Annotated in this window: 47 protein-coding genes and 2 pseudogenes (1 of these 49 running past the window's edge); 20 read left to right on the forward strand and 29 right to left on the reverse strand. The window is 63.6% G+C overall.

All coding sequences use genetic code 11. The features are described from left to right. Together nusA and rimP are read right to left on the reverse strand one after the other, a co-directional pair. Positions 1 to 978: the 5' portion of a transcription termination factor NusA gene (nusA, locus tag AC07WT_RS12275; protein ID WP_492591645.1), read on the reverse strand. The gene continues 498 nt to the left of window position 1, outside the view; 978 of the gene's 1,476 nt are visible here — the first part of the coding sequence; its start codon is at positions 976 to 978; its stop codon lies off the left edge, out of view. Beyond that, the gene (gene rimP / locus AC07WT_RS12280) at positions 975 to 1,433 is read right to left on the reverse strand and encodes a ribosome maturation factor RimP (RefSeq protein WP_007182297.1); all 459 of its coding nucleotides are present in this window, start codon (positions 1,431 to 1,433) and stop codon (positions 975 to 977) included. The genes nusA and rimP overlap by 4 nt, the downstream gene beginning before the upstream one ends. Before the next feature lie 183 nt (positions 1,434 to 1,616). Between rimP and AC07WT_RS12285 the strand changes: the two genes are divergently transcribed. Next, positions 1,617 to 1,907 (forward strand): hypothetical protein, encoded by a 291-nt coding sequence (locus AC07WT_RS12285; RefSeq protein WP_494947300.1) that lies wholly within the window; start codon positions 1,617 to 1,619, stop codon positions 1,905 to 1,907. A gap of 57 nt (positions 1,908 to 1,964) precedes the next feature. Here AC07WT_RS12285 and rluB read toward each other — a convergent pair whose 3' ends face one another. From rluB to AC07WT_RS12305, 4 genes are all read right to left on the reverse strand, one after another. After that, a complete protein-coding gene (gene rluB / locus AC07WT_RS12290; RefSeq protein ID WP_494947301.1) occupies positions 1,965 to 3,824 on the reverse strand; it encodes a 23S rRNA pseudouridine(2605) synthase RluB in 1,860 nt (619 codons plus the stop codon). 63 nt (positions 3,825 to 3,887) lie between these two features. Next, a complete protein-coding gene (scpB, locus tag AC07WT_RS12295; RefSeq protein WP_494947302.1) occupies positions 3,888 to 5,048 on the reverse strand; it encodes an SMC-Scp complex subunit ScpB in 1,161 nt (386 codons plus the stop codon). Between the two features lie 353 nt (positions 5,049 to 5,401). Further along, positions 5,402 to 6,625, reverse strand: coding sequence for a pyridoxal phosphate-dependent aminotransferase (locus AC07WT_RS12300; RefSeq protein ID WP_494947303.1), 1,224 nt, complete (start codon positions 6,623 to 6,625; stop codon positions 5,402 to 5,404). A gap of 174 nt (positions 6,626 to 6,799) precedes the next feature. After that, a complete protein-coding gene (locus tag AC07WT_RS12305; protein WP_494947304.1) occupies positions 6,800 to 7,702 on the reverse strand; it encodes a LysR family transcriptional regulator in 903 nt (300 codons plus the stop codon). A gap of 410 nt (positions 7,703 to 8,112) precedes the next feature. Between AC07WT_RS12305 and AC07WT_RS12310 the strand changes: the two are divergent. Next, a pseudogene (locus AC07WT_RS12310) lies at positions 8,113 to 8,508 on the forward strand (transposase); the annotation flags it as partial. Between the two features lie 295 nt (positions 8,509 to 8,803). Next, positions 8,804 to 9,058 carry a hypothetical protein gene (locus AC07WT_RS12315; RefSeq protein ID WP_492591650.1) on the forward strand — a complete coding sequence of 85 codons (255 nt, stop codon included), beginning with the start codon at positions 8,804 to 8,806 and terminating at the stop codon, positions 9,056 to 9,058. A 285-nt stretch (positions 9,059 to 9,343) separates the two neighbouring features. Here the strand turns inward: AC07WT_RS12315 and AC07WT_RS12320 are convergent, their stop codons facing one another. Next, positions 9,344 to 9,667, reverse strand: coding sequence for a hypothetical protein (locus AC07WT_RS12320; RefSeq protein WP_492591651.1), 324 nt, complete (start codon positions 9,665 to 9,667; stop codon positions 9,344 to 9,346). A gap of 267 nt (positions 9,668 to 9,934) precedes the next feature. Here AC07WT_RS12320 and AC07WT_RS12325 point away from each other — a divergent pair, with 267 nt between their 5' ends. From AC07WT_RS12325 to AC07WT_RS12335, 3 genes are all read left to right on the forward strand, one after another. Beyond that, positions 9,935 to 10,654, forward strand: coding sequence for a YdcF family protein (locus AC07WT_RS12325; protein ID WP_494947305.1), 720 nt, complete (start codon positions 9,935 to 9,937; stop codon positions 10,652 to 10,654). A gap of 256 nt (positions 10,655 to 10,910) precedes the next feature. Then, positions 10,911 to 11,156 (forward strand): hypothetical protein, encoded by a 246-nt coding sequence (locus AC07WT_RS12330; RefSeq protein WP_494947306.1) that lies wholly within the window; start codon positions 10,911 to 10,913, stop codon positions 11,154 to 11,156. Between the two features lie 268 nt (positions 11,157 to 11,424). Next, positions 11,425 to 11,682 carry a hypothetical protein gene (locus tag AC07WT_RS12335; RefSeq protein ID WP_007182306.1) on the forward strand — a complete coding sequence of 86 codons (258 nt, stop codon included), beginning with the start codon at positions 11,425 to 11,427 and terminating at the stop codon, positions 11,680 to 11,682. Positions 11,683 to 11,859: 177 nt separating this feature from the next. Here AC07WT_RS12335 and AC07WT_RS12340 read toward each other — a convergent pair whose 3' ends face one another. Continuing rightward, on the reverse strand, positions 11,860 to 12,150 hold the full coding sequence (locus AC07WT_RS12340) for a putative quinol monooxygenase (protein WP_492591654.1): 291 nt from the start codon (positions 12,148 to 12,150) through the stop codon (positions 11,860 to 11,862). A gap of 615 nt (positions 12,151 to 12,765) precedes the next feature. On the opposite strand from AC07WT_RS12340, the gene AC07WT_RS12345 reads away from it, so the two are divergent. Then, on the forward strand, positions 12,766 to 14,061 hold the full coding sequence (locus AC07WT_RS12345) for a sensor domain-containing phosphodiesterase (protein WP_492591676.1): 1,296 nt from the start codon (positions 12,766 to 12,768) through the stop codon (positions 14,059 to 14,061). A 124-nt stretch (positions 14,062 to 14,185) separates the two neighbouring features. On the opposite strand, the gene arfB is transcribed toward AC07WT_RS12345, so the two are convergent. Next, positions 14,186 to 14,590, reverse strand: a complete 405-nt coding sequence (arfB, locus tag AC07WT_RS12350; RefSeq protein ID WP_494947307.1) for an alternative ribosome rescue aminoacyl-tRNA hydrolase ArfB — start codon at positions 14,588 to 14,590, stop codon at positions 14,186 to 14,188. 178 nt (positions 14,591 to 14,768) lie between these two features. On the opposite strand from arfB, the gene AC07WT_RS12355 reads away from it, so the two are divergent. Beyond that, the gene (locus AC07WT_RS12355) at positions 14,769 to 15,410 is read left to right on the forward strand and encodes a VC0807 family protein (protein ID WP_494947308.1); all 642 of its coding nucleotides are present in this window, start codon (positions 14,769 to 14,771) and stop codon (positions 15,408 to 15,410) included. A gap of 74 nt (positions 15,411 to 15,484) precedes the next feature. Here AC07WT_RS12355 and AC07WT_RS12360 read toward each other — a convergent pair whose 3' ends face one another. From AC07WT_RS12360 to recC, 3 genes are read right to left on the reverse strand one after another with little or no spacing between them, the layout of a single operon-like run. Then, positions 15,485 to 17,590, reverse strand: coding sequence for an AAA family ATPase (locus tag AC07WT_RS12360; RefSeq protein WP_494947309.1), 2,106 nt, complete (start codon positions 17,588 to 17,590; stop codon positions 15,485 to 15,487). After that, positions 17,587 to 21,279 carry an exodeoxyribonuclease V subunit beta gene (gene recB / locus AC07WT_RS12365; RefSeq protein ID WP_494947310.1) on the reverse strand — a complete coding sequence of 1,231 codons (3,693 nt, stop codon included), beginning with the start codon at positions 21,277 to 21,279 and terminating at the stop codon, positions 17,587 to 17,589. Before recB ends, AC07WT_RS12360 begins: the two co-directional genes overlap by 4 nt. Further along, a complete protein-coding gene (gene recC, locus AC07WT_RS12370) occupies positions 21,276 to 24,680 on the reverse strand; it encodes an exodeoxyribonuclease V subunit gamma (protein WP_494947311.1) in 3,405 nt (1,134 codons plus the stop codon). The genes recB and recC overlap by 4 nt, the downstream gene beginning before the upstream one ends. A gap of 202 nt (positions 24,681 to 24,882) precedes the next feature. On the opposite strand from recC, the gene AC07WT_RS12375 reads away from it, so the two are divergent. Further along, the gene (locus AC07WT_RS12375; RefSeq protein WP_494947312.1) at positions 24,883 to 27,354 is read left to right on the forward strand and encodes an FUSC family protein; all 2,472 of its coding nucleotides are present in this window, start codon (positions 24,883 to 24,885) and stop codon (positions 27,352 to 27,354) included. 67 nt (positions 27,355 to 27,421) lie between these two features. Here the strand turns inward: AC07WT_RS12375 and AC07WT_RS12380 are convergent, their stop codons facing one another. Beyond that, entirely contained in the window at positions 27,422 to 27,625 is a 204-nt protein-coding gene (locus AC07WT_RS12380) for a hypothetical protein (RefSeq protein WP_494947313.1), read from the reverse strand. Between the two features lie 241 nt (positions 27,626 to 27,866). Here AC07WT_RS12380 and AC07WT_RS12385 point away from each other — a divergent pair, with 241 nt between their 5' ends. From AC07WT_RS12385 to AC07WT_RS12395, 3 genes are all read left to right on the forward strand, one after another. Then, complete coding sequence (locus AC07WT_RS12385; protein ID WP_494947314.1) at positions 27,867 to 29,327, forward strand: trypsin-like peptidase domain-containing protein; 1,461 nt, start codon at positions 27,867 to 27,869, stop codon at positions 29,325 to 29,327. Between the two features lie 347 nt (positions 29,328 to 29,674). Continuing rightward, positions 29,675 to 30,916: an alkaline phosphatase family protein gene (locus AC07WT_RS12390; RefSeq protein ID WP_494947315.1), complete on the forward strand. Its 1,242-nt coding sequence runs from the start codon at positions 29,675 to 29,677 to the stop codon at positions 30,914 to 30,916. A gap of 2 nt (positions 30,917 to 30,918) precedes the next feature. Next, entirely contained in the window at positions 30,919 to 31,173 is a 255-nt protein-coding gene (locus tag AC07WT_RS12395; RefSeq protein WP_494947316.1) for a hypothetical protein, read from the forward strand. A 700-nt stretch (positions 31,174 to 31,873) separates the two neighbouring features. Here AC07WT_RS12395 and AC07WT_RS12400 read toward each other — a convergent pair. The 6 genes and pseudogenes from AC07WT_RS12400 to AC07WT_RS12425 all read right to left on the reverse strand — a co-directional run bounded on the left by AC07WT_RS12400 (position 31,874) and on the right by AC07WT_RS12425 (position 35,414). After that, positions 31,874 to 32,305, reverse strand: coding sequence for a hypothetical protein (locus AC07WT_RS12400; RefSeq protein WP_494947317.1), 432 nt, complete (start codon positions 32,303 to 32,305; stop codon positions 31,874 to 31,876). A gap of 79 nt (positions 32,306 to 32,384) precedes the next feature. After that, on the reverse strand, positions 32,385 to 32,729 hold the full coding sequence (locus AC07WT_RS12405) for a ribonuclease E inhibitor RraB (RefSeq protein ID WP_494947318.1): 345 nt from the start codon (positions 32,727 to 32,729) through the stop codon (positions 32,385 to 32,387). 62 nt (positions 32,730 to 32,791) lie between these two features. Further along, the gene (locus tag AC07WT_RS12410; protein ID WP_494947319.1) at positions 32,792 to 33,436 is read right to left on the reverse strand and encodes a hypothetical protein; all 645 of its coding nucleotides are present in this window, start codon (positions 33,434 to 33,436) and stop codon (positions 32,792 to 32,794) included. Between the two features lie 117 nt (positions 33,437 to 33,553). Next, positions 33,554 to 34,160 (reverse strand): annotated as a pseudogene (locus AC07WT_RS12415) (tyrosine-type recombinase/integrase). 169 nt (positions 34,161 to 34,329) lie between these two features. Next, positions 34,330 to 34,800: a ferritin-like domain-containing protein gene (locus tag AC07WT_RS12420; RefSeq protein WP_494947320.1), complete on the reverse strand. Its 471-nt coding sequence runs from the start codon at positions 34,798 to 34,800 to the stop codon at positions 34,330 to 34,332. 341 nt (positions 34,801 to 35,141) lie between these two features. Then, entirely contained in the window at positions 35,142 to 35,414 is a 273-nt protein-coding gene (locus AC07WT_RS12425; RefSeq protein ID WP_429364378.1) for a hypothetical protein, read from the reverse strand. A gap of 2,299 nt (positions 35,415 to 37,713) precedes the next feature. Between AC07WT_RS12425 and AC07WT_RS12430 the strand changes: the two genes are divergently transcribed. Continuing rightward, entirely contained in the window at positions 37,714 to 38,214 is a 501-nt protein-coding gene (locus AC07WT_RS12430; RefSeq protein WP_494947321.1) for a hypothetical protein, read from the forward strand. A gap of 571 nt (positions 38,215 to 38,785) precedes the next feature. On the opposite strand, the gene AC07WT_RS12435 is transcribed toward AC07WT_RS12430, so the two are convergent. The 3 genes from AC07WT_RS12435 to AC07WT_RS12445 all read right to left on the reverse strand — a co-directional run bounded on the left by AC07WT_RS12435 (position 38,786) and on the right by AC07WT_RS12445 (position 40,738). Continuing rightward, a complete protein-coding gene (locus tag AC07WT_RS12435; protein WP_494948423.1) occupies positions 38,786 to 39,448 on the reverse strand; it encodes a dihydrofolate reductase family protein in 663 nt (220 codons plus the stop codon). Between the two features lie 434 nt (positions 39,449 to 39,882). Next, complete coding sequence (locus tag AC07WT_RS12440) at positions 39,883 to 40,191, reverse strand: hypothetical protein (protein WP_492596417.1); 309 nt, start codon at positions 40,189 to 40,191, stop codon at positions 39,883 to 39,885. Between the two features lie 271 nt (positions 40,192 to 40,462). Further along, complete coding sequence (locus tag AC07WT_RS12445; protein ID WP_494947322.1) at positions 40,463 to 40,738, reverse strand: hypothetical protein; 276 nt, start codon at positions 40,736 to 40,738, stop codon at positions 40,463 to 40,465. 84 nt (positions 40,739 to 40,822) lie between these two features. Here AC07WT_RS12445 and AC07WT_RS12450 point away from each other — a divergent pair, with 84 nt between their 5' ends. Then, on the forward strand, positions 40,823 to 41,836 hold the full coding sequence (locus tag AC07WT_RS12450) for an IS110 family RNA-guided transposase (RefSeq protein WP_494948424.1): 1,014 nt from the start codon (positions 40,823 to 40,825) through the stop codon (positions 41,834 to 41,836). 694 nt (positions 41,837 to 42,530) lie between these two features. On the opposite strand, the gene AC07WT_RS12455 is transcribed toward AC07WT_RS12450, so the two are convergent. Further along, positions 42,531 to 42,950, reverse strand: a complete 420-nt coding sequence (locus tag AC07WT_RS12455; RefSeq protein WP_494947323.1) for a lysozyme inhibitor LprI family protein — start codon at positions 42,948 to 42,950, stop codon at positions 42,531 to 42,533. A gap of 62 nt (positions 42,951 to 43,012) precedes the next feature. Further along, a complete protein-coding gene (locus AC07WT_RS12460; protein WP_494947324.1) occupies positions 43,013 to 43,480 on the reverse strand; it encodes an Lrp/AsnC family transcriptional regulator in 468 nt (155 codons plus the stop codon). Positions 43,481 to 43,617: 137 nt separating this feature from the next. Here AC07WT_RS12460 and AC07WT_RS12465 point away from each other — a divergent pair, with 137 nt between their 5' ends. Then, positions 43,618 to 44,274 (forward strand): cysteine dioxygenase family protein, encoded by a 657-nt coding sequence (locus tag AC07WT_RS12465; RefSeq protein WP_494947325.1) that lies wholly within the window; start codon positions 43,618 to 43,620, stop codon positions 44,272 to 44,274. A gap of 67 nt (positions 44,275 to 44,341) precedes the next feature. Here AC07WT_RS12465 and AC07WT_RS12470 read toward each other — a convergent pair whose 3' ends face one another. The 4 genes from AC07WT_RS12470 to AC07WT_RS12485 form a co-directional block, all read right to left on the reverse strand. Then, the gene (locus tag AC07WT_RS12470; protein WP_494947326.1) at positions 44,342 to 46,954 is read right to left on the reverse strand and encodes a mechanosensitive ion channel domain-containing protein; all 2,613 of its coding nucleotides are present in this window, start codon (positions 46,952 to 46,954) and stop codon (positions 44,342 to 44,344) included. A 203-nt stretch (positions 46,955 to 47,157) separates the two neighbouring features. Next, positions 47,158 to 47,805 carry an NAD(P)-dependent oxidoreductase gene (locus AC07WT_RS12475; protein WP_494947327.1) on the reverse strand — a complete coding sequence of 216 codons (648 nt, stop codon included), beginning with the start codon at positions 47,803 to 47,805 and terminating at the stop codon, positions 47,158 to 47,160. A gap of 143 nt (positions 47,806 to 47,948) precedes the next feature. Next, complete coding sequence (locus AC07WT_RS12480) at positions 47,949 to 48,404, reverse strand: Rrf2 family transcriptional regulator (RefSeq protein WP_492593934.1); 456 nt, start codon at positions 48,402 to 48,404, stop codon at positions 47,949 to 47,951. A gap of 100 nt (positions 48,405 to 48,504) precedes the next feature. Further along, complete coding sequence (locus AC07WT_RS12485; RefSeq protein ID WP_492593933.1) at positions 48,505 to 48,981, reverse strand: BCAL1086 family glycoprotein; 477 nt, start codon at positions 48,979 to 48,981, stop codon at positions 48,505 to 48,507. A gap of 292 nt (positions 48,982 to 49,273) precedes the next feature. Here AC07WT_RS12485 and AC07WT_RS12490 point away from each other — a divergent pair, with 292 nt between their 5' ends. Both AC07WT_RS12490 and AC07WT_RS12495 read left to right on the forward strand, forming a co-directional pair. Continuing rightward, positions 49,274 to 49,855, forward strand: coding sequence for a DJ-1/PfpI family protein (locus AC07WT_RS12490; RefSeq protein WP_492593932.1), 582 nt, complete (start codon positions 49,274 to 49,276; stop codon positions 49,853 to 49,855). Positions 49,856 to 50,018: 163 nt separating this feature from the next. Next, a complete protein-coding gene (locus tag AC07WT_RS12495; RefSeq protein ID WP_492593931.1) occupies positions 50,019 to 50,345 on the forward strand; it encodes a hypothetical protein in 327 nt (108 codons plus the stop codon). Positions 50,346 to 50,401: 56 nt separating this feature from the next. Here the strand turns inward: AC07WT_RS12495 and AC07WT_RS12500 are convergent, their stop codons facing one another. After that, on the reverse strand, positions 50,402 to 52,153 hold the full coding sequence (locus AC07WT_RS12500; protein WP_494947328.1) for a sensor histidine kinase: 1,752 nt from the start codon (positions 52,151 to 52,153) through the stop codon (positions 50,402 to 50,404). A 423-nt stretch (positions 52,154 to 52,576) separates the two neighbouring features. On the opposite strand from AC07WT_RS12500, the gene AC07WT_RS12505 reads away from it, so the two are divergent. From AC07WT_RS12505 to AC07WT_RS12515, 3 genes are all read left to right on the forward strand, one after another. Next, a complete protein-coding gene (locus AC07WT_RS12505) occupies positions 52,577 to 53,779 on the forward strand; it encodes an ammonium transporter (RefSeq protein WP_494947329.1) in 1,203 nt (400 codons plus the stop codon). 268 nt (positions 53,780 to 54,047) lie between these two features. Further along, entirely contained in the window at positions 54,048 to 54,428 is a 381-nt protein-coding gene (crcB, locus tag AC07WT_RS12510; RefSeq protein WP_115101867.1) for a fluoride efflux transporter CrcB, read from the forward strand. A gap of 309 nt (positions 54,429 to 54,737) precedes the next feature. Continuing rightward, positions 54,738 to 57,617 carry a bifunctional YncE family protein/alkaline phosphatase family protein gene (locus AC07WT_RS12515; RefSeq protein WP_494948425.1) on the forward strand — a complete coding sequence of 960 codons (2,880 nt, stop codon included), beginning with the start codon at positions 54,738 to 54,740 and terminating at the stop codon, positions 57,615 to 57,617. The last annotated feature ends 54 nt before the right edge of the window (positions 57,618 to 57,671 follow it).

The following is a 57,671-nucleotide window of genomic DNA, read 5'->3' on the forward strand; positions in this document are numbered from 1 at the left end:
GTTCTGGCCGCTGCGGCCGATCGCGACCGCCAGTTCGTTTTCGTCTACGACGACGTCCATCGAATGCTTTTCTTCGTCGACGACGATCGACTGGACGGCTGCCGGCGCGAGCGCGCCGATCACAAACTGGGCGGGATCTTCCGACCATAGCACGATGTCGACGTTTTCGCCACCGAGCTCGTTACGCACGGCCTGCACGCGCGAACCGCGAATGCCGACGCAGGTGCCGATCGGATCGATGCGCTTGTCGTAAGCGACCACGCCGATCTTGGCGCGCACGCCCGGATCGCGCGCCGCCGCCTTGATTTCCAGCAGGCCCTGTTCGATTTCCGGCACTTCCATTTCGAACAGCTTCATCAGGAATTCAGGCGCCGTACGCGACAGTTCGATCTGCGGACCACGCGCGGTGCGATCGACCTTGGCGATATAGGCGCGCACGCGGTCGCCCACGCGCAGGTTTTCCTTCGGAATCAGCTGGTCGCGGCGCAGCAACGCTTCGACACGGCCGGTTTCGACGATGAAGTTACCCTTGTCCAGGCGCTTGACCGAGCCGGTCATGATGCTTTCGCCGCGCTCGAGGAAGTCGTTCAGGATCTGCTCGCGCTCGGCGTCACGCACCTTCTGCAGGATCACCTGCTTGGCGGCCTGCGCGCCGATGCGGCCGAATTCGATCGACGGCACCGGTTCCTCGATGAATTCGTCGAGCTGGATTTCGGGCTTCTGTTCACGTGCTTCGAACAGCAGAATTTCCTGATCCGGCTCCTGCAAACCGGCTTCGTCCGGCACCACGCGCCAACGGCGAAACGTTTCGTGTTCGCCGCTTTCACGGTCGATCTGGACGCGGATGTCCGCGTCTTCTTCGAAGAGTTTCTTGGAGGCCGAAGCGAGGGCCGCCTCGAGCGCGGCAAATACCACGTCTTTGTCGACGTTCTTCTCGCGTGCCAGCGCATCCACCAGCATCAACACTTCGCGACTCATTGTTTGCGGCTCCTAAAGTCAACTTTCGGAACGAGGCGTGCTTTATCCATGTCCGCGAGCGTGAAATCAAGCATCGCGGCGCCTTCCTTCCCTTCAAATTCCAGACCGATCGTCTCGCCTTGCGGAGCATGCAGAATGCCCCGGTACGATTTCCGTCCGTCCAATGGCTTTTTCAATGTGATAACCACTTCGCTGCCCGCGAAGCGTTCGAAATCCGCCAGTTTTTTCAGCGGGCGATCGAGACCCGGCGACGACACTTCAAGCCGCTCGTAATCGATATTTTCGACCGTCAGAACGTGCTGGAGCTGACGCGTGACTTTCTCGCAGTCTTCGATCGCGATGCCGGCCGGCTGGTCGATATAAATACACAACATGCCGCGCCCGGTGCGCTCGAGATCGACGAGCTCGTAGCCGAGTCCCACGACCGTGGTTTCAATCAGTTCCGTCAGTTGCACAGTGCCCTCTAAGATGTTCGCGCGGCGAGCGCCGCTTGTTTTGCAAACAATCCATGCGGGCCGCGCGCCAAGCCGGCGCACGTTCGTGCTACCCGAGATGCCGAACCACGATGAACTGAGCGGCAAAAAAAAATGGGCTAAACGCCCATCATCTTATTACCGGTGGTCGCACCTGAGCCGCACATGAAAAGCCGCACGCCCAGCGACTTCGCGATTGTAGCCATTTTTCGGGACAAACGCAAACCGCAGAACGCCGCGCGAAGCGCATTTCCGCTTGATTTTCATGGCAATCCTGCAACGCTATATCAACGATACGGCGACGGCTTCAGCCTTTTGCAAGCTGATTCGCACCATGCACCAGCGGCGGCCAGCGAATCGGGCAAGAAACTCTGCCCCTACTTATGCGCACGCCACAGTTTTTATGCGCGACATAAAACCCGCAGCGCTTATCAATTGATTCTCACGGCAGCCTGACGCAATCGCCAAAGAACAAACGACCGCGCCGGCTGCCCTGCCAACTGCGACTACCGCTTAACGGCCCCGCGAGCGGCCGCGCGGCGCGCCGCCGCCACGATTGGCGCCGCCCGCGTTGGTGTTGCCGCTGCCAGCACGATTGGCGTTACCGCTGCGATTGCCGCCCGGCCCGCGGTTGCCGCCGCCCGGATTGGCGCTGTTGCCGCCGGCGCGCTTGCCGCCACCCGCGGCCCGATTGCCATTGCCCGACGGCGCACGATTGCCGTCGACGTCACGGCCGCCACGCGGGCCGCCCACGCCGCCGCCCGTCGGGCCGCTGAAGCCACCAGCGCCGCGGCCTGTACCGCGATTGCCGTAGCCGCCGCCGAAACCGGAGCCCGCGCCACCGCCGCCGCCGAAGCCGCCGCCCGCCGCACCGCGCCGGCCCTGGCCACGAGGCTGCTGCTGGTCGAAACGGCCATGCGACATCAGCACCGGCTCGCGGCTGATGAAGCCCATCGACGTCTGCATCGGATCCGGCTGCTTGCGCTCGGGCGCGGCATTGCGGCCACCCCGTTCTTCAGTGGGCGCCTTCAGACCGACCGAGGCCATCAACGCGCGCACCTGATTGTCTTCGAGTTCTTCGTAGCGGCCGCGCTTCAAGCCCTTCGGCAGCGAAATCGGGCCGTGTCGCGTACGGATCAGACGGCTGACCATCAGGCCGGCCGCTTCGAACATGCGGCGCACTTCGCGGTTACGCCCTTCGGCGAGCGCGACGTGATACCAATGATTGGTGCCCTCGCCACCACCGTCACGAATACGCAGGAAGTTCGCCGGGCCGTCTTCCAGTTCGACGCCGTGCAACAGCTTCTGACGCATCCCTTCAGCCAGCTCGCCGACCACGCGCACCGCATATTCACGCTCGACGCTATAACGCGGATGCATGAACCGGTTTGCCAGATCGCCCGAGGTGGTCAGCATCAGCAGACCTTCGGTGTTGAAGTCGAGGCGGCCGACCGCGAGCCACTTGGCGGTCTTCATGGGCGGCAGCTTGTCGAACACGGACGGACGGCCCTCCGGATCGGCGTGGCTGACGATTTCGCCCGTCGGTTTGTGATACAGCAGCACGCGCGGCGGCTTGTTGGCCAGCTTGCGCTTGACCGGCTTGCCGTTGATGCGGACCTGGTCGGTCGGCATGATGCGCTGGCCGATGTGCGCAGGTTCGCCGTTCACCGATACCCGGCCGGCCACGATCAGCTCTTCCATGTCGCGGCGCGAGCCCATGCCGGCTTCGGCCAGCACCTTGTGCAGCTTCGGCGCGTCGTCGTCCGGCGACAGCACGCGCTTGGGCGCAGCCGGCTTGCCACGGCGCAGCATCGGGGCGCGCACGCCGCCAGTGGCGTTGTTGTCCGCATCGAAAGCAGGCGACGTGACATACGAAAACAGATCGTCCTGACTGGCTTCAGTCGCCGCTGCCGGCGCCTCGCCGCCGCGGCGGTTCTGACGCTGACCGCCTTCGCGCGGCTGACGCTCGCGAGGTCCGCCTTCGCGAGGTCCGCCTTCGCGGGGCGCGCCGTCACGCTGACCGCCTTCGCGCTTCGCGCCGCCCGCGTTGCGGCGCGGCCCCTGGCCCTTGGCGCCCGCATCCTTGCGCGGCATACGCACTGGCGCGACGACTTCGCCGTCCGGCGGTGCCTCGGTGACGACCGGCGCGCCTTCGGCGCCCTTCGTCTTCGCTCCGGCGCGGCGCCGCGCAATCAGGCTGCGCGGCCCGCGACGCAGGCCACGGCGCGGACGGTCTTCACCGTCTGCTTCCGTGGTCTGCGCCGGGCGCTCGCCCTCGCCTGCTGACGCTTGCGTGGTGCGCGCTTCGTCAGCGCGCGCCGACGGCACGGCGCGCTCGGATTCGGACGAATCGGTGTCGTGGGTATGTGTCAAAACAACCTCAAAATGTCAGGTCGCGCGCGCCCGTTGCGGGCGCGGCAAAAAAGTTCGGTTACGTCAGGCGCTGCGCGACTCGGGTTCGTCGTCGGTCAGGACACCTGCGTCCTGTGCAGCATCGCGGCGATCCTCTGGATCGCCGTGCGCCGCCGTGGTCGGGTTCGGCTCGGTGGTGTGCTCCGTTTCGCGGAGTACGCCCGAGCCGTGCGCGGGTATTGCCGGATCGGCCTGGGAGACCGAATCGTGATTCAGTGCAGGCTCGGCGGCGCCGGCTTGCGGTTCAACGTGTGCAGCTTCAGCATGCTCTTGCGTGGCCGGAATGGCAGCGGCGTCCTGATGCGGCTCGGACGCCGGCGCGGCATCCGCAGCGCTATCGGCCGGCTCGCCACGCTGCGGCTGATCGTGCAGCGCTTGATGCTCTTTAGCAGGTTCCACTCCCGCTTGTTCGACGTCGCCGCCATCTGCGTGACTCGCCGGGTCTACGGATTCAGTATGCAGCGTCTCGCCCGCTGCTGCTTGTGGGGCGCTCTGTTCCGCGTCGCTCCCAGTCGCGCCGAAGGATTCGGCCGCAACCGGATCAGCTTCGACCGCGGCAGTTTCCGCATCCGCTTCGGGCTCAACCGCCTCGCCCGAGGCCAGCGCCTGCGCGGCTTCAGCGTCGGCGAACTCGATCGCGTGCTGCCCGAGCAGATCCGCATTCAGCTGCGCCGACGGATCGGCAAGCGGCGGCAATTCGTCGAGCGCCTTCAAACCCAGGTCGTCGAGAAACTGCCGCGTGGTCGCGTACAGCGCCGGACGGCCCGGAACATCACGATGGCCGATCACTTCGATCCAGCCCCGATCCTCGAGCTGCTTGACGACCTGCGTATTCACTGTGACGCCGCGAATCTCTTCGATATCGCCGCGTGTGACCGGTTGCCGATACGCGATGATCGCGAGCGTTTCGAGCACCGCGCGCGAATATTTCGGCGGTTTCTCGGGATGCAGACGATCCAGGTACGAACGCATCGCGGGCTTGCTTTGAAACCGCCAGCCCGAAGCCAGCCCGACCAACTCCACACCGCGCCCAGACCAATCCTGCTTGAGGTCTTCGAGCAAAGTCCGAACGGTATCTGCCGACACGCCGTCGGCAAAGAGCTTGCGCAGTTCGCCGAGCTTTAGCGGCTCCTGCGCGCAGATCAAAGCAGTCTCGAGGACGATCTTCGCCTCTTGGGTATTCATGCAGCCAGGTCGACCTTATGAGTTAGGGTCAAAGAACCGGATCAAACAGACGATGTGGAACTGAAGACGCGCTCGCCCGATTCTGATCGGTCATATTGATGGGAGCACGCACCGGGGGGAGGCGAAACAGGCAATCGAGCCAAACCCAGCCGGACGGAGCAGCGATATTCCTGAAAGGAACCGCGTGACTGAGCGCCATATTACGCAAAAACAATCGGTGCGTAAAGACGAAATCCCGAACGAAATCCGCCGCGCATTTTCCGCGGATGCTCTGGCCCATCTGCTTCAGAGCAAAAGCGTACGAAATTCGACCTGAAACCCTCCTCTCCGGCCGGCTTCGCCTCCGCCATCGTTCAATGTGCGCCGTGCTGCGCGAGAAACCGCTTCAGACGCTCGACGCCCGTGTCCAGCCGCGCCGTGTCGCAGGCATAGCACCAGCGCACGAAACCCTCGCCTTGCGGGCCGAACGCGCTGCCGGGCGCCACACCCAGCCCCACTTCGCGCACCAGCGCCTTGCACAACTCGAGACTGCGCGAGGCCCCCGGCATCGAAAAAAACAGATACATCGCACCCGGCGGTGTCTTCAGGTCGACGCCCGGCACCGCGGACAACGCCCGCACCAGATGATCGCGCGACGCCTTAAGATCTCGCACCAGCTCCTGCGTGAAGCGCTCGCCCTGCTGGACGGCCGCGATGCCCGCCTGCTGCACGAAAGCAGGCGCGCACGAGGTGTTGTATTCGACCAGTTTGCCCAGATCGTCCATCAGCGCGGCCGGCGCGACGATCCAGCCGAGCCGCCAGCCAGTCATCAGCCATGCCTTCGAGAACGAGTTCACGCAGATCACGCGTTCGTCGCGCGCGGCCAGATCGAGAAAGGACGGCGCAGTGCGTGACCGGGCGCCGCCGGCGCCGATGCCGGCATCCTCGTAATAAAGACGCTCGTAGACTTCGTCCGCGACAATCCAGATGCCGTGGCGCCGGCAATGCGCCAGCACGGCGCGCTGCTCGTCGCGGCTCATCACCCAGCCGGTCGGATTGTTCGGCGAGTTGACGAGCAGCATCTTCGTGTCCGGCGTGAGGGCGGCCAGCAATTGCTCGAGATCGAGCTGCCAGCCGTGTTCGCCATAACCGAGCGCCACCGTTTCGACATGCGCGCCGAGAATCTTCGGGATCTCGACCAGGTTGGGCCACAACGGCGTCACCGCGACGACACGGTCGCCCGCGCCCACCACCAGCTGCGCGGCCAGCATCAGCGCATTGACGCCCGCGCTCGTCACCGCGACGTTATCGGACGAAGTCGGACCGTGCAGTTCGCTGACGTAGTCAGCGAGCGCGGCGCGCAACGGCGCGATGCCCAGGTTGTGCGTATAGAAGGTCGCGCCGGCGGCCAACGCAGCGCTGGCGGCGTCGCGGATGAAAGCCGGCGTCACCCGGTCGGACTCGCCGAACCAGAACGGCAGCACGTCGGCGACGCCGAAACCGGCGTTGGCGACTTCGCGTATCTGCGAAGGACGCAGTGCGCGCACGGCTTCGCGCGCGTTAGGGACGGATGGCACAGGCAGATCCGATTCGCTCATCGAGGCTTCCACACGAATGACCGGTCAAGGTCGAGGTTCAGGAAAGGCGACAGTTTAGCGCGATGCCTGTTTGCGAGGCGGCGAAGCCACCGGGCGAGCAGCCGCGGCGGCGCCCCCACGAGACGCCAAACGCGCACTCGCACCCATTGCGCATCACCCGCGCACCAAAGGACTTCAGCCCAGATCCTCAGCCCGCGCCGGCAATTGCCGGATCAGGCCCCACACCGCCTCCGCCGCCGGCGACAGCGACCGGTCGCGCCGCCGCACCATTTCGACCGTGCGTTCGGCGCGCGGCACCAACGGCCGCGCCACCAGCGAGGCGTCCGCCGGCAAAGGCAAAGCCAGCCACGGCAGCACGCTCACGCCCACGCCCGCCTCGACCAGCCCAAAAACGGTCGCCGAATGCCCCAGCTCCTGCACCACCGTGGCGCTCACGCCGTGCTCGTTCATCACCGCGTCGATGATCGGCCGGCTGCCGGACGCATAGTCGAGCATGACGAGCCGCTCGCCCTCGAGATCCGTCCACGCCACCTGTTTCTGAGCCGCCAGCGGATGATCGTCGCGCGACACGACGCAGAACGAATCTGTCATTAGCGATTCACTGACGAGGTCGTCGGCGGAAAACGGGCCGATGATGACGCCGAAATCGACTTCGCCCGATTTGACCTTGCGCACCACGTCGCTTTGCACGTCGTCGCGCAAACCCAGCGCAATGTACGGGAATTGCCGGCCGCACGACGCCACCACGCCGGGCATCAACCGGCAGGCCACCGTCGGGCTGGCCGCGACCACCACGCGGCCACGCCGCTGCTCGCCGATTTCGCGAATCTCGCGCAGCGCGCCGTCCAGATCGGTCAACAGACGCGACACGCTCGACACCAGGTTGCTGCCGACGTCAGTGAGCTGCACCTCGCGCGTGGTGCGGTCGATCAGCTTGAGGCCGATTTCGCCCTCCAGTTCGCGCACGCAGCGGCTGACCGCCGATTGCGTCAGGCCGATCTCATCGCCCGCGCGGCTGAAGCTCTGCAAACGGGCCACCTCGATGAAAACCCTGAGCTGACGCAGCGTCACATTCATTTGCCGGCCTCATCAATAACGTCATTTAATGCGCATTGTATGGCGAAATGCCGCGCAGGCGCCGTGCCGGATTACCTCGCCGCAATGCAGCAATGAGGCGCAAACGCACGCTGGCCGGGCTTGATTGCACAAGATTGGTGATTGTCCCGATTTGCGAGATGGGTTTTTTAGATTCTTATACGCCCCTAGCTAGCGCCCGCGCTGGCCCGCTGTTACGGGGCTTTCAGGCAGTCGGACTCAACTTGGCACACTTCCTGCATTTACATGCACACAGGGTCGGCGCCATGACTTCTGACTGCATAGCAGACCGTGGCAAGCCCGACCCCCCCTTGGCACTCGCCTATCGAGTGCATGGAGAGTGCGCGGCGCGGGGCAGCGCACCGGAGTTAGCTTCGCTGAGGTGAAACATGATGCTGTTCGACGATTTGAGAGACAACGAGTGGGCGCTGGTCGAGGCGTTGTTCTGTGCGGAGCCAGCACGGAGTGAACGGCGCGGTCGGCCACGCGTGGAAGCACGCGCGGTTGTCAACGCTGTGCTTTGGGTGCTGTCGACGGGCGAAGGCTGGTCCAAGCTGCCCGGCAGGTATCCGTCGCCGCCGACTTGCCGCCGCCGCTTCGACGAGTGGCAAGCCGATGGTACGCTCGCCGAAATAGTTAAGCGACTCGGCACGAGCGGCCGCGAAATTTCGCTGCGTGGGCGCATTGGCGCGACCGCCGCGAAACCGCCGGCACCGCCAAGCCGCGACCGTCTGCGTGGCGCGTTCTGGACCAATCCGGAATCGTGGCGCGCGCCGGTCAAGATGGCCTGACGCGAATTGTTTTGCCTCCGGGCGCCTGCGGGCGCCCGGCATGTATCCGGGCCGCCCGCGCGTTCACGCGCTTGGCCGGCCTGTCATGGGCACCGCTCCACGGCGCGCCCATCCTGGTCGTCCGCTTCAGCTTCCCCGAGTTTGCCGTCGCGCGGTTTCAGATAGGTGAAGCCGCACGAATGTTGCCGGTGAAACATCCATTTACTATTACTTACAGCGTGCTTTCGCTACTCGGCATACCGTATGTGTATGCAAACAGGCCTTGAGTCGATCGGCTTGACGGGAGCTCAGCATGAAACCAATGTCACTGCTTCTGTGCGGCATTGTCGTTTCATCAATGGCCGCACCGGCGCTCGCACAGCAGCGCCCGCAAGGCGGGAACTCGCGGACGGATCACACGGCCTCGGTTGACGCCTGGCAACAAAGCGCAACGCGCAACCGCGACTTCACGCCGCCGGCGCCGCGAGGCGATTTGCGCGGCGATATCGCAAGCAATGTCCGCGCACGGCCCGAACCGCCACGGGAAGATCCGCCGCGCCGCCGCTAGGCGCGGGCGTCTCGTGCGCCATACGCCGAGAGTCACAGTGCGCTGTAGTGCGAATTAAGCAATTGAGGGAACCACCCGGCGCTGAACCAGTCTGATTTAACGCCATTAGCACAGCGTGGCAGTAGTAATTCCGGTACGCCCGTATCCTTGCGATACGGGCTTTTTTTCGCCAATTTTTTCGCTCAAACAGGGAAGGCCCGGGCCGCGCCCGCGAATCAGCAGAAAATAAACTTGCCGCCGGCCGCGTCGTGCGGCCGGGGAAATAACGCCAGTCCGCCGAGGGCCCTAAGGCCTGACTTCGAGAGCGGCTGCAGGCCGCGTTTCGGCTGTGGCGACGACGTAGTCGTTCATTCGCTGCGCAGACCAACTCAGCAGGCGCTCACTGTGCTCGAGTCGTGCGAACTCGGCTCTGCCCCGCTCGGTCAACACGGCAATATCGACAGGAGCATGAAAACCCGGTGCAGGCGCGACCGTGCGCTGCCGGACAGTGTCCATCAGGCCCAGCGCCCGGAGATATTGAAATACACCCGGCCGTCTGGCCCATGGGACCTGGCGATATTGCGCTCGCCGCAGCGCTTCAAGTACCGCTTCGTTGGAATACGTGGTCATCTCACTTCTTTCTTAAAGTGCAGCTATGACACATCTTTGCCCAACACGTCACCGCGCCACCAGTGATGCGCATAGCACCGCCCGTGACTGAAAGCCGGCTGTACGTATGCGATGCCGCCAGCTCCCGCCAGGTTCTGCTTGGTCTCGTTTTCAGGACCCCCGTCGCGACGCATGATAGCGTTCTGTCCACAAGCCGACGATGCAACCGCTGCGGCGCGATAGCAAGCTGGTGGATTGTCCCGAAAGTCATACGTTACCCCATTTAAATTGATTCTATTCACTTTATTAGCGCTTTTTTTTGCAGCAATCGTGCTATGGAAACGCGTCCGCCGACACCTTGCCATTTGCACGCTTGCCCTGTTCTGGCTGCTCGCCGCCGGCTGGCTAACCGCCCCGTTGCTCGAACTGGCGCAGCCGCATCGGCAGACGAACGCACCCGCGACGTTCGCGCCGCGCACGGCGATCATCATGCTGGGCGGCGGCACCGAGTACGACGATGAAGACGAACTGGTTCCGCCGCGCGACGTGCTTGCGCGCATCGCGGTCAGCGCCGACAACTACGCCGCCTGCAAGCGCACCGCGGCGACGTGCGCGGTGATCGTGAGCGGCGGCAACCCACAGCGGCATCGCGCGACCGAAGCCGATACCTACCTGCCCTACCTGCTGCGCAAACAGGTGCCGCGCGCGGATATCGTGCTGGAAAACCGCAGCCGCACGACGTACGAAAATGCGCGCAACGTATCGGCTATCGTCGAACGCACACGCTACGATTCGTTGATACTCGTTACCTCCGCGTATCAGATGCCTCGCGCATTGCTCGACTTCCATCGCTTTGGGCTCGCACCGCAACCATTGATTTCCAGTGCGCGGCGCGCACATCTCGGTCTACTACCGTGTTATGACAATCTTGTGAGTGCGGAAATTGCACTGCACGAACTGGTTGGGATTGCACAGTTTCACGTCTACCGTGCAATCGGATGGTTCTGAATTACCGCTGTAATGAAAAGCGCTTTATTTAGCGATACGAAGATTTTTAAACACGAGCAAGACACAGCAGCGTGCTATACGGAATCTCGCGCCCGGTATTGGCTGTGGGCGGACCGTGGGCGGTGCGTAACAAGATGTAACCAATTGTCAACGCCGTTACAAACGTCCGCTGGAGCGGATATTGCTGGCTAGAATGCATTGTCTTTCCGATTGGACAGGCAAATACTCGGGTCCACAACCACTCTACGGAGGTAACATGAAGAAAGTGTCCCTGGCGATCCTGGTTTCCCTCAGCGCCATAACGGGCGCGGCTTATGCGCAGGACAACGGCGTCATGATGAGCACCGATCCGGCCAAGGCCGCTGACGTCGAACAGCGTGCGCAAGATTTGCAAAACCGGCAGCAAGCAATGGAAAGCGCGCCGGCCATGCCGGCTGCCAAACATCACAAAGCTGCCCCGCATCATAAGAAGGCGGCCAAGGCCGAGGCCGCGAGTTCGTAAGCGTAGCTGACAGTGTCACCCGCGGCCTCGCCGCGAAGGTGAAAAGCCGAAGCCGGCGCCGCCGGCTTCGGCTTTTTTGTTGTCTAATGGACTCGAGAAGGACCTGAGAACGTGCGATGCGTGGCGCGCCGGCCTGGGCTTCGTTAAAGAAGCGCTACCGGGTTCCACACGCGCCTGCGCGCGGCGGACGGTATGCTAAAGTCGCGCACCGACCGGAAGCCCAGCCGGAATCCCCCTAACCCGTGCGCACCTTGGTGCGGAGGACAGCATGAGCAACATCCAGCTAGATATCGAATGGACTGAAGCAGCATCCCGCAAAATCGAAAAACTGATGCCGCGCGGCGGTCAGGAAGCGTTCCTCGCGCTGCCGCCCGTCGAGTGCCTGCCGATGGAAGGCGACGTGCTGTTTCTCGGCCCGGACGGCAAGCAGCAACCGTTCATCGTCGCGGAGCGCCAATATCATCACGATGGCGACGCCGACTGGACCATCATCCTGATTCTCGACGTCCCGCAAGCGACGCACTAAAAGCAAACGGCGAGCGAAGCACAAGCCCAATCGGGCCACGCGGCTCGCTCGCCGTTACCGGGCGGTTCACATCGCGCTGAACCGCCTTTCATCCGCTTTGCATTCCGCTTCGCGCCTCGCCTCACATCCCGCTTCACATCCCGCTCTGCATCTCGCGCTCACCCTGCAACGCACTCGCTACGCGATCTTCGACACGACGCGAATTTCCGCATGCTCGACCCAATCCGCCACAGCTTTCCTGTAAGCCTGAATATGCGCGGATCTGGCATGCGCGGCCAACGCCTCCTGACTTTCCCAGCGCTCGACAAACACGAACCGGCGCGGCTCCTCCACGTCGCGATGCAAGTCGTATTGAAGCGCGCCCTGCTCCTTGCGGGTCGGCCCGACGATGCCTTCAAGCGCTTCACGCAATTGCTCTTCATAGCCCGGCTTTGCCACCGAGATTGCGACCACCGCGATTTCCGCCATGCTTGACTCCATTTCACGAAAAGCAGCAGCATACCCGCCACCCGGCAAACGTGCAGGCGGCCAGGACCGGCCACCCGCCAAACGTCTGAGCACCGTCCTTGCCTGGAGTTTGGCGGGCATCCGCTTACCGCCCTGATACGCTCGGCTTTATAAGGTTCGGCTTTATAAGGTTCGGCTTTATAAGGTTCGGCTTTATAAGGTTCGGCTTTATAAGGTTCGGCTTCATAGGTTCGGCTTCATAGGTTCGGCTTCATCCGCGCGATTCATGGGCCAGTCTCAGAGGCTCAGATGCCCGAGGCAAACACCGGCGAATCACACGCAGACGCCTGCGGCGCCGTGTCGAACTCGCGTTCCGGCGGCCGGTTTGCCGCGAATCCACCGTTGCCCGCGTCTGTGATAACCCGCACATTCATGCGAAGTGCGAGCTGTTAGACTGGTTTTGACTAATCCGCCGGAGTCCAGCATGGCTGGTATCGCTCTCCGCGTTCCCGAGCCTTGCCTGCCTCCCCCTGCCGGCGCTTGGGCTTTGCATCTATCGCGCGCACAATCCGTTTGTGCGCCCCGTCACCCGCCGCTTGCTGCGATGTCCTTATGCCCGCTCTCATGTCCGCCCTTATGCCAACCGTCAGCGAATTGACCCTGAGCGGCCTGCTCCCCCATCTGGTCCGGGACGAGTCCGGCTGGACCGCGACGTGGCGCGCGCTGACCTTGCACAGCGTGTTCCAGCCGGTGCTGTCGGTGACGCATCAATGCGTGGTCGGCTATGAGGGGCTGCTGCGCGCGTTCGATCCGGTCGGCTTGCCAGTGTCGCCGGAGGTACTGTTTTCCGGCACGCGTTCGGCCGCCGACGCACGCGAGCTCGACCGCATCGCGCGCTGCCTGCACGTGGCGAATTTCATGGAGCAAGGCATCGAGACCGGCTGGCTCTTCCTGAATACGCGCCCGCAGGTATTCGAAACCGGCTGGCCGCAACGCGCCTTCATCGACGAGCTTTCGGCGCACTTCGGCCTGCCGCAGGAGCGCATCGTGATCGAAGTGCTCGAACAGCCGGCCGACGACGAATCCGCCGTCGCGAGCATGCTCGCCGCTTCGCAGCCGCGCGACTTCCTGATCGCGATCGACGACTTCGGCACCGGCTTCTCGAACTTCGACCGCGTGTGGCGCTTCCGTCCCGACATCGTCAAGCTCGACCGCTCGCTGGTGGCGCGTGCCGGCAAGCGCGAGGGCGACGGCTCGATGATCAGCCACCTGATCGCGATGCTGCATCAGTCCGGCACGCTGGTGCTGGCCGAAGGCGTCGAAACCGACGAAGAACTGATGATCCTGATGCAGGCCGACGTCGATTTCGTGCAGGGTTTCTGGCTCGGCCAGCCGCAGGGCTCGGTGCAGGCCGCGTGTGCGAAGGTGCCCGCGCTGATCGAGTCGATGTGGAGCAAGTTCGCCGACTACGAACGCGCGCATGCTGGCCACCAGCGGCTCGGCTTCGAGGGGTTCGCCGAAGCGGTGCTGGCCGCCGCCGACACGTTCAAAGCGACCGGCGATCTGCAGCAGGCGGCGCAAAACGTCTGGCATTTGCACGAGGCGCGCCGGGTGTTCGTCACCGACAGTCAGGGCGAACAGACTCAGCCGTCGGTGACAGCGGCGGCGGTGCCGTCGCCGCCGCCGCGGCTCGCGCCGCTCTACGCCAACACGCGCAGCAACTGGTCGCGGCGTGCCTATTTCAAGCACGCTTTGGCCGCTCCGGGGCGCGTCGCAATGATGGGTCCGCACTATTCGCTGGCCGACGGCGAAGACTGCTACACCGCGGCGATCGCGTTCGACTGCGACGGTACCCACGTGCTATGTGTCGACTTCGTGCCGACACCCTCGCCCGCCCGCACGCGTTCCACGGGCCGGGGCGGCAAGCGCTGAGCGTTTGCCGTTCGCCGTTCGCCGTTCGCCGTTCGCCGTTCGCCGTTCGCCGTTCGCCGTTCGCCGTTCGCCAGGCCGTTTTATGCCGGCATGACCGCCCGCGCCAGCGGATTTTCCAGTTCCTTCAGTCGACCACCCGGCCGCGGCCGGATTTGATCTCGCTGCGCTGCGCCTTGCCGTTGAGGCGGCGCAGATTCGACGCGCGCGTCGGCCGGGTCGCGACGCGCGGCTTGCGCGTCACGCTGACGCTTTCGATCAGTTCGTCGAGCCGCGCGAGTGCCGCCGAGCGGTTCATCTCCTGGGTGCGATGCTCCTGCGCCTTGATGATCACGACGCCGTCGCGCGTGAGCCGATGGTCGGACAGCGCAAGCAGGCGCATTTTCAGCACCTCGGGCAGCGACGAAGCCTGGACGTCGAAACGCAGATGGATGGCGCTCGACACCTTGTTGACGTTCTGACCGCCCGCCCCTTGCGCGCGCACTGCGGTCAACTCGATTTCATTCGGCGGGATCGGATAACGGGAGGTCATGACGCAATAAAGGGCTAGGAGATGCAAGTGTACACAGGGCGCTGCCGACTACCGACTACCATCGACTACCATCGGCGACCCAACCGCTATCGGCCGCGCCCGCCGATGCGAAAAACTATTTGCGTGCGAACAACCTATTCATCGATACTGCCATTTTCCGCTTACAGCGTAAATTAATATGAAGCTCCGCCCGGGTTTTGTACTGGAACTGGCCGTCAACTTCCTGCTGCCGTGGCTCGCTTACCGGTTCGCGCTGCCTCATCTGGGCGAAACGGGCGCGCTGATCGCGTCCGCCGCGCCGCCGATTATCTGGAGCCTGATCGAGCTGGCGCGATTGCGCCGCGTCGACGCGCTGAGCGTGATAGTCGTGGCGGGCATCGTGCTGTCGGTCGCGGCGATGGCGCTGGGCGGCAGTCCACGCATGCTGTTGCTGCGTGAATCGCTGGTGTCTGGCGCGGTGGGCGTGGTGTTTCTGCTGTCCTTGCCGATGCGCCGCCCACTGATCTTCTATCTTGCGCGCGCCACCGTCGCCCGTGAAATGGAGGGCGGCGCCGCCCGCTTCGAGGCATTGTGGCGCGAGCACCCTGCTCTCGCCGCTTCGCTGCGGCTGATGACGCTGGTCTGGGGCGTCGGCCTGACCGGCGAAACGGCGCTGCGTGCGTGGATGGCCCTCACGTGGCCGATCGAGCGTTTCCTGGTGGTCTCGCCGTTCATCGGCTACGGCATCTACGGCGGCCTGACGCTGTGGACGGTGTGGTATCGCAAGACCATGCGCAGCCGGGCGGAGGTGCACGTGCAGCCGGGCGGTATCGTGAACTGAGCGGCACGCCGCCTTTATCGTCCTTAACACTGTCCTCACTACGCGCCGTCCTCACTGCGCGCGCCATCTCCCATCTATGCGCCGCGCCACGCCTCGGCTATTCGTGCGGCCAGTCCCGAGTCGCGCTGTGTGGGCGTCGCGATGGCCTGCGCCAGCACGGCACGCGCGCCGACCACTTCGACCCGCTCGCGCGCGCGGGTAATCGCCGTATAAACCAGTTCGCGCGACAACACCCGGCTGAACACCGACGGCAGCATCAACACCGCGTGTTCGAACTCCGAGCCCTGCGACTTGTGAACCGTCAGCGCGAAGGCGGTGTCGTGCGGCGGGAGCGCCGCCGGCGAGACGGCGCGCAAACCGCCGTCGCCGGTGCGGAAGTACACCCGCAATGCGCCGCCGGCGCCCGGCAACGCAATTCCGATATCGCCGTTGAACAAACCGAGCGCGTAGTCGTTGCGCGTCACCATCACCGGCCGGCCGGCGAACCACTGTGCGCCGACCGCCAATGTCACGCCCGCCGCGCGCCGCACCTGCGCGGCCATCGACGCATTCACCTGATCGACGCCACGCGGCCCCGAACGGGTCGCGCACAGAATGCGAAAACGGTTCAGCGCATCGAAGAGCGGCAGCGGATCCGGCGTACCGGCTGCAAGCGCCGCGGCAAGCGCACCGGCATACGGCGCAAAGCCCGCGGCAAGACGCGCGACGGTGCGCTCGGCCAGCGTCGCCTGGGTGTCTTCGTGCAGCGCCGCGGCGCAGGGTTCAGCAGGATCGACGCGCAACACGTCGAGCGCCGCCTCGGCGGAGCCGTTGCGGATCGCGAGCGATAAGCGCCCGATCGGCGATTCGAGACCGAATCGGTAGTTGCGTTCGAGCCAGACCACGCTGTCGGCAAGCGGGCTCTGCGCGGGCAGCAATGCCGATGCTGGCGCCGGCGCGGAAGCGCTTGCGAACAGATCGTCGGGCGGCCCGCCGAAGACGCCTGCTTCGTCCGCGTAGGCGAACAGGTTGGGCGATGACGCATCGAAACCGTCCGGCGCGCCGGCATGCGCGAAGAGGTCGTCGGGTCCCGCATCGAAGCCGTTCGGCGCCCCCGGCAATGTCTGCGCGAGCCGCGCCGCCTCGGTACCGAGTGCGTCGGCGATCCGCTGCAGTCCTGTGCGCGTGAAAGCCGGCCGCGCGCTGAGTTCGGCGAACACCGCGCCGGCCTCGACGGCCGCTAGCTGGTCCTTGTCACCGAGCATCACGAGACGCGTGCGCGGCGCAATGGCATCGAGCAGATGCGCCGCCATCGCGACGTCGATCATCGACGCCTCGTCGATCACGACCACGTCGTAAGGCAGCGGATTGTCTCGGTGATGCCGGAAGCGCCCGCCCGGCCCGGAACCCAGCAGCCGATGCAAGGTGTACGAGGTCTGCGGCAGCCGCGCGGCGAGTTCCGGCGGCAAATCGCCGGCGCGCGCGAGCAAGGCTTCCTGCATCCGCTGGGCCGCCTTGCCGGTCGGCGCAGCCAGCGCAATGCGCAGATCTGCGCGTGCATCCAGCAGGCAGGCCAGCACGCCGACCACGGTAGTGGTCTTGCCGGTGCCCGGACCGCCGCTGACGATCGTGAGCCGTCCGGACAAAGCCATGACCGCGGCGACACGCTGCCAGTCGATCGCGTCGTCCCGCGGCGGGCCGAAGTAGCGCAGCAGCCGATCGTGCAGGGTTTGCGCGGTGGTGGCCGCTTGCGCCTCGTCAACACTCGTACCCGCCCCAGCATGGGCGACCAGCGAGCGCGCAAGCCGCCGCTCGTAATCGTAGTAGCGCGCGAGATAAAGCCGACCTTGTCCATCGATCACCAGGGGCCGCAATGCCGCCGCGCTTTGCGAACCGTCGCTGGCCATCCCGCTGGCGAAGAGCGCCGCGCGCACCTCGGCGCTCGAGGCCTCGAAACGCCGCGCGAGCACTGGGAGCGGCACGCAAACGTGCCCTTCGGCAGTCGCGCGGCTTGCGGCAAAGGCCGCACGCGCAGCCCACTTCGCCGCCTCTGCGGGCGCGCCGCTACGCCGCGCCAGCGCACCGATTCGGCGGGCGAACCCTTCGGCGAGCGCGGTGCTGAAATCGGCCGGCCCGGACGCGTTCACCTCGATATCGTCGAGCGCCGGCGGCGCAAGCGGCGTCTGGTCGAATGTGCTCATGCCGCACCTCCGATCATCGCCGCGTCGAGCAACGCGACCAGTTCGAATGCGGGCCGGCGCATGTGCACGCCGGCCGGCCCGTCGGCGTCGCGCCACTCCGGACGCACGCCGCGCACGAACAGATACAGATAGCCGCCGATGTGCGTGTCGTACGCGTAGTCGCGCACCCGCGTATTCAGATAGCGATGCAGCGCGACCGTATAAAGCAGCCCCTGCAAGTGATACGCGTGGCTCGCCATGGCCGCTTCGAGCGGCGCCGCGGCGTAGTCGGCGGCGGTGTCGCCCAGATGGTTCGACTTCCAGTCGACGATCCAGAAACGTCCGTCGTGCTCGACGATCATGTCGATAAATCCTTTGACGAAACCGCGCAACACGCCCGGCTCCAATGCGACGTCGGGATATCCGTGCTCGATCAGCAACTCGCGCAATGCGGGAAAATCGAGCGACGGCGCCGCAAACAGAAACTCGAGTTCGTTCAGACGCCGCCGCGGATTCAGTTTCGCGAGCGCCATGCCGGGCAGCAGTTCGGTCGACACCACATCGGCGATCAGCTTATGCATCATCGCGGGCAAGCGCGCCGCGAGTTCCGGCACGGCCGGCGCCGGACGCTCGCGCAACGCACCCCGGATCGCGTCCGGCCACGTGTGCGGCGCGGTGAAGTCCGCGAGTTCGAACATCCGGTGCAGACAGTCGCCCGCCGCCGCGCCGCGCGGAAACGCAAGAATGTCGTCCGCTGCGTAGGACGGCGCTTGCGGCGCTGCCAGTGGCGCAGGCGCGAGCGCGTCGGCAATCTCATCGTGGTCGGGCCGCACCTCTTCGGCCGGCGCCTGCATGTCTTCGACTTTGCTGCCGGCGGCGATCAGGCCGCTGAAGCTCGCCATGCGCCACTGGTCGCGCAGCGGCCGGCGACTGACGCGCGCCTGCATCCGCGCGCCGCGGTCCTGCATGCTTTCCAGCGGCACGCGGCGCTCGACCCTGGGCAAGGCTTGCAGCGCAATCGGGCCGCCGGCCAGCGCCTGCCACCGGGCGGACAAGGCTGCTTCGTCGGGCGGATCGGCAAGCCAGTCGTCGAAGCCGTGCCCGCTGCCGCCCACCAGCCAGTTCAGCACGCTGCGCCGCGACTCCTTGGTGGAGCGCGACGACACGTACGTGCCGGCGACCAGGTAGCAGCGATACACCGCGCGTGTCAGCGCCACATAGACGAGCCGCGCCCGCTCGGCCGCCTGTTCGCGCGCCGCGTAACGGGACGCGCGCTCGGCTTCGTCATCATCGCAGCCGTAGTGCAGCACCGCGTCGCCCGTTTCGTCGTGATACTCGCGCGCATCGGGCAAACCCGACGACGGCGGATCGCGCAGCGCGCCGTCGTTCAGAAACGGACAGAACACGACCGCATATTCGAGCCCTTTCGATTTGTGGACGGTGACGATCTGCACGAGGTTGCGATCCGACTCGAGCCGCAATTGCGCATCTTCACCGCCGCCTTGCTCGCGTTGCGCGGCCAGCCAGCGCAACGTGGGCGCGATGCCCGGCTGCGTGGCGGCGCGCGCCTGCACGAGTTCGGCCAGATGATTCACGTTCGTCAGACGCCGCTCGCCGTCGGGTCCGGCAACCAGCCGCTGCGCGACCCGCAACTCGCGCATCAGCGTGCGCCACATCACTGCGAAGCCGCGCTCATGCCACAACGTGCGATAGCGCGAAAAGCGCTCGACCCAGCCCATTGCGTTGGCGGCGTGCGCGGGATCGCCGGCCGGTGCGGGCGCGTCGGCAACCTGCTCCAGATGCCACAGCGCGGCGGCGTCGAGGCCCAGCCAATCGGTGGCGAGCGCAGCGCGCAAGCGGCGCAGATCGCCTGGCGTATCGACAGCGGCCAGCACGCGCTCGATCTGCTCGGCGTCGAGCGTGGCGAACACCGAGGCCTGCGCCAGTTCCACACTGCCCACGCCCCATGCCGCCAGCACGCGTTTGATCAGACTGCCCTGCTTATGCGTTTGCACCAGCACCGCAATGTTGCCCGGCGCGAGCGGCGCGCCGCCGATCGTCACCGTGTCTTCGCGCGCGCCGCGCAGGAGCCGCACAATCTCGGCGGCGCATGCTTCGCTCGCCGCGCGCTGGGCCTCGCGTTTGGTCAACGCAGCGTCGCCTTGCGGCAAGGTCCAGATCCGGAAGTCGCCCGCGTTCGCCTCGGGGTCGGACAGCGGCGGCCGGCGCCGCTCGCCCGCACGCACCGGCTGATAGCCGAGCCCGTCGAGCACGAATGCCTGCGGGTTAGCTTCGAACAGACGATTGCAGGCCGCGACGATGGGCGCGGTCGAGCGCTGATTGACGGCCAGCGTGTAGCACGCCGAAGCCGCCGCGCGCGCCGCCAGATAGGTATGCAGGTCCGCCGCGCGAAAGCTGTAGATCGCCTGCTTCGGATCGCCGACCAGGAACAGCGGCCCGGCCGGCGCGAAGATGCGGCTGAAGATCGCGAACTGCAGCGGATCGGTGTCCTGAAACTCGTCGATTAGCGCCGCCGGATAGCGCGTGCGCAAAGCATCGGCAAGCCACGGATGCGCGGCCAGCGCGCGATACAGATTGGACAGCAGATCGTCGAACGACACCACGCGGCGTGTGCGCTTGCGCGCCACCAGTTCGGCGGGCGCGTAGTCGAGCCAGACCTGCACGAGTTCGAGCCAGCGCGCGCGTTGCGCGGCTTCGGCCGCGGCCACCGCCGCCGCCAGTTCGTCGGCATGCACGAAGAACGGATGCTCGGGCGGTTCGAACTTGACCTTGGTGGCCTTCTTCAACGCCGACGCCGTCAGCTTCAATGCGGCGCGCGGCGGCGGTGCATGGGGATCGCCCTGCGCGAAGTAGTCGGCCCATGCCTGGATCGCGGCGCTGACGGCTTCCGGCTTGTGCGAGGTCTTGCTCAGACGGTCCTGCGCCTCGGCCAGCAAACTGACGATCGCGTCGCGCTGCGCGTGCCAGACCTCGCTAGCGGCGTCGAAACCCGCTTGCGGATCGGCTGTGCTTCCGTCTGCATCGACACTGCCCCAGCGCAATTGCGCGAGCGGCTTTTTCAGACGCCGCGCCAGTTGTTCGTCGAACGATGCGGGGCCGGCGCGCCTCGCCACCAGCCATGCGGCAAACGCGGGATGCGCATGCGCCACCGGTTCCACTTGCTCGCGCCAGAAGTCGGCGGCCATTTCGAAACGCAGTGCGGCGTCGTCAGCTTCCATCTCGAACGCGAACGGCATGGCGGCGGCGAACGGCGCTTCCTGCAAGGCGCGCTGACAGAACGCGTGGATGGTGTGAATCGCGGCCTGGTCGAAGGTGCGCAGCGCGCGGCGCACCCTCTTCAAGGCGTCCTCGCGCTCGATACCCCGCTCCGGCGCCAGGGTCGTCTCAAAGAGACGCTGGATGAACGGATCGCCGCCGTCGTCGTCGGCTTCGATGGCCCGGTGCAGTTCCGCGAGCCGGCCGCGAATCCGCTCGTGCAATTCGGCGGTCGCCGCCTTCGTGAAGGTAACGACGAGGATCTGATCGGCGTTGAAGTTCTTTTCGAGCAGCAGCCGCACGTACAGCGCGCAGATGTTCCAGGTCTTGCCGGTTCCCGCCGACGCCTCGATCTGGTTGACGCCGTCGAGCGAACAGGCGAAAACGTCGAGTTCCCCGGCGGCCAGCGCGTCGTTCCGAAGCGCGCCGCTCATGATGCGCTCCGCAGATGCTGGACGAGCGGCTTGAAGACGATCGACGCGAGGCTCCCGAACGGTTCGTCGAGCGTGAGCGGCGTGCCGCGCAGCGCGATGCGCAAAGCCGGGTCGTCGGATTCGCCCCGCACACGGTCGTTGATCCATACGCCCTGGGCGGCGGAGTCGCTCTCGCTGACCTTGGCCCAGGCGCTCTTCGGGAAAAAGCGCAGCGGCAACCTGCGTCCCGCTCTGAACAAGGCGGCAAGCGGCGCCAGTTGATCGAGCGGCGCGGCCACCGGCGTGAACTCGAAACGCTCGCCGCTGCCATGCCAGACCGTGCGGCGCGGGCCTGAAGGCAACGCCGCGCAATAGACCAGATGCGCGAGCCATGCGGACAGGTAGTCGCGCGCGGTGGGTTTGGCGTAGCGGAAAATCACTTGTCCTGTTTCGGTCAGCAAATTCAAGGTGCCGTGCAGTTGCAACGGGGTTTCGGCGGCATTGCGAAGCGCTGCATCATGCGGGCCGAAGAGCGTATCCGCCATGTCGCCGCTGTTGGCACTGTCGGCACTATCGGGCCAGCGCGGCGCGATATCGAGCACGAACGGCAAGCGTTCGACACCTGAGGCCACTTCGCGGCGCACGCTGTCCGCGAGCTGGCGCAGCGCGCCCAGTTCCCGTGAGCGCCACACAGCGCCGGTCGCGCCGCCCGGCAACTCGGGACTCGCTTCGGCGACGCGGCGCACGCGTTCGAACCTGCCGTCATCGTCTTCGAGATCGCTGTCGAGCAGCACCGGCAATAGACGCTCAGCCAATGCGTCACGGCCCGCATAGTCGAGTTCGAAAGGCTCGGTGTCGAGCAGTTCGCCCTGCGCCTCCGACAACACGATACCCAGCCGGTCGCGCAGCAAGGCACGCGCCGGATGACGCCAGAAACGCACGAATTCGTCGAAGGCAACCGGAGCGGCGTCTTCGGCCGGCAAGGGTCGATCGAAGAACGGCGCAGCCGGAGAAGCTTGCGGCGCGGCCAGCAAACTCGCCAGTTCCGCACGATCGGTGTCGTAGGTGAAGAGCCCGTGCTGCGACGAAAAATAGTCCGATGCGAAGGCCTGCAGCGGATGATCGACGATAAACGCATGCCGCGCGGCTTCGATCTCCGCGGGGCTCGCGTCTTCGCCCGCCGAGCCTGCCGATACCTGCGCGAGATGATCGAGCAATTCGTCGACCAGCGCGGCGGGCGGCAACGGTGCATTGTCGCGGATGCTGCGGCCCGTATAGGCGATGAACAGACGGTCGCGCGCGGCCAGCAAAAGATCGAGGAACAGGTTGCGCTCGTCGTCGCGGCGTTGCCGGTCGCCGGCTTTGCCGAAGGCGGCCATCAGGTCGAACTCGTCGGCGCGCGCGAGACTCGGCAGCACGCCGTCGTCCATGCCAAGCAGACAGACGATGCGATACGGCAAGCCACGCAAACTGGTCAGCGACGAGAACGTGACGCTGCCCCAAGGCACGCCGCCGCGCGCCGGGTCGTCGAGCGCCTCGGTGAGCGCGCCGCGCACCACGGCGGCCGGCAGCGCCACGTCTTGCGCGCCGGCCTCCATCGCGTCGCCCATCTTGTCGATCGCGTCGCGCACGGTGGCCAGCGAATCGGCGAACTCGACCCCGCCGTCGAAACACTGCGCGAGTGTTTCGAGCAGCAGTTGCGTCCATTCGGCAGGCGTTTGTTCGACCGCGCAACGCTGCGCGAAAGTGTCGATATCGTCGACGAAACGCGACAGCCGGCCAAGCAGTTCGGCGTCCGAGCCGTCCGCGCCTTCAACCGGCAGCCACGCGTCGACCGGCTCGCCGCCGTCAGGCATCGCGTAGCCGAGATACAAACGCGTCAGCGCGTCGGCAAAAGTGTGGCGCGCGACCGGCACGTGTTCGCCGACCGGCTCGACCGGCGCAAGCCCGCGCCGCGCGCCGGCTGCCGCAAGCCATTCCTGCGCGGCTTCGAGCGCGCTTGCGTCGATCCCGTAACGGGCCGCGATGGCATCCACCCGCAGCCATTCGATCAGATCGGGCGCACCGACGCTGCGCTCCGGCAACGCCAGCCAGTCGAGCAGCAAGCGCGCCACCGAATTCGCCTGCGAAGGCGGCAGCCCCGTGATCCGATACGGAATGCGGCGCGTATCGCCGGCCGGCGCGGTGCCGAACACCGCATCGATCAGCGGCCCGGCCGCCGCGAGATCGGACACGGCGACCAGCACGTCGGACGGCTGCAGGCCGTCGAACTCGTCGAACCAGCCGAGCAGGCGGTCATGCAGCACTTCCAGCTGCCGCGACAGGCTGTGACACACGTGTACTTCGATACCGCGCTCGACGGGCAGCTCGTCGGTGTCCGTTTCCGCTCGCAGATCGAGAATGCCGTTCTGCACGGCGGCGAGCCAGCTCGGCGCGGGGTTTGCGGTGAAGTCGCCGGTCTCGCCGGACGCGGCGCTCTCCGTCAACTCGTGCAGCATGTGCAGCTGCGCCTGGGTCTGGCGGCCCCACTCCGCCAGCAGCGGATGGCCGACTTCCTGATAGTCAAGCTGACCGGCTGCGTCGAGCGCTTCGACTCGCCCCGCACTGACGACGTCGAACCAGAACTCGCGGCACGGGTTCATCACGTACAGACGCACATCGACCCAGCGCGACAGTTCGCGCAGCAACGCGACGTGCAGCGGCGGCATGGTCGGCAGCGCGAACACGCTGACGGCTTCGGGCCACTGCGCGTTCGAGATCGCTTCGAGATCGAGCGTGCCGATCTCGTCGAGAAAGCGATAGGCGGGCGGCAATGCGGCCGCGGGCGTTTGCGCGTCGCCCGCCACCTCGGCGAGCACCGCACGCCACAGCGCGGCTTGCCAGCGCTCGTCTTCGCGTGCCGCTTCGCTCGCGCCAGTCAGACGCGGGCCGGTGTCGTCCGCGGCGCCGCTGGCGAAGATCGAACCGCCCTTCTGCCATTGCAGCAGCCACTCCGGGCGATAGGTCAGATAGTGGTCCAGCACCGTGGCCACGCGCCGCGCCAGTTCGTAGCGCATCGACGCATCGGCCGCATCGAGATACGTGCGCAGGCGCGGCGATGCGTTCCACGGCAGCGCGGCGTCTTCATCCCCCAGCAGCCGGTAGCAACGCCATACGAGCCGGTCCGGTGCGAACGGCGAATGCTTCGGCACCTCGATCACGCCGCCGATCTGCGTCCACAGCCATTGCGCGAGGTAACCAAAATTTACATTTGCGCAGATCCCCTGGCGAGCCGCGATATCGAGCTCGAGCCGGCGCCGCACCGCCGCGCTCGGAACGATGACGGGCTGCGCGGCCCAGGGATCGGAGGGCGCTCGCGCCAGGTCGTCGAGCAACGCGCCGACAAGGGTTTCGTAGCGGTTCGAGTAGAAGAGCTGGAGCATGGAGTCGGGGTAAGCGCGCGGCGCGAACGGAACAGTCGGGCCGCAACAGACATCGAGGCGACAGCATAACAAACGCGCTACCAGGGCATAACCCGGCCAAACGGACGAGGTCGGATCGCCGACAAAATCAGTTAGACTCGACGGCAGTTTGGGTCTGTCCCTTCAACCGCTGTTTTCTCTGTGAATGGAATCCTGGCAGTCGATGCGCTATTCGGTCGAGATAAAAAAATTCCTCTATAGCCAGTACTTTTATGGCGGCCTGCGCATCGCAGTCGGCGTGTCGTTACCGGCTGTACTGTGCCTGATCGTATTTCACGATCGCGAGCTTGGCTTCACGATCGCGACCGGCGCGCTCGGCGCGTGCGTGGTCGATATGCCGGGACCGCTCAAGTACAAGCACAACGAAATGCTGGCGTGCAGCGTGATCGGCTTCCTGTCCGCACTCGCCACCGGCCTCGCCACGGTCAACTCGGTGGCGCTGTGGTGCACGGTCGTACCGCTGACTTTCGTGCTGTCGCTGATCGTTGTGTATGGCAACCGCTGGCCGCAGATCAGCTTCGCCACGCTGTTCATGATGATCATGACGCTCGAGGAGCATTTCACGCCGATGCAGGCGCTCGTCAATGCGTCGTGGATTCTGGCGGGCGGCCTCTGGTACACCTACTGGTCGACCCTCGTGAGCCGCTGGATGATGCATCGCATCGAACAGCAGGCGCTCGCCGAAAGCGTGTTTGCATGCGCGGACTATCTGCTCGCGCGCGCGGCGTTCTACGATCTCGATAACGATCTCGACGAGTGTTATCGCAATCTGGTCGACAAGCAGATCGCCGCGGTCGATCGCCAGGAGGCCGCGCGCGACATCGTGCTGCGCAACCTGCCGAAGCTGAAAACCGGCCGGCTCGAACCGCGCCGCGCGATGCTGTTCAATCTGTTCATCAACACCGTCGATCTGCATGAGCTGTTTGTCGGCACGCATACCGACTACCCGCTGGTGCGCAATACGTTCGGCGGTTCCGATCTGCTGGTGTTCTATCGCGATCTGATTCGCAAATCCGCGGCCGATCTCGAAGAAATCGGGCTCGCGGTGCTCCAAAACCAGGCACCGCGCACACGCGTGAATGTGAAAGCCGAATTGCGCGCCATCGAGTTCGAGATCGAACTGATGCGCAAGCAGGATCTGCCGTCCAGAAACCCTGAGGCCTACTCGGCGGTGTCGGCCACGTTCCGGCGCATCTGGAGTGCGACGCGGCTGATCGACAAGATGCGCAAGAGCCTGTCGAGCGACGCCCGCGTCACCGAAACCGAACTGCGCCTCGACCAGGCGCTTTCGCGCTTCGTATCGAGCCGCCGCGTGCCGTTCGGGCAGATATTCTCGAATCTGACGATGGCCTCGCCGAGCTTCCGTCACGCGCTGCGGGTGACGATTGCGGTGGCGGTCGGCTTCTGGCTCGGCCGCCTGCTGCCGCTCACCAATGCCTACTGGATCGTGATGACCACCGTCATCATTCTGAAGCCCGGCTATTCGCTGACCAAGCAGCGCAACGGGCAGCGGATCGTCGGCACGCTGATCGGCTGCGCGGCCAGCATCGGGCTGATGGTGTTCGTCAAGGAACCGCACATCCTGCTGGTGGTGATGTTTGCGTCGATGGTGATGAGCTACAGCCTGCTGCTGTTCAATTACACCGCGAGCGTAGTGTTCACGTCGTCGTATGTGTTGCTGATGTTCCATCTGCTCGCGCCGGGCAGCATGCGCATCATCGGCGAACGGGCCATCGATACGGTGGTGGGCTGCGCGATCGCGATTGCGGCGAGCCATCTGTTCCCGTACTGGGAATACCGGTTGATGGGCAAGCTCGTCAACAACATGATCAACGCGACCCGCCAGTATCTGGAAGCCAGCTGGTGGTGGAGCGGCAAACCAGCCGCTGCGGTTGCGGCGACCGTGACCGAAGCCGGCGCGCGTGCGCCGGCCGCGGCAATGGCGGACCCGGCGATCGGGTTCGGCACGCCGGCACTTGCGGTTGCCGGTGCGAATGCGGGTTCGAGCGCTGGTGCGAATGCAGGTGCGGTTAGTGGCGCTGGTGATGGCGGAGGTACGAATCCGGGCGCCACTGCCGTCAGCGCCACCCCAGCCAAACCAGCCGCTGCCGCGTCTCCTGCCGCCGCAGCCGCCGCTACCGCACTCGATCGAGACTATCGCTACCGGCTCGCGCGCAAGAACGTCCACGTGGCGTTTGCCAATCTCGGCCAGGCGTTCCAGCGCATGATGCTGGAACCCAAGTCGGCGCAGAAGTTCGTGCCGGAACTGAACGGCTTGCTAGTGCGCAGCCACGTGCTCGCCTCACAGATCACGGTGGCGGCGCCCTTGCTGCGCACCTCGGCGCAACAACCGGAAGGCGTCTCGCTGCAGCCGCTGCAACGCGCGCTGAGCATCGTCCGCGACAATCTGACCGAAGCCGAGGCAGGCAACGCGCCGCCCGCCGATCAGGGCGAGCAGATCAGGCAGTTGACGCGTGAGCTGGATGCGATGGTGGTCGAAGCGGAGAAATCGCCGGGCTATTCGGCGGACGCCGTGCACGATCTTAAATTGCTGGCGCATCAATGCAAGCAGATGCTGGCGGCGTCCGCGCTGATTCGCAAGGATGCGAGCGTGATTCGCCTGCCGGAGGAGTGAAACCTCCGAATACCGCGACGTGCCACGGCGAAACACGCCGCGGCACAATGCGCCGCCCTTCAGCGCGTTATTGCGAAGCGCCGCTCGCCGCTTTGGCTGCGACAGCGGCCGCACCAGACGCAATCGAAGGCGCCGGCGCGTTCTGACGGTCGAAATCGCGCTTTTCGGTGATGGCGTTATAGAAGAGCGTGGCGATCACCAGCAACACCGCGACCACGATAAAAACAGCAATGCCGAGAGTCGGGTTCTTCTTGCGCAGTGGCTTGTTCATGAGGCGGGCTCGGTTCGCGAGTCAGTCGCGGATGATGTCTGGGAAGGCGGCATTCTACGCCCACTGAGCTTGCACAAGGCTTGCAGCCAGCACGCAAGCTCAGCAGACGTCTCCCAGGAATAGCGCTACCTACAATTTTCCTGTTGCTCCGCTATAAATCATACTAGGCGAGGGTCACGCTTTTTCGCACCGGCGCTTCACGCGCCCGGCCCGTGCATAACACCCGCTACGGAGGCGCACTGTGTTTGACCGGACTCTTGCTCGCACCTTGTTCCACGCTGCCGTGATAGCTGTGTTTATCTCTTGCTATCCTTGCCTGCAGCCGACGGCGAACGCCGCGGGCGCGGCTCCGCTGCCTGCGAAAGAAAAGCGGGTTTCATCGGCCAACGCTTCAGCACCGGTCGACTTCCCGACCATCGTAGAGCGATACGGACCCGCCGTCGTGAATATCAGCGCGACTGCCCCGGAGCAGCAATCGTCGCTGACGGCTCTCCCGGCAATCGATGCCGACGATCCCCTTCTAGCGTTCGTCAAGCGCATGGTGCCGCGCTCGCAGACATCTCAGGACAGTTCGCCACGCGTCATCACCGGTACCGGCTCCGGTTTCATTGTTAGCCCCGACGGCCTCATTCTGACTACCGCTCATGTGGTGGATCAAGCCGCCGAACTAACGGTCAGACTGACCGATCGACGCGAATTCAAAGCGAAGGTCCTGGCGGTCGACACTCAGAGCGACGTCGCGGTGATTCAGGTCGATGCCACAAAGCTTCCGACCGTCAAACTTGGGGACTCGTCGCGGGTACGCGTCGGTGAACCGGTTCTGACGATCGGGTCGCCCGACAGCTTCGAGAATACCGTTACCGCCGGCATTGTCAGCGCCACCTCCCGCACGCTCCCGGACGGAAGTAGTTTGCCGTTTTTTCAAACCGATGTCTCCGCCAACCCGGACAATTCGGGTGGCCCACTGTTCAACCGTGCAGGCGAGGTGATCGGCATCGACGTGCAGATTTATGCGGACTCGGACAGGACCCCCAGCCTGACCTTCGCCATCCCGATCAACCTGGCGGCCAAGGTGCGATCGCAGGTGCTAGCCCTGCGCGCGACATCTCCGGGCGGCCTTGGCGTGGAGGTACAGGACGTCGGCCCCGGGTTGGCGGTGGCCTTTGGCCTGCCGCGACCGGCAGGTGCGCTGGTCAATTCCGTCGCGCCCGGCACACCGGCCGCCTCGAGCGGCCTCAAGCCAGGTGACGTCATCATACAGATCGGCGACAAGACGATTGACCGCTCGGCCGAACTCGGCGAGGCTGCTGCTGATCTGCTGCCCGGGACGAAAACCACACTCAAGCTGATCCGCAATCGAAGACCGATGACGACGACGGTCATGGTCGGCGCGTCCGCGGAAAGCCCCCAGGCTCGGCAAAGCGAAGGTGGCGCAACGGATCGCCTGGGCTTGATCATGCATCCGCTGAGTCAGGACGAGCTGCACGCCCGCGACCTTGCCGTAGGTCTGATGGTGGACAGGGTCGAGGGGCCGGCGGCGCGCGCTGGCATCCAGCCCGGCGATATCGTCCTTTCGCTCAACGGCACGCTGGTCGAAACGCTGGCGGAAGTGGCAGCGCTGGAAGCAAAGGCAGGCAAGGAGATAGCGGTGCTCATACAGCGCAACAACGCACGCAGCTTTGTTTCGGTCAAGCCTAGATGAAAAGCCCGGCGCGTTGAACAACAACTTCGGTACCTTTGGCTATGTGATTATCAGTATCTTCGCGCCAAGCCGGATTGCATCGATTCTGATTTATCGCGCGAAGCGTTTCGATGATCTCGGAGTCAGCCGGTAGCCGTGAGCGAGAACCTGGTTTGGGCGTCCGGCAAAGCTCACGGTCGCCTGAATCTCTCAAAAGCAGACGTTGAAACAGGATGACCGCGGGCGGATCACGGGTGGCCGCTTAGGCCGACTTACCGCCCGCGATCAACACTACGCACTACTCAAGTAGACGCTTTGATCAACGGCAACCCTTAGTCCACGGCCGATAAACGACAGGAGGAGGCTCCATGAATGCAAACGCACCGACCGCATCCGCGCCGGTCCAGACTCCCATCCAGCATGTGTTCGTGCTGATGCTGGAGAACCGATCGTTTGACCACCTGTTTGGACTGTCGGGCATACCCGGCATCGTCGCGGCCACGTCCGGGAATGCCAACACCTACGGCGGCACTGACTATCCGTTCGGCGGCGACGCGCCCGACCAGATGCCCACCGACCCCGGACATGAGTTCACGGATGTGGTCGAACAGCTTTGCGGTGCGGGCGTCCAGGTCCCGAACGGGCGAGCTTACCCGCCGGTCAACAACTCCGGCTTCGCCTCGAACTACGCGACGACCCGGACCGAAGGCAATCCGCCACAGACCGCCGACGTGGGCAAGATTATGCTGGGTATCAACACCGCTACCCAGTCGCCCGGGCTGTACAAGTTGGCGACACAGTTCGTGCTGTGCGACGGCTGGCGCTCATCGCTGCCCGGCCCGACCTGGCCGAACCGGTATTTCGTGCACGGTGCGTCCTCGGCCGGCCTCGACCATTCGCCGACCTCTGCTGAAATGGGCGAATGGGAGGCCGTGGACGGCTTTGCCTACCCGAAAGGTTCGATCTTTGATGCGCTGGTCAAAGGCAACTACCGTCTCTACCAGGATGACTCGGGTTCGCTGTCGGGGCGCGTGCCGCAGGTCTCGTCCATCAAGGGCATCAGCTTCTTTGACGTCGACGACCTGTCGCACTTCGAGGCCGACCTCGCGGCAGGCTACACCGCCCGCTATACATTTATTGAGCCGAACTACGGTGACATCGCGCACGATACGTACGAGGGCGGAAGCTCGCAGCATCCAATGGACGGTCTAGCCGGCGGCGACCAGCTCGCGGCCCGCGTCTACAACGCGATCCGCAACTCGCCGCAGTGGGAAAGCAGCCTGCTCGTGATCCTCTATGACGAGCACGGCGGATTTTACGACTCGGTCAAACCCGGCGCCGCGGTCCCGCCGAACGACGGCGCGGCCTCGACCCTGAACACGAATGGATTCCTGTTCGATGTCTACGGTGTGCGCGTCCCCGCGATCGTGGTGTCGCCCTGGGTGGCACAAGGCCAGGTCGACCACACGGTGTACGACCACGGCTCGGTGCTCGCAACCGTCGAGCAACTGTTCGGCCTCCCGGCGCTGACCGACCGCGACCGGAACGCCAGCAACCTGCTGTCCCTGCTCACAACGACCTGCCGCGCGGACTGCCCGCAAAGGATCTGACCATGGCCCAAGCACCCTCCCCAGATCCGCGCGACAACGAGCCTTTGCGCGACGGCACCAGTCTGATTGCCTTCCTGCATGTGCTGAGGAAAGCCCATATCGCCCTGGTTGGGCGCCATAAGGCACATCAGCGCTTCCACCAGGTGGCCACGCGTGGTGACGCCAAAAAATACGCCGAGGAACTGATGCCGCTGCTGCTGGCGGAACGCGACAAACACCGGCAGGCGCGGCGCAGTGGCCGGTTGGCGCCTCCGTGACGGCCTTGTCGAAAGGGATGCGCCGACGTGGTGGCTCGTGTGTCGATGCCGAGCCCACATTCGGGTGGTCGTTGCAACACCATGAGCGCAACGAAGCGCAAGCGGAACAAGGCAACCGTGGCGCGCGAGGAGCGGGCGTCTAGCGGTGAGCCGAGTTGAGCGGCAGCTTTGAAGTGGCGTCAAACTGCCGAGATCAAACATGTTACCGAATAGGATGTGGGTCGATTTCTGCCCCTCGCATAACAGCGGCGTGCGGGCGAGGTCTGCGTCAGAACGCGTTCGGCCGTCCAACCACTCCGCCATCCGGGCCGCGTTCTGCAACATATGCTGATGATGCACCAGCGCCTCCTCCTTGTATGACGGGGCTTTGGGGTCCAACCCACGCTGCACACAAAAGCAATCGCTCAAAAGCGGGATGTTCTTGCGATTCAATGGCCGGTCGCTGCCTTTCGGCGATCGGCGGCAGTCGGCCCGTTCAAGACGTTCAGTCTTCTCAAAAGCGGTCGTCGCGCCTGATGACCGAGCTGCCGCCTTCTTGACTTTCCGCGCCGACCGACGAGCGCGTGGCCTTGGGGTTGCTTGACAATGTGGAATGGCATCTCAATGGTGGACGAGGCTGCGTACTGACACATTGAGTGTGTAACGAAGGCACCACGCACGACCCGTTCCATCAGTTCCGGCTTGTTCACCGTTGATTCGATCAAAGCGGGTTCTCTGGATAATGCTTAGCGATGAATAGCAACGCCTTCTTCTCGGCATCGGTCAACTTCGCGTCGGGATTTCGACTGTGTACGCCGAGCCGATATTTCCTGTCGAGCCCTAGCACGACGTTATGGGTATCAATCGGCAGAGGCGCAATCGAATCAATTTCGCATGCAAGCTTTTCACCTTCCTTCGATATATAGACTCCCTCATCGAATGATTCCGACAGACCCGTCATCAGATTGAACCGAAAGTTGACTTGGGTCGTTACAGTCCTCGCCGAAAGGCTGTCGTTCGTGACAGACGTCACCAGGCAGATGAGGCTCGGCTCGTGATCTGGATTGCACCTTGGAATAAAGCGGGCATGGAAAATGTCGCCGACGACCAAGCTCCGCAGCGCAGCTTCTTTTTTTGACAGATTGTTTCTCATAACTCCTCTTGGCAGCGAACTCAGGCTTTCGGCGAACGGTTTGCTTCGCTTGAATTAAAGCTGTTAAAGCCCCGCTTGGTTAGGCAAGCTTCTGAACGACACACCCCCACCCGTCATAGTCCAGCCCGAATATTTCACAGACACAAGTCATGAACCCAGAAACGGATAGGATGTTGTGCTGTTGGATTGGCATGTGAACGACGACCAGAACGCTGTGAGCGCCATCTGATTGTTGCACCGTGGCAACCCCATACCGGTAGTCATTGACGAAGCCTGCCGCAATCGAAGCTTTCTCTCCGGAGGGCGCATGCAGTAGAAAGGAGACGTCACGATGTACGCTGAAATTATCCCCTCGGGCGTCAAGCTTGCGCAAAAGCTCGACGTCAGCGGTTGCTATATCCATCAGAGTTTCGATAACTGCCATTCGCGGTACCCCAAAAGTGTCGTTATGAGCGGCTACCTTCGGCAATTTACTACCGTCGCCAGTCATGAGGTGTTTTGCTGGCTTGTACCCATTCGTGCTTTGGCCGCGCGAATGTATGCGTCTGTCTGCCACTCCTCGTAACCTAGAAGGAACCCCTCCATGCGTTCAAGCGATTCGTTCCAGCCAGTCACTTCTCCTGTATGCCAAAGAAGTATATAGGCGTCGATCCGCCACGCTTCGTCCGGTCGCGCATACAAAACGCGCCTTGTACGGTAGCCTTTGAGAACCTTTGTTCCGACGTACTCTCTCTTTACAAATCGTCCAGCCGCCACATAAGGGTCGAATAGCCGCTCTGGAATCACACTGTCGTCTGTCAACGATGGATATTCGTCGGCGAAAGCGGCAAAGGGTTTCACGCCGTCAAGCATCAGCGCAAGCTCCCGATCTGTGTGGACCTGGTAAGGAAGGTCGTCAAGCCAATGACGGGGTCTCAGAATTGCTGAGGTCGATTCTCCAACCGAGAAACCGAAATACGCTGAAATTCTCGCCGTCTCGTGCGCGTCTAACTCATAGACACAACGTGCATCAAATTCCTCGTCCTCCAGTAAAGAGGAAACGACAGACGGATCTGGCAGTTCGATCGGAAAGCTCTTTGCAGGACACGCGGTGGCCGCATCGATGATTTCGAGGATGAATTTAACGATCATGTCGGAGTCCCCAAAGTTTGGCGCTTCAGATTGTCGCCAATCTAGCACCATCAGTCCAATGACCGCACCTGGCCGGACAGCGACCGATGGCCAACCGCCATCCTGCTCTGCTCGCGTTCAAACCTCCCTCTGCTCCGCCATCTCCAGCGCATCGTCGACCTCGATGCCAAGATCTCGCACGGTGCTCTCCAGCCTGGTATGCCCGAGGAGGAGTTGAACAGCACTGAGGTTCTTCGTCCGACGATAAATCAGCGACGTGCCGTATGCCGTGTCGTCCAGTCCGGTCGACGCAACCCAGCGATGCACCAAACGCGAATACTGGCGCGTCGAGAGATGAGGTGACTCGTAGAGGCGGCTTGAGAAAAGGAAGTCTGGCGCTGCCTGTCCGGCCGCCTTGATCCATGCGTCAACGCTATCCCGCGCTTGCTCTGTTATCTCGAACTGAACCGGTCGCTGCGTCTTCCGCTGCATGATCGGCGCCCGACTGGCGACGTGCTCCCCGTGGCATATGTCACGTACCTTAAGTTTGGTCAGGTCGCACGCGCGCAGTTTGCTGTCGATGGCCAGAGTAAATATAGCGAGGTCCGTCCCGGACGCGCGCCGAAAGCTGCAGACGGATGCGAATGGCCCAGATTTCCTTGAGCTTCAGCGGCGGCTTCTGCCCCGTCAACCTGCCTTTGTTCCAAGGTACTCGGGCGGCGGTTCCTTCTTGAGGCGCTTTCATGACTATCTCCTTTCAGGTGAAGGGAGATTCAGTCTGTGCTTGCAGTCAGGGGGCGCTGTCCGACCCTAAACGGCCAGCTCCCAGTCAGCAATTTGGCCCACGACCGCTATTCAATATCGCAACGAAGGGGGCGTCGAAGGTGGTACGCCGCTTGAAAGTTTGGGAAGTCTTAGGTGCCAGGCACAGCGTCCGGTGATTTCGCGACTGCGCCCGGACGCCGCAGCATCTTGTCGACCTCCCCAGCATGCAGCTCTTCTACATAGATCAGCTGCCGCGCATATTCTTCGAGCGCGACCGATTGATCCTGCACCAGCTCCAACAGGTCGCGGTAAAGGCTCAGCGCAATTTTCTCGGCTTCCAACGATTCGCGGAGGATGGAGCCAATGTCAAACGTGTGGGAATCGAGTAACGGCCCAATTTCGAGGGATGGGTACGCCCCTAGCGTTGTAATCCATTCGCCGGCCTGCTGCGCATGAAGCAGTGACTCGTCGGCCTGCTCTCTCAGCCAGGAAACGATCGGAATGCGGCCGAACCCGAATACGAGGAATGAATAGTGTGTGTAACGAACAACGCCGGCAAGTTCTGACTCGAGGATCTGGTTTAGCACCTCGACGACCCTCTTCTGATCGAGCTCGGACATGTTTCCCTCCACATGCGCGCCAAGATTTGGCTGGGGATGCGGCCAGCACCTTTCATAGTGCGCCTCAAGGGTTAAACCGATCAAGCAGACTACTTTCTGCGGCGCAACATGCAGCGAAGAGCAACGCCGTGGAGAAGCAATGCAGGGTTCACTGGTCACGCCCGCGCTCGTTCCTCTCGACATGCTGAGGGAGCAGGTCGCACAGGCCGTCGCCGCAGCGAAGGCCTATGACGTCCCCGGACGCGTGTGTCCGCTTGGGGGATTCAGCAGGCCGTCGAGGAGGGCGATGCGCAGGACGAAATCTGGAAGGAGTCGCCGCTCCGCCAACACAACGGGTTGGGCTATTGGGCCGCTGTGAGTTTGGGGCTTGTCCTCAATGCCTGCCAGCCCGTCTGCGGCTCCTTTCGCTGATCGCTTACTTGCTCGATGCCGCCTTTCAAGACCGCTTCACAAAAGGCCAGACGGGCTCGGTAGTAATCTGCGTGCATCTGAGCGTCAAGGATGCGTTGTTCAGCCTGGAAGAGTTCCAGACGCAATTCTCGCAACGCTTTTTCGGCCTGCTTCTCCGGAGTAAGTGCGTTGCGTACAGCCCAGCTGGCTATCCACCGCAGCATGATGAACTCCTCTCATCGTCAGGTGACATTCCCCCGGCTTCAAATCGGACTTTCACGCCGGGGGCGCAAAACGCCACTGTGCCGACCACTTCTTCATACAGCCACTGGTGAGTCAGCGCTATCAATAATCAGGGAGTACCTGTGCGTCACACTGCGCGGTAGATCACGTTGTTGCGAAAAAATCTCCCGACGTCACTCCCTCGAGATGACGCGTGAGCAATCGACGAACGTATGCGCGCGCCCCTCTGCGTAACGCACTGCCTCGTCAGCGGACAAAAATTCAACCGACTCGGCAAAACGTGCAATCACGTTTGCCTGGATGAAGGGCCCCCGCTTATACACGTACCACGCGACTGCGTAACGCCGCTCGGCACCGTTGAACGACACGGATTGATTCTCCGTTACCTCGACGTAAACGCCGTGTCCCCGATACGGTTCGCAAGAATGGCCGTACATATTTCCTCCCCAGCGTCTGCGCACTGGACAAGTAGGCTATGCAACAAGCATTCCAGGACGTTCGTTCATTACAGAATGCGCGCCTCGTGCTGCCCGCAACGAGGTGAGGACTTACGCGCCATGATCAGTCGGATAAGGTACTTCAGTTTGCCGTGGCCGGACGGCGCCTGCGTGAACCACTTCATCGCGTCGATTCGTTCAGTACCGAGCCGATCGGCGGAATGCTCTGGCCTTGATAGGAGTTTGCAATCAGGTGCTGGGCAAAGAAAAAGCCGCTCGAAAGCGGCCCGTCGTGCCTTACCTCTTGTCGCCGTCGATCGTTATGCGTACGGGTTGCTGGGCACGCGATGGAATTCTTCGATCATGCGCTTTATTGCGTCCGCGAGCTCCTGGTCCAGGCACACCAGCGTACGCCGCGCCTTCGTCGCGTCGACGCCCGCCGACCTCGCCGCGTCGATTCGCTCCTTTGCCCTAGCGACTTCGATGGTCAGCCCCCGACCCGTTGCCGACATTCGGCAGGTAGGCAGCGTGAGTCTGCTTCCGAATTTGTAACCGGATAACAACAACCTTTGCGTGATGTAGCAAACGCTCGAATGTGCTGCTACGTCACCTCGGCTTCTTCACATGAATGGTATTTGGTAGCAGACTTTTCCCCGGCGCTTCGATTGCCTTGCGACGTCCGTCGTTTAGCGCTTCCGCGATCTTTTGTCGACGTGCCTCTAAATCAGCCATTTGGTCCTTAGCCGATATTAGAAGGAAGTTATTCGCTATCGCCCTGTTAGTCGCAAGCCATCCCCGGATTTGCCTTATTTCCGCGTCAAGGTTTTGGGCAGGTTCACAAATAGATCATTCTCTTCCATCTTTTACCAGTTCGACCCCCGCCTCGCTTGGCGCAGATCCTGTTGGATCGTGTATGCCCATGCTATGTGCACGATCCCACAATTCAATGGGGGTTCGGCCTAACAGGCACAGCGAATGCTGGTAATCCATCGGTTCTGGCAGTGTCTGTCACGAGCGTTTTCATAGCTCAAAGGCTCACGATAGAAAACCTGGTACATCGCTCGCATTGCCGTGGCGGAACCAGGGGGGCGAACACGCAGAACGGTCAAACGAAACCGCACGCCGGCCGGTGCGTCACTTGCCAGCTGGTTCCGGCGGCTTCACACACTTGTTTCGGGATCCCGCGGCTCATTTCGATGAGCACTCCGCAAGGGGACGGCACATGAAAGTAGTGAATGGAAGGATCAGACGAAACGATCCGAAGCGTGTTGAAATGTTCAGACAGGCCGAGCTTGCGCATTCGGGTGCAGGTAGCCCCGATGCAGACATCAAGGCCGCACCGCCTGCGCGGGGCAGACGCCTTGCGCTTTGGGTTGCGTCGGCAAGCGCATTGGCTGTCGGGGTCATGGGTATCGTCGCGTATGGCGATCGGTTCGACTATGATCAGGCGCTCGGGATCATCGGACCCACGTCGCCAGCGCGACTCACGTCTTGGTCCGGTCATGTCGCACTACCATCGTCGCCTCCCGCTCGCGGAACCGCGGTTGCCAGTGCTGAGCTCGCCCCGCCTGTGTCTTCCGCTCCGTCCGATCACCGCGCTGGACCTACTCCGGATTCTGTTGCGCCGCAGTCGGTTACACGAGGGCCTGGTCAAGCAAGCTATGCCGCCACACAGAATCGCCGCCATTCGACGCCGCACGTGAGAGCAATCGCGCGGCATGCGCCCGGGATCACCCGACCCACATCGCCAACGCAACAAGCGTCTTCGTCCGGTGATGTCGCGAGATCATCGTCACCTCCTGCCCGGGGAACTGCAATTGGCAGTGCTGAGCTCGTCCCGCCCGTGTCTTCCGCTTCGTTCGATCAGCGCGCTGGACCTACTCCGGATTCTGCTTCACTGCAGCTGGCTGAAGGACAGCCTGCAGGCGGTCACAGCGGAGGCGGTTCGGGCGGAGGCGGTTCGGGCACAGGCGGTTCGGGCGGAGGCGGTTCGGGCGCAGGCGGTTCGGGCGCAGGCGGTTCGGGTGCAAGCGCGGGCGGTTCGGGCGCGGGCGGTTCGGGCGCGGGCGGTTCGGGCGCGGGCGGTTCGGGCGCAGGCGGTTCGGGTGCAGGCGCAGGCGGTTCGGGTGCAGGCGCAGGCGGTTCGGGCGCAGGCGGTTCGGGTGCAGGCGCAGGCGGTTCGGGTGCAGGCGCAGGCGGTTCGGGTGCAGGCGCAGGCGGTCACGGCGGAGGCGGTTCGGGCGCGGGCGGTTCAGGCGCAGGCGGTCACGGCGGGGGCGGTTCGGGCGCAGGCGGGAACGGCGGGGGCGGGAGCGGCGGGAGCGGCGGGAGCGGGTCGAGGTAATCGGCCGCCTTGTTTTCAGCCGCCCTTTCGTGCAAGAGACGAAGGTCATGGCGGCTACCGGACGGGTAATCACAATTTGTATGGAACATGAAGCGTGAGATCCCTTGCGTATGTCCATCTCTCTAGCGGAAGCTCCGATGGCTGTATGCAGCCGGCCGCCCCGTTCGGGTCAACACTGAGAGGCGAATGTCAGCTGCCGACCCACAGCGGTCATAGCCGTTTCCCGATACCTGCCGTTCAACGTAGAGGTAACGGGGTCGCCGCCACCGGTGCTTCAAATCGAAGTGCAGCGCCTGCTGGCGATTCCCCGTTGACCGGCCGGGTTGTGGGTGGCCACGGAGGCTGCCGCACGCCGCACGCGTCGCACGTATTTGTTTTTGCCATTCCTGGACCGGTGCCCGGACCCGATTGCAGAGATGCGTCCATCGCAATGATCCGCCGATCTGCCGTGGGCGTTTTCTCGTAGTGCGACCGCCGAATCCAGCAAGAACATTGGCGCCTCAATCAAAGAAAAACCCACAACGTTCCGGTTCAGCGGCGGCGCGGTAGCGCCGTCCGCTGCAACCGGTTGTTAGGCGTCATTGTGACCTTGGCGCCGGAGTACAACATGGGTGGCTTTCTCCGACGCAACGAACTGAACGCATTCGTATCCCAGAACGCGCACGTCAATCCCCTCGAACAGTCGCTCTCCCCCGCCCAGCAGGACCGGCGAGATAGCGACGTGCAGCTCATCGATGAGGCCCGCACGAAGATATTGCTGGATAGTGCTAGCTCCGCCGCCAATGCGCACATCCATTCCGTTGGCTGCGTCGCGCGCCCGGTCAAGCGCCTCGTGAATACCGCCCGTGACGAAGTAGAATGTCGTCCCGCCTTCCATCTGGATGGGCGGGCGCGCGTGATGAGTCAAGATGAAGGTTGGAACGTGATAGGGTGGGTTGTCCCCCCACCAGCCTTTCCAGTTCATGTCAGGCCAGGAACCGCGAATCGGTCCGAACATGTTTCTTCCGAGAATCCAGGCGCCAACATTCTTGAAGCCCCGCGCAGCGAAGTCGTCATCGATCCCCGTTGTGCCACCGTCGGCGCCAAACAGGGTCCGTTGGAACGTGCGTGTCGGGACTAACCACTGGTGCAAATCTGTCCCGCCCACGCCGAGCGGATTCCTGATGTCCTGATTCGGACCAGCTCCGTATCCGTCAAGCGAGATGGTAAAGCCCTCAACTCGGACGCGTGTCATTTTCATGCCTTCCTTTCGATTGACGCCTAACGTAATGTCAACCGCAAGACCTGCGGCTTATATCGGTCACTGCGGTATACATTGGCCATAAGAATCCTAAAAAAACCTTACGAGCTTGTTCTTCAGCGTTCATTGAAAAAATTCAGCTAAATAAAATGCCCGTGAAACCCCGCACTCAACAACGCGCAATCCGGCAGTAGTATTGCAATGAAATATGTGCCTGCCAATCAAAAGTTGCGATACGGCATCGAATAGGTCCGATGCGGGAATGTCGCAAAATGGCCGGATTCAGTGTGGCGCGAGCCGCTGTCAGGAAGAGCTTAGGGAGAAACAAAAAGCCGCTGTCCGTGAGGGCAGCGGCTTTTCTTACAACGGCTGGTGAATGAGGACGCTTGTTCGCTTTGTGCTTGCGCCTGGTGCGTTATTAATTGCTGTTATTTGCCAGCCGGCGACACGGTGCTTGGGGTTGCCAGCGTGTTGTTGACCCCGTAAGCGCTGGTATTGGACGTCGAGCTAGTGTTCGTGCTCTGCTGCAGGCCCGAGTTCGCCGACCCGGCGCTCATGCCGCTGTCCGAGTTGGTGGCGCCAGGCGTGCCGTAGCCGCTCGTTGCATTGGCCGGCGACACGGCGGCGGGCGACACTACGCTCGGGGTCGCCAGCGTGTTGTTGCTTTGTGCATAAGCCCCGCCCGACAGCGCGAGTGCGGCGACAGCCGCGATTAATGTGCTGGTTGCCTTGTTCATGACCTGTTCCTCCTAGATTGGACTGGAATTTTGATGCAACCGCAGATAATGCCGAGTTTAGGAAAGAGGTCGCCGATAATTAAGCGCATTGTTCGCAAGGATTAATTTCGCTTTTCGGAATGATGTCTAATGGGTTCCGCTCCTAAATCTGAGGCTGGCGTGGTTCGGCATTGCGCGGTGAATGCTAGGGCGGAAGAAGCGAACGTCGCTTCCTGGCCGACCGCCGCCCGACGCGGCAGGCCGAGGCCGACCCACTACGACTGCGTGCCGGTCAGCAAAAGTAAAATGCAATTTCGCCAATGATCTTCGCGTCAGATTCCGAAATCTCTGCCAGACATGAAGGGGGCAATCGGACAAGGACTCCCTTCGCCGGAATGTCGTGCTGATTCACCAAGGACTGCAGCTCATCGCGAACACCGGAATCCATCACGTAGGTTTCAACCAGATGGAGCAAATTGCTCCGTAGTTTTTCAACCGTCATTTTCAAAATGGCAAGTAGATCAGCCCGTACGATGCGACGTGCATGTGTGTGGTGATTGAAAATCATCTAGCGGACCTCCTGCCGCCGCCCTGCCGGGCGACGGGGTTAAAGTGAGTTTGCCAAAACCGCTTTAACCGGAAGGAGGTCATGATGAACTATAGCGGCATTGACCTGCATTCGAACAACAGCGTGGTGAGCGTGATCGACGAAACGGACCGCGTGGTCGCCGAAAAGCGGCTGCCGAACGAGCTGGCTAAGATCCTGGCGTTCCTTGCCCCGTGGCGAGCCGAGCTGGCAGGCGTCGTGGTCGAATCCACGTACAACTGGTACTGGCTTGTCGACGGCCTGCAGGCTGCCGGCTTCGTGGTCCATCTGGCCAACACCACGGCAATCAAAAAGTACGATGGGCTCAAGCACAGCGGTGACGAGACCGACGCGCGCTACCTGGCCCACCTGCTGCGCCTGGGCATCCTGCCTACCGGCACCATTCTGCCGGCGAAGCACCGTGATGTGCGCGACCTCGCCCGCAAACGCATGCAACTGGTGCGCAGCCGCACCAGCCACATTCTCGCCGTTGAGAACATTACGGCGCGTCAGTACGGCACGCGAATCACGAGCAATCAGGTCAAGCAACTGGACCAGGCCGCTGTCGACCAGCTGCATCTCCCAGACGACGTGGCGCTCGCGGTCCGCGCCAACGTCGCGGTCATCACGACGCTCTCCTCACAGATCGCCATCGTGGAAAAGCGTCTTCAGGAAAAGGTCGCGCCACACGCGGACTACGCCCTCCTGACCACGGTGCCCGGCATCGGCCAGACGCTTGCCACCGTGATCGTACTGGAAACCGGGACCATCGAACGTTTCGCCAGCGCTGGCAACTTCGCCTCCTACGCGCGGTGCGTGGACAGCCAGCGCATGAGCAACGGCAAGAAGAAGGGCGAAGGCAATACCAGGAACGGAAATCCATACCTGTCCTGGGCATTCATCGAGGCGGCCAACTTCGCGATGCACTTTAGCGCCGAAGCCAGGCAGTTCTACGAGCGCAAGAAAGCCAGGACGAATTCAGTGATCGCACGCAAGGCCCTGGCCCACAAGCTCGCCCGTGCGTGTTTCCACATGCTGAAGGAGCGAAAACCATTTGATGTGACCCGCTGCTTCGCATAAGCGTTACGACGGCGACCGGCAAGCCCTGATCGTTGACTGGCGAAAAGCCACCCAATTGAATGGGATGCCGTGCCGCCGTCCCCGATGTGCAGCAACGCGGATCGCCGGCAACGCGAGCCAGCCCTGGATTGGTGCCGGACGTCTGGCAACCACGACTATTGTGCGAACCCAATGGACGCGTTGCGGCACCAAAGTTCTTCTGGGGTGGCAGAGCCACCAGGGCGACAGGCAACCGATGTACGCCGATCGCTTGAGCCTGATGGGTGTCTGGCGCGATCCGTCGCAGCCATGAATCGAAGAAACGGGTGCGCTCGGCTACTGCATTCGGTCAGTGCAATCGAAATCGGCTGCTCAGGCAGTCGAGGGTGTTGTTTGCTCACTTGACACCGGGCCCGCTAATGGGTGTCGACGATCTGAACGGCGATGTCGAACGACCGGTTGTGGCCGCGCTGAGACGGATGACGACCGTCTCAGTGCGACCGAACCCGCTCCCATGTCGAGCTTCCGTAGCGGCCGATAACCGGGCACCTGGTAACAGCGAACGAAGGCTTCGGCGTTGACTGAGTCCTTCATTCAGCAGCGTTTTTACAAGCATATTTGTCGCCGATCACCAACTTCCGGCCGGCATGCAGGGCGCTCGCGCCAAATGCTTTTTCTTGGTATTACAGCAACCGAAAATGCATCGGTTTGACGGTCAATTGCATCGGCGGATCGATCCGATGGCCTTCGTCATGCGGTCGGTCTCTGCCGCCTGGCAGGCGGCAATTTCCATCGGCACGATGGAACCACCTCCGTTTTCCGCCTCGGCAGATTTCTTGCAACTTGCATCTCGGCGCTTCTTCCACGCGGCGATTTTGTGTTCCAAGCGCGCTTTGCAGCCCGGGGATTTTGCGGCCTTCTCGTCAACGACGTCCTGCAGCTTCTGCTCGGCAACCACCCTGTCGCGCCATGCGCAGAAGTTCAGGCTTGTCTGGTTCGCGTCGCAGTTCGCGAGCATGCCTTGCACCTCGCTCGCCGGCAGTCCGCTCTGCTGCGAGATTACATCAGCGGGATCAGGGGTATCAGCAAATGCCGACGAGCACGCGAGTGCAAGCGTCAGGAGCGCGCGCTTCATCGGACACCCGCCTGCTGCAGCGCGCACTACTGGGCCTGGCAGTTGGCGAGTATGGGCCACGATTAGCCGGGATAGCGCACCGGCAACGCCGTCGAATACTTGATCTGTTCCATCGCAAAACTCGAGCTCACGTCGTACAGCGGCACGGCGGCGATCAACTGTTTGTAGACGCGATCGTAGTCGTCGATATCGGACACCACGACGCGCAGCAGGTAATCGGTTTCGCCGCTCATCCGGTATACCTCGACCACCTCCTGAATCTCCCGCACCGCATGCGTGAAGGTCTGCGCCCAGGCCTCGGTGTGCTGGTTGGTCCGCACCGCGACAAAAACGGTCGTGCCCACACCGAGCTTGCGCGCATCGCAAAGCGCCACCTGCGCGCGAATCACGCCCGCCTCTTTCAGACGTTGCAGCCGCTTCCAGCAAGGCGTTTGCGACAGGTTCACGCGCTGCGCCAGCTCGGCGATCGGCATGGTCGCGTCTTCCTGCAACAGCTCAAGCAGCTTCCGGTCGATGATATCCATTCCCATCAATCCACCCCCATAGGAAATTATTCTACTTTTACGAATTCGAGGGGAATTATATGGAAACTCTTTCTCCGGGCAAACCGGTATAAATGTCGCTATCCAAAAATATTGAGAAAGCAGCCGCCGGCTGCACCGCCATCATGAACCAAGGCCTCCGCCCGACATCCTTCGACCGCCCCTCCGCCAGCCACGCGCAGTTGGCCGAACTCAATGACGCGCCCTCGCCAGGCACGCAACGAAGCGCGCCGCTCGCGCGCCTGTGCGACAGGCTCGACGCCATCTTCGAAGCCTGCGCCAAAGCTCCCGTGCCGTCGGACTCCGCCTGTTTCGCCCGCGCCATGCGCGTAGCGCTCAAGCAAGCCGCGGCGGATCCCGCGCTGCTCACGCCCGCGCAACGCGAAGGTTCGGCTGAAAACTACCGGCGTCATCTGTTGGCCGCCGATCCGCATGGCCGCTATGCCATTGCCGCCCTGGTCTGGCTGCCGCAGCAGGCGAGCCCCGTGCATGCGCATCACACGTGGTGCGGCTACGCGGTACTGGACGGCGCGCTGAGCGAAACGGTATTCGAATGGAACGGCGCGCGACACTGCGCGAGCGCCACGCGCACGCAAGCGCGCAATAGCGGCGCGGTATCGTTTGTGCGCGGCGGCCGCGGCGGTATTCATCAGTTGGGCAATGGCAGCAACGAGCCCGCTGTGTCGCTGCATATCTACGGCGTCTCGGGCGCGCAGATCGCCACGCATGTCAACGACGTGGTCCGCGCGGCCGACACAACCGACACCCAGGCGCTCGCCTAGGCGCACTCATGCATGGCGATGCGAGCCGAAGCCTTCGCCGACCCGTCCCGTCCCGTCCGTCATTCAATCAGCTCTTGCCGCCTGCTTCGCCCGCGGTGGGAATTTGCGGTGGGATCGGCGCGGTCTGTCCCGTCGGCGGCGGCGCGGGACGCGGTTCGTGCGACACATCGCGCGCCACCGCGGCGCCGGCATGAGCGGCCCGCACCGATGAAGCCATTTCGGCCTGCGCCTGCGCATGGCCATGCACGCCGAACTCAGGGAAGTCGTCGTCCGGCAGAGGTTGTCCTTCGCTATCCTTCGACGACGTGTACACACGCATCTGCGGCACCGGAATCTCGATACCGGCTTCGTCCATCTTGCGTTTGAGCCGCAGATTGAAGGCTCGCGCCACGCTCCATTGCTGCAGCGGCCGCGTCTTGATCTGCCCTTTCACGACCATCCAGTTCGGATCGAAACGGTCCAGGCCCCACACCTCGATCGGCCCGAGCATTTCGCGCCGGTAACGGAAGTCGGCCATCAGATCGGCGCCGACTTCACGGATCAGCTGCGTGATCTGATCGACGTCGGTCGAAAACGCCATGCGGACTTCGAATACCGCATAGGCAAAATCGCGCGACAGATTCTTCACGATCTTGATCTGCGAGAACGGGATCGCGTGAATCGCGCCCTGCCCGTCGCGCAGCCGCACGGTGCGGATCGACAGATGTTCGACGGTGCCCGCGTGGCCGCCGTCGACGTCGATCCAGTCGCCGACCGAAATCGTGTCTTCGATGATGATGAAAAGGCCCGTGATCAGATCGGTCACGAGCGACTGCGCGCCGAAACCGATCGCCAGACCGATCACGCCCGCGCCCGCCAGAAGCGGCGTCACGTTGATGCCCAGGTTCGCCGCGGTGACGATCCCGGCGATCGTCATGATCGATACCAGCAGCACGTTGCGCAGCAGCGGCAGCATCGTGCGCGCGCGCATGCTCGGATTGCGCGACTTGTTGCGCAGGCTGCCCGGGTTGAGCGCTTCGGTAATCGCCGTGTCGACCAGAATCCACAACAGCCACGCGATGAACACGGTCGCGATGATCGCCGTCACAGCGTGGGCAATACCGCGCGCGGCGACGTTCTCCTCGATCACTGCCGCGAGCGACAAACCCCACAAGCGCGCTGCCAGTTCGAAGAAAAACAGCCAGATGAAGAGTGTCAGCAGCGTGCCGAAAAAGCGCAGCAAGCGCGTCAAATACGGCGAGCGGCGCCGCGCGCGCACACTGCGCGGGCGCGTCATGCGCAGCACGATGGCCGACAGGAAAAACGCCAGCACCAGCAACAGCGCCGTCACCACCGAAATCTGCAGCACGTTTTCGCTGCTTCCCGAGCCGCCGAGCGTAGCCACGACCGAGGCCGTCGCGAGCACCAGCACCGGCACGTGCCAGAGCGATGCGAGTACGTCGAACGCGTCGGTCGCGGCCTTGTGATCGTTGCGCTGCTGGTAGGGCCGGTTGCGGATCAGATGCGCGACCGGGCGGCGGAACGCCAGCGCGAAATACGCAGTCAGCACGGCGGCCGTCATGTTGGCCACGGTCGAAATCAGGCCGGCCAGGTTCGATCCGAGTTGATGCGCGACATCGTAATTCACGGCCGCGTCGCCGAGCGCGCCGCACACGCCGACCACGAACAGCAAGCGCCGCGCGTGATCGATCAGGAGACGCACCGCGACCCGCCGATGCCCCGAGCCGAACAGCGAAAACATGATCAGGCAGATCGCCGAAAACACCGCCCCCGCGACAATCGCATAGGCGACCACCATGCCGAGCGTGCGGCCGAGCGCATCGGGCATCGCTCGCACGAACAGCAGCGCCGCGAGAAACGCGATGATCCACGGCCCGACGCGGCGCCAGGCGAAAATCAGCAGCTCGCGCGTGGTGGGATTCGGATTGAGCCCGATGACGATGCCGAGGCGCCGATACAAGCGGTGCTGCAGATAGATCAGCGCACCGGCGCAGACGCCCCAGCCGGCCAGCATCGCGATCATCGAGAGCACGGTGCTGGCGAGGCTCTCATGCCCCTGGCTCGAAATGATCGTATAAAGCTCGTTGCCGGCCGCATTGAAGCGTCCGCCCCAATAGCGCACCGGCGTGCGGCCCTGATGCACGTTGGATTCGAACGACGCGATGCCCGAGGCGATCGCGCCCAGCAAGCCGGGACTCGGTTGCGCGGACGCGGGCGTCGGCGGCGCGACGTTCTGCGAGACGTCGCGCAGCTTCTTGAGTTGCGCGACGAGCGCGGTGCGCTGCCGGTCGTTGTCGAGCGTGGCGATCACGCTGTCGAGCGAGCGCGCCAGTTCCGCCTGGCTGGCGGGCGACGGCGCGGAGGCGGCCTCTGCCGCCGATGCGCCGGAGGCCGCAGCAGGCGCCACCGTCGCGCTATTGATCAGGCTCTGCAACGCCGGAATGACCGGGGTGCTGCCGGCGGCCTGGGCATTCGCGGGTAGCCATCCCAGGCACAGGATCAGCGCGAGACAAACAATCGCCGACCACGCGCCGGGCCACGCCGCGACGTGCGCGCGAACGCGACGGCGGGCGCCGCACGGGCTATGTTCAGAAGGAAAATGAAAGGCGGCGCGAGTTGCCGGCTGCCCGCCGTTGAACGGCGCAGCCCCGGACTCACGCCGCAACAGGCATGACTGCATGGCGATCCGTAAGAAAACGGGAGACGCCAGTGTAGCCGCAGTTGCACCGCGAGCGACCGAACATGCGTAACCGAATGTTAGGACGCTTGCGCATGTCCGGAATGTGAGGCCGGGCCGGTGCTCACATCCGTGGAGCGCCGCTTATCACGCGCGTTCGGTGTGCAGGCCGCGTGACAGCGCTCATGCCATGGCTACGGCGACCCTCAATAAGCCACCGTCGCGATCTGACGGATGAAACGGCCCTGCTCCAGCTCGTCGACGAAAGCGATCGCGTAGTCTTCCGCGGAAATGCGGCTGTTGCCTTCGGCGTCGGCCAGCAGCGTGTTCGTGCCGGTGCGGAACTTGCCGGCGCGCTCGCCCGGCGCGATCAGCGCGGCAGGTGCAAAGAATGTCCAGTCGAGGTCGGTCACGGTACGGTAGAAGTCGAACGCGTCGCGGTGCGCAAGCGCGACCGCCTTGTAGGCGTCGGGGAAACCTTCCGTATCCACTAGCTGCTTGCCCGGCGCCACTTCGAGCGAACCCGCGCCGCCCACCACCACGAGGCGCTTCAGGCCGGCGGCCCGCACGCCTTCGACGAGCGCGTGGGTTGCTTTCGTGAGCGCAGCCACAGCGCCGTGCGGCGGCGCGTAGGCGCTTGCCACCACGTCGTGGCCGCGCACCGCAGCGCCGACACTGGCGGCGTCGAGCAGATCCGCTTTGGCGGCTTGCAGATTCGCCACGCCGGCGGGCACGCGCTCCGGATTGCGCGCCAGCGCCGTCACCTGATGGCCGCGCCGGACGGCTTCCTCAGCGATCCGCGAACCAATCATGCCGGTGGCGCCAAACAATGCGATTTTCAACTGTTTGCTCATTTCGATGCTCCTGTCATTCGCTTATATGTAACCGTATTGATTACATATAACGCGAAAAAAGAGGGGCCACGGCCCCGTCCGTTATCAGACGCGTGTGTCCCGATTACTCGACACGCGCCCTCTCGTACAGCTTCTTTGTCGCGTCACCCGTGCGGGCGCCGCTTGCGTTCGCGCGCCCGTTCGGCACGCACTACGTCTGCGGTGGCATCGGCGAGCGTGCGTGCGCCAAGCGATGCCTCCATGGCCTGCTGTGCTTCGTCGATGATATCGCGCAGCACGACCTGAATATTACGCCCGACCATGCACGCCGGATTCGGCTCCTCGCGATGCAGCGCGAACAATTGCGCGTCGTCCACCGCACGATAGACCTCGAGCAAGGTGATGTCTTCCGGCGCCCGGGCGAGCAGCGCGCCGCCGCCTGCGCCGAGCTGCGAAGTGGTGAGGCCCGCTTCGGCCAGCATGGTCAACAGCCGCCGGATCAGCGCGGGATTCGTATTCACGCTGCCCGCAATCATCTCCGACGATAGCGGCACGCCTTCCTGCAACGACAGCAGCGCGAGCACGTGCACCGCAAACGCAAACCGGCTACTCGTATTCACAGCAAACCTGCCCGCCGACGACAATGTGTAATCATGGTAATTACATTTAATCCGCTTGTCAAATCATGGCCAAACCCTCGAACGGGCTCGCCCCCGTGCATCACTTGTCCATCTGCTTTTGCGCATCGCGGGAATCGCTCGATGCCGACGAGGTAGCCGAAGCGCCAGCCGACCCCGCATTCTGCGCCGACCATTGTTGCAGCTTGCGCCCTGCCGTCTCCAGTCCCTGACCGGTCAGCGCAGCAGCCTTGCCGAGCTGCGCATTGGCCGCGCCCGTCGCGCCCTGCAGATTGGCTTGCGCGCTCGAAGCGAGCGACGCCGGATCGATCGTGATCGACGGCACGGAGGCCGCCGAGTCGAGGTTTTGCTGAGCGGCGGCTTTGGTCGCGTCAACCTGCTGGCCGACGTAGCTGGCCGCCTGGTCGAGTTTCTGACCGGCGGCTTGCGCGACGTCGTTCAGCTTGCCGGCAACCTGTCCTGCCGTCGCATCATTCTTCTGACAAGCCGCGAGGCCGCCCAACACGACAACGGCAAAAGCGGCACGGCGCAACAACGGCGAACGAATAGATGAAATCATGTCTGGATGTGAGCCGCGTCGGGCGGCTTCTGCTTGCGAAAACGCGCCCATGATACGCCGTTGTGCCGCACGGTCTCGTCGGCGAGCATCTGCAATGCCTGCACGCGAACCTCGCGGAGCCGGCTTGGCGCCATCCGGCAGGCGCATTGCTCGAGCTATCGAATGAACCGCCGCATGAACCGCCGAATGAACCGACGCGGTTCTGTCAAACGCGTTGAGGTAGACTGCCAGAGCGTTCAATCCGCGTTCGATGAGCGTTCGATGTGTTCCGTTGATCAATTGGAGGCATGCGATGGCAGCAAAGAAGATTCTGTTCCTGACCGGCGACTTCGCCGAGGATTATGAAACGATGGTGCCGTTTCAGGCACTGCAGGCAGTCGGCCATGTGGTCGACGCCGTGTGCCCGAACAAGAAGGCGGGCGATCGCATCAAGACCGCGATCCATGATTTTGAGGGTGACCAGACCTACACCGAAAAACCGGGTCACCAATTCACGCTCAACGCGTCCTTCGACGACGCCGATGCCCGCCAGTACGACGCGTTGGCGATCGCCGGCGGCCGTGCGCCGGAGTATTTGCGGCTCAACCATAAGGTGATCGAACTCGTACGGCAATTCGCCGAAGCGGGCAAGCCGATCGCGGCGATCTGTCACGCCGCGCAACTGCTGGCCGCCGCCGACGTGATCCGCGGCAAGCGTATTTCCGCCTACCCGGCCTGCGCGCCCGAAGTGAAGCTGGCGGGCGGCGATTACGCCGACATTCCGGTCGATGCCGCGATCACCGACGCCAATTTCGTCACCGCGCCCGCATGGCCCGCTCATCCCGAGTGGCTGCGCCAATTCCTCGTGCTGCTCGGCACCCGCATCGAACTCTGATCCAGCGGCGGGCGCCTTGTCCTAGCGACAACGCGCGCTCGCCCATCTCATCCGCATTTGCGGGGGGCCGGCCCACGGCCAATCCATCAGAATTTGAGACTAATCAGATAGTTTGCAGCGAAAGGCTTTTCTATAGTCACCGGTTGACTTGAGAGCCTTTTCGATGGAACTGACTAATTGGATCGTCATTCTCGCCGTCACGCTGACGGCCATTGCTTTTTTCTGTGCGCGCACGCCGGCCGCCTGGTCGCGGGAAAACCGCGCGCGCCGTCTGGCCGGCACGCGTCTGCTCGTGCAAGCCGCGTGCTCGTGGTGGGCGGCGCTGCTGATCCTCGCGCACGGCCTGTTCGCGCCCGACGGCGTGCTCGGCCTGCGCCCCGCGCCGCAGGAGGCGCTCACGGGCGTCGTTATTCTCATGGGTTGCGGTTGCTACTGGTCGATTCGCGGCAGCAAGCTGCTCAAACCGCGCCGGCTGTTTAACGCGAATTGACTACTGCGTACTGACTACCGCGAATTGACTACCGCGAATTGACTACCACGCATTGACTACCGCGTACTGACGCCATGCGCCGCATTGGCAGTATGCGCAGCGGCGCCGCTGCTCAGGGCGCGGCCGTCGCGGGCACCGTGCATCTCCCTCGCGTCGCGAACCTCATGAAGACCGCCCGCTTCAGGCGTGGCATGCGTCGTCTGGGCCGCCAGACGCGCCGCGCGCGCCTCGGCTTCGGGCAATGACAGATAAAAGGTCGTCCCCTCAGCCTCTCTGGACTCCGCCCACACCCGCCCACCGTGCCGCTCCACCACGCGCCGCACCAGCGCGAGACCGATCCCTTCGCCCGCCGCCACATTGCCGTGCAACCGTTGAAACGCGTTGAAAAGCCGCGGCAACGCGACGGCCGGAATGCCCAGACCGTTGTCCCGCACGTAAAAAATCCGTAGCGAGTGCACGCCCGGCGGCGCTGGCGTGATGCCGATTTCGATGCGGCCTTCGCGCGACGGATCCAGATAATTGACCGCATTGCCGATCAGATTCGCGAACACCTGCTCGAGCGCGGTCGGGTCGCCCCACACCGCCGGCAATTCATCGACGATGACGCGCGCGCGGCGCGCCCGGATCGACGCCTGCATCGCGTCGATCACGCGGGGCACGAGGTCGCTCACCTCGACCTTCTGCTGCCGGTACTCGACACGGCCGACGCGCGACAGCCGCAACAGCGCGTCGATGATGTGCGACGCGCGCAGCACAGCCGTCTGCAAGTAGTGCAGCGCTTCGCCGATATCCTCGCCGACCACCCGTTCGATGCGCTGCCGGGTCTCGGCCGTGAGCGAGGACTGGCGCACCGCCACGCGCAGTTCGTCGCAGGCGCGGGTCAGTTCTTTCGAAAAGCCTTGCAGATTCACCAGAGGCGCGCGCAGATCGTGCGACACGCTGTAAATGAACATCTCGTTTTCCTGGGTCTGCTGCCGCAAGGTCTCGTTGATGCGCGCGAGTTCGCGGGCGCGGCCCGCGAGATCGGACTGGAAGCGCGCCTGGATGCGCTCGGCTTCGAGCAGGCGCCGGCTGGTTTCGTGCAAGGTCAGATCGAGCCGGGCGATCTCATCGCGGCCCGGGCCGAGCGGCGCGAGCGGCTCATTTCCCGCGAGGCGCCCGGCGTTGTCGGACAGCAGCGCGAGACGGCCGCGCACGCCGCGCGTAAATAGCCAGACCGCGAGCGCGACAAACAGCAAGGAGCCGAACACTGCGGCGACCACCAGCATCTGTTGCCGTTCACGCGCGGCATCGGCGGCATTCGAGCGCAGCGTGTCGAGGCGCCGCTCTTCGGTCTGAAACGCCACCACCTGCTGACGGAACCGATCGAGCACGTCGCTCGCCGCCAGATCGCGGAACCGCTCGACGACATCGCGCCGCCGCCCCGAGCGCAGCATGTCCTGCATGCGGTCCGACCACTGGCGATAGGCCTGCACGGTCTGGCGCACCTGAACCACGCGCTCGACTTGCGCCGGATTGTCGGCGACCAGTTCGGCCAGCTGATCGATGCGCCGGTCAACGTCCATCCACAGCGAGACAGGCGTGGCGAAGCGGGCATCGTTGGCGAGCACTGCGCCACGCAGGCGCACCGATTCGCTGAGCACCGGTTCGAGAACCGCGGTGGTCTGGCGCAGCACGTCTTCGCCATGGATGGCCCACTGCTCGGCTTGCGCAGCATCCGCCTGAGCCTTGACCAGTCCGGACAGCAGCGCCAGCTCGAGCAGCGCCGGAATCGCGATCAGCAACAGGCCTTTGGTAGTCAGTCTCATGCGCGCGCATTGGAGTTCGGTGGCCCGGCAGCGGATGCGCCGGGACGGCACATTATGTCGGCGTTTTAACGCGAAGACAAAGACGGCGTGCGGCGGGACGAAGGTTCGCCATTTAATGGGAGATACCGTGCGCCGGAAATGCGCATTCGCCGTCAGGATTTTGAATTAAAACGTAAATCAGATCGAATAAATTGCACCAATTTGGATCACGCTGACCGCGGCGGAACCATCATGCACTTAACTTGTGCTTTTGAATGCATTTCAAGGTGCATGTCGTTTAACCGCCCGAACTGAATAACAACCGTTGCGAGCGTGACGAATCCTTTCCGGTGCGGCGCTGCACCGAACCGATGCCGACAGGCACAAGTTTGGCCCACTTCTTGCATCCACTGCCCGCTTTTTTGGCATAAGCGGGACACATCGATGGAAAGCTTGAAAACCGGCACCGATACCCTCTTCCTGTTGCTAGGCGCCGCGATGGTGCTCGCCATGCATGCAGGTTTCGCGTTTCTCGAACTCGGTACGGTACGCAAAAAGAATCAGGTCAATGCGCTGGTCAAGATTCTGGTGGACTTCTCGGTCTCGACGATCGCGTATTTCTTTATTGGCTACACGATCGCCTATGGCGTCCAGTTTTTCGGTAGCGCCGAGTCGCTGGCGGCGCACAACGGCTATGCGCTGGTGCGCTTCTTTTTCCTTCTGACCTTCGCCGCGGCAATTCCGGCGATCGTTTCGGGCGGCATCGCCGAGCGCTCGAAATTCAATCCGCAACTGTTCGCGACTTTCGTGCTGGTCGGCTTCGTCTACCCGTTCTTCGAAGGGATCGTGTGGAACGAGCGCTTTGGCATCCAGGCCTGGCTCGAACACGTTTTCGGTGCGCCGTTTCACGACTTCGCCGGTTCGGTGGTGGTGCATGCGTTCGGCGGCTGGGTCGCGTTGCCGGCCGTGCTGCTGCTCGGCGCGCGCCACGGCCGCTATCACCGCGACGGCGGCATCGCCGCACATCCGCCGTCGAATATTCCGTTCCTCGCGCTGGGCGCGTGGGTGCTGGCGGTCGGCTGGTTCGGCTTTAACGTGATGAGCGCGCAAACCATCGACAAGATCAGCGGGCTGGTCGCGGTCAATTCACTGATGGCGATGGTCGGCGGCACGCTGACGGCCTGGTTGGCGGGCCGCAACGACCCGGGCTTCACATACAACGGGCCGCTCGCCGGACTGGTCGCGGTATGCGCCGGCTCCGACGTGATGCACCCGCTCGGCGCGCTGGTCACGGGCGGTATCGCGGGCGTGCTGTTCGTCTACATGTTCACCTGCGTGCAGAACCGCTGGCGCATCGACGACGTGCTCGGCGTGTGGCCGCTGCACGGTCTGTGCGGCGCGTGGGGCGGGCTGGCGGCCGGCATCTTCGGCTTGCACGCACTGGGCGGGATGGGCGGCGTGTCGTTCGGCGCGCAGTTGGTCGGCACGCTGGGCGGAATCGTGGTCGCATCGCTCGGCGGCACGCTCGTGTATGGCGCGATTCGCCTGACGGTGGGCCTGCGGCTCGACCAGGAAGACGAATACAACGGCGCGGATCTGTCGATTCACAAGATTTCGGCGACGCCCGAGCGCGAAAGCATCGGTTGATTATCGATATCGCCCCGGCGCACTACGAGTACACCGTCTCTGTAGCGGGCATCGCGCCGATGATAGACTTGCGCGCCGGAGCGCCTTCGTCGCCTGTGCCTCGACTGCTGCGAGGCCTGCGGTAAGCCAGCTGCGGACCACCGCGGGCTGACTGCGGGGGTCAACCTCGCCTCGCCTGGCTCCGCTTCACCCTGGCTGGGCAGACGCGGCGGCCGGGCGCTCAACCCGCTCCAACGACCATTCGACACTGCTGCCAGGTCTTATCGATATGTATCTGTCCATTCTCGCGGTCGGCATCGGCGGCGCGCTCGGCTCACTCTTCCGCTGGTTCCTCGGCATCCGTCTGAACGGCCTGTTTGCCGGCTTGCCGCTCGGCACCTTCGCCGCCAACGTGATTGCCGGCTACATCATCGGCGTGGCCGTCGCGGGCTTCGCGCGGGCGCCGCAAATCGCGCCGGAATGGCGGCTGTTCGTCATTACCGGATTGATGGGCGGCCTGTCGACCTTCTCGACCTTTTCCGCGGAAGTCGTGCAGCGCTTACAGGACGGCCGGCTCGGCTGGGCCGCCGGCGAGATCGTCATTCACGTGGGAGCGTCGCTGGTGATGACCGTGCTCGGGATCGCGACCGTCGCGTTGCTCGCGCGCTGAAAGTGCCGGATGCGCCGGATGCGCCGGAAGCGCCGCCGGCTATCGTCGTTGTAACAATCTGTAATCGCCGAATCCTGCTTAGAACACGTCATCCTACTGACATTCGGAAGTGACTTAATACCGCTTTGTTGGTCAAGCCCCACTGGCCGATGAGAGGTTCGCTCGACAAGTCCTGTTCGACATATCCAGAAATTACATTCCGGCACATCTGCGCAGCGTACGGCGACGCAGCGGCGCCGGGTCATGCCTGTCATGCCAGACCTGTCGCCGGTCCGGCATGGCTATTGCGCAATGAGGAATCCTATGAAAATGAAAACCCACAATATCGTGACTGGGCTCCGGCTCGGCGTCATCATGTCGGCCGTGCTGCTCGCAGCGCAGTCTCACGCTGACAACCTCAGCGCTGTCGACACCGCACGCTTGCCCAGCGGTCAGTCGATCACGCCGCTGGTCGTGCGCGGCGCGGTCCAGCAATATCTGAATCCGGACCTGCCGGCCCATCCGAATTTCGTGGCTGGCGAAGCCGTGCGTTCGCAGTTGAGCCCGGACGGCAAGACGCTCGCGATCATCACCGCGGGCCAGAACTCGCTGTACAACGCGGACGGTTCGGTCGACACGGCCAACTCGACGCAGTACATCTTCCTGTACGACGTGTCGGGCGCGAACAAGACCCGGCCGCAGCTCAAGCAGGTGATCCACCAGACGAATGCGTTCGTGGGTCTGGTGTTCTCGCACGACGGCAACACGCTGTATGCGACAGGCGGCAATGATGACGTCGTCCAGGTTTACAGCCAACACGGCGGCGCATGGGTGCAGTCGGCCACGATCGCGCTCGGCCATAGTGGCAAGGGCGTAGGGATAGGCGTGCAGCCGAACGCGGGCGGTCTCGCGCTTTCGGCCGACGGCAAGACGCTCGTCGTGGCCAATAACTACAACGATTCGATCAGCGTGATCGATACCGCCTCCAACTCGGTGCGTTACGAGCACGATCTGCGCCCGTTCTTCTCCGGCAACGAGGGCACGCCGGGCGGTGTCGGCGGCACTTATCCGTTCGCGGTGGTCGTGAAGGGCAACAACACGGCCTATGTCTCGTCGGACCGCGATCGCGAAATCGTCGCAATCGATATCTCGTCGCCGTCACACGGCCGCCTGGTCAAGCGCATCAAGCTCGACGGCAACGCGCTCGGCATGACGCTGGACGCATCGCAGTCGCTGCTGTACGTCGCGCAGGACAATGCAGACCAGGTCGCGGTGATCAATACCAGCGCGAATACCGTGGTGGCCAGGATCGATGCGCGCGCGCCGGCCGGCGTGCTCGACCACCGTCAGGAACATACCGGCGCAGGCACCTACTCGGTGACGCTGTCGCGCGACGGCGGCACGCTGTACGCGACGAATGCCGGCGCCAACGAGATCGCGGTGATTCCGCTGAGCGGCCCGCGCGCATTTCATGTTACCGGCCTGATCCCAACCGCGTTCGAACCGCATGACGTGACGTTCAGCGCAGACGGTTCGTGGATGTATGTCGTGAACGGCAAGAGCGTGACCGGTCCGAACCCGGACCACCTGTCGGGCGGCACCGCGGCACAGGCCGCCGCCGCGCGCGCGTCGAACGAATACCAGTTCCAGCTCGAGCGCGCATCGCTGGTCAGTGCGCCAGTGCCGACCGACAACGACCTGCCGCGGCTCACGCAGCAGGTCGCGCGCAACAACTTCTATCGCCCGGAATCCAATGACCAGGACAACGAGGTGATGGGCTTCCTGCACAATCACATCAAGCACGTGATCTACATCGTCAAGGAAAACCGCACGTACGACCAGATCCTCGGCGATCTCGGCAACGGCGGCAACGGCGATCCGCGACTGAGCCAGTTTGGCCGGGCCATCACGCCGAACTTCCATCGTCTGGCGAGCCAGTTCGTGACGCTCGACAATTTCATGAACCCCGGCGACGGCAGCATGGACGGCTGGTCGTGGGCGCTGCAGGGCCGAGTCACCAATACCGAGACGCTCACGCAGCAGATGAATTATGCGGCGGTCAATCGCGGCCTGTCATATGACAGCGAGGGCGCGAACCGCAACGTGCCCGTCAACTGGGCGACGGCCCAGCAGCGCGACGCGGCCGCCGGTCCCAGCGGCACCACGAACTACAGCAACAACTCGGCCAGCGTCACGGGCGGCACGGACAACCTGCTGACGGGCACGGGCAACCATGCGTCGTCTGACGCACCGTTCGGCCACCAGCAGGGCTACATCTTCGACGCAGTACTCGCGGCCGGCGGCACGGTCCGCAATTACGGCTTCCTCGTGAAGAATATCGGCAGCATCGGCACCGCGGCCAATCCCGTGACGGATCCGCACGCAGCGGGCGTCGTCCAGGTCGCGCCGCTCGATCCGAAACTCGCGTCGCTGACTGACACTTACTTCCGCGGCTTCGACCAGAACTATCCAGATCAGTGGCGTTTCAACGAGTGGAAGCGCGAATTCGACCAGTATGTCGCGGGCGGCAGTCTGCCGACTCTGTCACTGGTGCGCCTGTCCCATGATCACATGGGTTCGTTCGGCACCGCCTTCGCGGGCGTGAACACACCGGAGACGCAGCAGGCCGATAACGACCTCGCCGTCGGACGCCTGGTTGAAGCGGTCGCAAAGAGCCCGTACGCGAACGACACGCTGATCGTCGTGACCGAAGACGATGTGCAGGACGGTCCTGACCATGTGGACTCGCACCGTGGCCCGGCGTATATCGTCGGCCCCTACGTGAAGCAGGGCGCGGTGATTCGGACGGGTTACAGCCAGGTCAATGCGCTGCGCACGATCGAAGACGTGCTCGGCACGCAGCACATGAACCTCAACACCGCCTACCAGCGTCCGATGGCCGACGTGTTCGACGTGCATGGTTCGGCCTCGTGGAATTACACGGCCGTCGCCTCGACGGTACTGAAGACCACCCAGGTGGCCCAGATGACAGAGGAAGCCGGTACGAAGTTTGCGACCGGCGCAGACGTCGCGCCGAAGCATGACGCGACGTACTGGGCCAGGGTGACCGCGAAGTTCAATTTCGATGACGCCGACGAAGTACCGGCGGATCAGTTTAACCGCGTGCTGTGGAAGGGCATGATGGGGGGCAAGCCTTATCCGCGGATCAAGGGCAGCACGCAGAAGATGGCGATGCGGGACGACGACTGATCGCCGGATGGGTCGATCGTGAAGTCAGCAGGTGGGCATTCAGATGCCCATCTG

The sequence above is a fragment of the Paraburkholderia sp. GW821-FHT02A12 genome, from assembly GCF_059422005.1.

Excerpts from the sequence above, each read along its gene's own strand:
- AC07WT_RS12285 (WP_494947300.1), top strand. The coding sequence starts at position 1,617 with ATGAAAAGCCGCACGCCCAGCGACTTCGCGATTGTAGCCATTTTTCGG.
- scpB (WP_494947302.1), bottom strand. The coding sequence starts at position 5,048 with ATGAATACCCAAGAGGCGAAGATCGTCCTCGAGACTGCTTTGATCTGC.
- AC07WT_RS12300 (WP_494947303.1), bottom strand. The coding sequence starts at position 6,625 with ATGAGCGAATCGGATCTGCCTGTGCCATCCGTCCCTAACGCGCGCGAA.
- AC07WT_RS12305 (WP_494947304.1), bottom strand. The coding sequence starts at position 7,702 with ATGAATGTGACGCTGCGTCAGCTCAGGGTTTTCATCGAGGTGGCCCGT.
- AC07WT_RS12315 (WP_492591650.1), top strand. The coding sequence starts at position 8,804 with ATGAAACCAATGTCACTGCTTCTGTGCGGCATTGTCGTTTCATCAATG.
- AC07WT_RS12320 (WP_492591651.1), bottom strand. The coding sequence starts at position 9,667 with ATGACCACGTATTCCAACGAAGCGGTACTTGAAGCGCTGCGGCGAGCG.
- AC07WT_RS12330 (WP_494947306.1), top strand. The coding sequence starts at position 10,911 with ATGAAGAAAGTGTCCCTGGCGATCCTGGTTTCCCTCAGCGCCATAACG.
- AC07WT_RS12335 (WP_007182306.1), top strand. The coding sequence starts at position 11,425 with ATGAGCAACATCCAGCTAGATATCGAATGGACTGAAGCAGCATCCCGC.
- AC07WT_RS12340 (WP_492591654.1), bottom strand. The coding sequence starts at position 12,150 with ATGGCGGAAATCGCGGTGGTCGCAATCTCGGTGGCAAAGCCGGGCTAT.
- AC07WT_RS12345 (WP_492591676.1), top strand. The coding sequence starts at position 12,766 with ATGCCAACCGTCAGCGAATTGACCCTGAGCGGCCTGCTCCCCCATCTG.
- arfB (WP_494947307.1), bottom strand. The coding sequence starts at position 14,590 with ATGACCTCCCGTTATCCGATCCCGCCGAATGAAATCGAGTTGACCGCA.
- AC07WT_RS12355 (WP_494947308.1), top strand. The coding sequence starts at position 14,769 with ATGAAGCTCCGCCCGGGTTTTGTACTGGAACTGGCCGTCAACTTCCTG.
- AC07WT_RS12360 (WP_494947309.1), bottom strand. The coding sequence starts at position 17,590 with ATGAGCACATTCGACCAGACGCCGCTTGCGCCGCCGGCGCTCGACGAT.
- recB (WP_494947310.1), bottom strand. The coding sequence starts at position 21,279 with ATGAGCGGCGCGCTTCGGAACGACGCGCTGGCCGCCGGGGAACTCGAC.
- recC (WP_494947311.1), bottom strand. The coding sequence starts at position 24,680 with ATGCTCCAGCTCTTCTACTCGAACCGCTACGAAACCCTTGTCGGCGCG.
- AC07WT_RS12375 (WP_494947312.1), top strand. The coding sequence starts at position 24,883 with ATGCGCTATTCGGTCGAGATAAAAAAATTCCTCTATAGCCAGTACTTT.
- AC07WT_RS12380 (WP_494947313.1), bottom strand. The coding sequence starts at position 27,625 with ATGAACAAGCCACTGCGCAAGAAGAACCCGACTCTCGGCATTGCTGTT.
- AC07WT_RS12390 (WP_494947315.1), top strand. The coding sequence starts at position 29,675 with ATGAATGCAAACGCACCGACCGCATCCGCGCCGGTCCAGACTCCCATC.
- AC07WT_RS12395 (WP_494947316.1), top strand. The coding sequence starts at position 30,919 with ATGGCCCAAGCACCCTCCCCAGATCCGCGCGACAACGAGCCTTTGCGC.
- AC07WT_RS12400 (WP_494947317.1), bottom strand. The coding sequence starts at position 32,305 with ATGAGAAACAATCTGTCAAAAAAAGAAGCTGCGCTGCGGAGCTTGGTC.
- AC07WT_RS12405 (WP_494947318.1), bottom strand. The coding sequence starts at position 32,729 with ATGGCAGTTATCGAAACTCTGATGGATATAGCAACCGCTGACGTCGAG.
- AC07WT_RS12410 (WP_494947319.1), bottom strand. The coding sequence starts at position 33,436 with ATGATCGTTAAATTCATCCTCGAAATCATCGATGCGGCCACCGCGTGT.
- AC07WT_RS12420 (WP_494947320.1), bottom strand. The coding sequence starts at position 34,800 with ATGTCCGAGCTCGATCAGAAGAGGGTCGTCGAGGTGCTAAACCAGATC.
- AC07WT_RS12425 (WP_429364378.1), bottom strand. The coding sequence starts at position 35,414 with ATGCTGCGGTGGATAGCCAGCTGGGCTGTACGCAACGCACTTACTCCG.
- AC07WT_RS12435 (WP_494948423.1), bottom strand. The coding sequence starts at position 39,448 with ATGACACGCGTCCGAGTTGAGGGCTTTACCATCTCGCTTGACGGATAC.
- AC07WT_RS12440 (WP_492596417.1), bottom strand. The coding sequence starts at position 40,191 with ATGAACAAGGCAACCAGCACATTAATCGCGGCTGTCGCCGCACTCGCG.
- AC07WT_RS12445 (WP_494947322.1), bottom strand. The coding sequence starts at position 40,738 with ATGATTTTCAATCACCACACACATGCACGTCGCATCGTACGGGCTGAT.
- AC07WT_RS12450 (WP_494948424.1), top strand. The coding sequence starts at position 40,823 with ATGAACTATAGCGGCATTGACCTGCATTCGAACAACAGCGTGGTGAGC.
- AC07WT_RS12455 (WP_494947323.1), bottom strand. The coding sequence starts at position 42,950 with ATGAAGCGCGCGCTCCTGACGCTTGCACTCGCGTGCTCGTCGGCATTT.
- AC07WT_RS12460 (WP_494947324.1), bottom strand. The coding sequence starts at position 43,480 with ATGGGAATGGATATCATCGACCGGAAGCTGCTTGAGCTGTTGCAGGAA.
- AC07WT_RS12465 (WP_494947325.1), top strand. The coding sequence starts at position 43,618 with ATGAACCAAGGCCTCCGCCCGACATCCTTCGACCGCCCCTCCGCCAGC.
- AC07WT_RS12470 (WP_494947326.1), bottom strand. The coding sequence starts at position 46,954 with ATGCAGTCATGCCTGTTGCGGCGTGAGTCCGGGGCTGCGCCGTTCAAC.
- AC07WT_RS12475 (WP_494947327.1), bottom strand. The coding sequence starts at position 47,805 with ATGAGCAAACAGTTGAAAATCGCATTGTTTGGCGCCACCGGCATGATT.
- AC07WT_RS12485 (WP_492593933.1), bottom strand. The coding sequence starts at position 48,981 with ATGATTTCATCTATTCGTTCGCCGTTGTTGCGCCGTGCCGCTTTTGCC.
- AC07WT_RS12490 (WP_492593932.1), top strand. The coding sequence starts at position 49,274 with ATGGCAGCAAAGAAGATTCTGTTCCTGACCGGCGACTTCGCCGAGGAT.
- AC07WT_RS12495 (WP_492593931.1), top strand. The coding sequence starts at position 50,019 with ATGGAACTGACTAATTGGATCGTCATTCTCGCCGTCACGCTGACGGCC.
- AC07WT_RS12500 (WP_494947328.1), bottom strand. The coding sequence starts at position 52,153 with ATGAGACTGACTACCAAAGGCCTGTTGCTGATCGCGATTCCGGCGCTG.
- AC07WT_RS12505 (WP_494947329.1), top strand. The coding sequence starts at position 52,577 with ATGGAAAGCTTGAAAACCGGCACCGATACCCTCTTCCTGTTGCTAGGC.
- crcB (WP_115101867.1), top strand. The coding sequence starts at position 54,048 with ATGTATCTGTCCATTCTCGCGGTCGGCATCGGCGGCGCGCTCGGCTCA.
- AC07WT_RS12515 (WP_494948425.1), top strand. The coding sequence starts at position 54,738 with ATGAAAACCCACAATATCGTGACTGGGCTCCGGCTCGGCGTCATCATG.